Here is a 43,161-nt window from a genome sequence, read left to right on the forward strand (position 1 = left end):
CGTTTCAATCGCGTCAAAGACCAGTTGAAGGTGGATGAAGTGGTCATTATCAAAGGCAGCATCCGGGAGCGTGACGGGCGATTGTTTGCCCGTCTAGATAACGCCATGAGTATGGTAGATGCGCGTCTGCGTTGGCTCAAAAAAATCAGTATCAAAATCCACGGCAGTGACACGCGCCTACTCTCAAGCCTACAGCCGCTACTCAAGTCCGCCCAAGCGGATATCATCCCCGCGCCTAGCTTGACCCAGCAAGATGAGCCAGACGATGCGACCTTCAATGGCAGCTATGATCCTGCGATGGGTGGGAGCTTATATGATGAGGATGGCAATGACTTATTAGCGCTAGAGCATGACATGCAACAAGACGCGCTGCAAAATGGCAGCCCTTATAGTAATAATGCGCTGAGTAACACTGACGCCTCCATTCATGATAACTGTCTGCCGCTTGGCCTGAGCATTTATGAAGCGTATGGTATCGCCAATGTGGGACTCTCTGAGCATTGGCGCATCTATCCAAATGATGACAACTTGCAACAACTAAAAAGCATGGTGAATGAGGACAACTTACATTTTCACTATAGCTGACGCTGGGCTTTTAGCCGTGGCATCCTATAGCGATGTCTGCTCTATCCCTTGACGATAGCCGTTTTATTGCTTGAGATTTAACTGATTTAACTGACAATATTGGACCTAATACCATGGATGAGAACCCACATAATAATACCGCCGACCAAACTGTAGAGATCCTCAATGATGAGCAATTTGAAGACATGCGTGACTTGCTCGAAGAGGACTTTGCCGATTTGATTCAAGTGTATCTCACTGACAGCCAGCAGCGCATCCAAAGCCTACGCATCGCGCAACAACAAAACGATAATGCCAATGGTTTTGAGATTGCCCATGCCCTAAAAGGCGCCAGTGCTAATCTGGGGACGACTCAGCTGATGCGTCTTAGTAGTCAACTCCAAGAGCGGTGCCGTGAGCAGCGTATCAATGAGCAGGCGGCGCTGATTGAGGATATCGCAGCGGCGCTACAATGCGCTGAGCAAACCATCAAACAGCGCATGGAGCAATAAATGAGCCAAAGCCCTTTATCAGTGACAACGTCGCCATCATCTATGCCAATCAACCATCCAGCAACGAGCGTAGACGACTACTTATCTTGTATTCAGGTCGTCATGGTCAATACCACCTTGCCTGCCAATATCGGCTCAGCGGCACGGGCCATGCATACGATGGGATTGTCACGCTTGACGGTCGTCGACCCCAAACGACCTATCGATGAGACCAGTGTATCGCACGCTGCAGGTGGGCATGAGCTGCTGTCAGCGGCTGTGATTGCCCCAACGCTAGAGTCGGCGATCGCTGATTGTCAGCTGGTATTTGCAGCTAGCAGTCGCAGTCGTCATATGCCGCGCCCTGTCGTCACGCCCACACAGGCGGCCAAAATCATTTTTGATTTTATCGATAGTCAATCCATCTATCAGCCTCAGACCACGGCCGAGAGCGCACAGAATAATACTGCTGGCACCCGCAAACCAAATATCGCGATATTGTTTGGCCGCGAAGACCGTGGTTTGACCAATGAAGAGCTGGCCTATGCCGATTACCATATCCAAATCGATGCCAACCCTGCCTATCCGGTACTTAATGTCGCCTCAGCGGTACAAGTGATTGCCAGTTTTATCTTTGCTTATGCGCAAACCCACACTCAGACAGCGACGAGCCCAGAGGCTGATGCTGACTCTGATAAAGCCGCAGCACGCTCGACGATTGACATGACGTTACGCCAACAGTGGGATGAGCCGGCCATCACTCAGCAGCAGCAACAGCAGTTGACCGAACGCATGACAGCGCTGTTGGTGCAGCAGGGTTTGGCAGACAGCGCACATCTAAAATCTTTGCCAGCACGGCTATCGCGGCTCGGCTCACGCTTACAGCTGGATCAAAAAGAGTATCAGCTGTTAAGCGCACTTATCGCCAAGCTTTTAAAAGATAGACCCCAATCATCATAATAAAAGCCACCAGTACAGATTTTTTGGGTTTGGTCGGCCAGCGATAGCCTGCTATTATTAGAGCGTGTTATATTGGATGGCTCAGATTGTAAGTATAGTGAGTTCAGTATAAAAACGATGCAGTGGGACTGGGATAAATTTTACGCAGCATCGAGCAGCGCAGGCACAGCACGCAAGGAAAATTTATACTAGGGCGTGTCCCTAATTCAAGCGTTTATGACTAAATGGGCTAAAAATGGCTAAATCTTTGGCAAACGGTGTCAAATAGCTGGCCAATATCTTGATATTACCTGCGCTATTTTCCTTGTTTGCCTGCGATTTATCTCATTTTTATCACCATTTTTAAAATAGGGACACGCCCTAGTCCCACGTTGAATATAATGTATCTATTTTATTTAGAATCGACTATACATAGAAATAAGTATATAGAATAGAATAAGCATCAGGATTAGCACCCAATAATGACCACACCGCCATACTTTACCAACCAATAGACGGACCAACAGACCGATCAACAAATAGGACACTTTATGTCATTGCCAGCCAAATTGCTCAATTCGCTTGCCAGCATCAAAAAAGACCTAAAAGAAGATGTCGATGCGGTATTCAACCGTGATCCTGCCGCTCGCAACAGTCTAGAGGTCATTCTTACCTATCCTGGTATTCATGCGCTTATCTTGCATCGCGGCGCTCATTATCTCTGGAATCACGAACAAAAACTGGCCGCCCGCGTGATCTCTTACGGCTCGCGTATCGTCACTGGTATCGAGATTCACCCTGCAGCCAAAATCGGTAAGCGGTTTTTTATCGACCACGGTGTCGGCGTGGTCATCGGTGAAACTGCAGAGATTGGCAACGATGTCACCTTATACCACGGCGTCACTCTCGGCGGCGTCTCATGGAATAACGGCAAACGCCATCCAACGTTAGAAGACGGCGTGATTGTAGGCGCTGGCGCAAAAGTTTTGGGGCCATTTACTGTCGGTAAAAATGCCAAAATCGGCTCAAATGCGGTGGTGGTCAAACCTGTGCCAGCTGGCGCTACCATGGTCGGCAGCGCGGCGCGCATGATATCCGATCATCACGATGAAAAAGGCAACCCCATCGCCACCAAAGTCCAAGACGCCAAACAACAAGAGAAAGTAGCCCAAGCAGACGAAGGCGACACCGGCAAAGACCAAGCGCAAAGCACAGCGGCCAAGGCCAAGCGCCGCACTACTTTTCAAGCTTATGGTATCGACCCCTCTTCTCAAGACCCAGTCGCCGAAGCGTTTGCAAAAATGCTTGAGCATATTCAGCAGTCAGAAAATCGCCTAGATCAGCTGCAAACTGCCATGTGTGAGATTGATCCTGATTTTTGCAAAAAGAAGTATGACAAGCTTTGCTTAGAAGATTTAGATGTGATCGGGCGCTCTGACATGGAAGAGCTGACTGACGAAAAAAACAAGTCCTAATAGCTTACCGTAGCCTCTGATACTCTTTTAATATAGTCAATCGCACATAAAACTGGCACAACTGATATCACGTGCTACTGGTATGTATTTTGCGCCGCATTGAGCGGCGTTGGCACAGCACACAAGAAAAATGAATGCCCGTAGGACGGATTTTGGTGCTTGGAAAAGTTTTAAAGCCTTTTAACCGATAAAACCGCTCTTTGAAATCAATTCTTCAACCCCTGCTGTTTCGTGTGCTTTGAATGGATAACGATCCGCCATTATTATCCATTGTTCTGAATACTCTACTATTTTTGTAGATATCGATTTATTGCTTAGGCTATTTTGGTTAAGTCCAGTTTGTATAAGTAAAATGTCAATATCCATGGTGACTTGCTTTATAGATGTTTGCGCTTCTATGAAACGCTGCCGATGGCAATCACTTTCAATGAGCTTAAAAGCCTGCTGCAGCTCCTGCAAACTCATCGCCGTATCCAGAGATAAATACGCACACTGATTGGTATAGTCAGGCTTTGGCTGCTCTTGAGTCGCGGTAAAGTCAGGGTTTTGAAAAGACGTAGAGAGCTGCATACGGCCAAATGTGGCCAGTTTTTCACGCGCATCAGGCAAATAGTAGTCAGCGTGATAGTTACTACCCAAAGCCAGTACCACTGCTGTCACCTCGTACGCTTGCAGCTGTTCAGGCGTATGTATCTCTAGGCCCGCAAGATTTAAACCAGCCAGACCTTTATGCTTCTCATACATCTTAAAAATTTTAGGCGTCTTATGCATCATGACTTTGACTGGCAGGCTGCTCGCTATGACTGGCTTTTGTAGATCGGGTGATTTGCACCCCAACGGCGTCTGCGTGTTTGATTGCCGTCGGCTTAGCCATGCTCAGCGTGATTTTATGACAAGCGTATTTGGCAAGCAGTTTATCTGCAATTTGCTCAGCCAGATGCTCAAGTAGCTTTGCTTGAATGGCTTGGCACCACTCGCTGACATCATCACAAACCGCCTTATAATTTAGCGCATCCTGTACATCATCTGAGGCGGCAGCAGCACTGATATCCGTCTCAAGCACGATATCGATCTGCAGCGGCTGGGTGATAGCGCGCTCCCATTCATAGACACCGATGACGGCATCTACCGTCAAGCCTCTGACAAATACCACGTCAGACTGAGTATGCAACATGCTTTTATCCTTGTTTACTGGTTTTTTAAGAGCTTTATAGCAGACAGATGATCATGCTTTTTGGCGCAAACGCGCAGCCTTTAGCATCTTACTTGGGCGATGATGCCACAAGTCAATGCTAAACAACAACAGACCAACCCAAATCAAGCCAAAGACGGCCAAACGGTGCAAGTCAAATGGCTCTTTATAGTAAAATACTGCCAAAAAGAAAATAAAAGTCGGCGTCAGATAGTTCATAAAACTTAAAATACTATAAGCCACCAGTTTGGTTGATTTATTAAATAACAATAGCGGTATCAAAGTGATGGGGCCTGCCAGCATCAATAGCCAGATGTTTGATGACAACCAAAAACTGATCTGACTACTCACCACATCGGCCTGCCAAAACCACCACAGGCACATCGGTACCAGCATCGTCGTCTCCACAAACATCGCATCGATGGCGCTCAGCGGTGTTTGCCGCTGAATGGTACCGTATATGCTAAAGCTGAACGCCAGTATCAGCGAAATCCAAGGTAAGCTCCCAATCATCACCACCTGAATAATCACAGACAATAGCGCAAAACCAATTGCCACCCATTGCAGTGTCCGCAAGCGCTCTTTGAACAAAATCATCGAGAGCGCCACCCCTACCAGCGGCCCGATAAAATAGCCCAAACTGGCCTCAAGTATGCGGTCATGGTTGACCGCCCAAACATAGGTCAGCCAGTTGGTGGCAATAATCAGACCCGATATCAGCGAAAACACAATCCACCTAGGATTTTTCCTTAAAGTGTCTATCCAGCCCCAGCGTTTGGTGACGACTAAGACAAGCAGCAGACAAGCAAAGGTCCAGACGATACGGTGCCCGATGATCTCAGTGGCATCGTAGGCGGCCAGCTGTTTAAAATATAAAGGGAACCCGCCCCAGATAAAAAAGGCCATAAGCGCTGTGACAATACCACGTCTGGTGGTTTTGATAGGCGTCACGGGTTTTTTGATAACATTTTGAGTGGTCATAAGTCAGTACAACTTAATTTAGAGCAAAGCGTACTGTTGCAGACTGCGCCTGATGATGAGCATATTTAGGCGAGCAGCAAAAGCACAGGGTTACTACAGATAGAATAAAAGTGAAAAAGCAATGCATTGACACTCATAGTAGTATCAATGCATTGCTGACGATAACGGTATTTGAACCCTTATGGCGTTTAATACCTGGTAAAAGTCCTAACGCTATTAGGCGTGGCTATCGTGAACCTCGATAGACATGCCCACTTGATTGGCAAGCTCGGCAAATCCTGGGAAACTGGTATTGACCGTTTCAACGCCTTCGATGGTGATCGGCTTGGATGCGCGCAAGCTAGCAACCGCAAAGCTCATGGCGATACGATGGTCATGATGCGAGGTGATATGTCCGCCGCCAAAAACAGGTTGGCTGTTATTAACTTCACTTTGACCTACACTACCTTTGCCTTCAATGATCAGACCATCCTCAGTCACTGTACAATCAATACCAAGGGTTTGTAGACCATCTGCCATCACAGCAATACGATCGGACTCTTTGACGCGCAACTCTTTAGCACCCGTTAGTACTGTACGACCTTGTGCACAGCTGGCAGCGATAAACAGTACTGGGAACTCATCAATCGCCAGTGGTACTAGATACTCTGGAATATCGATACCTTGCAGGTTTGAGCTGCGAATCGTAATATCAGCCACTGGCTCGCCACCCACATGGGTCTCATTGCTTAGGCTGATATCAGCATTCATCAGCTTTAAGATATCAATGATGCCGGTGCGGGTTGGGTTAATACCCACTTGCGTTAGGGTCAATTCACTACCCTGACTGATGGCTGCGGCGACCATAAAGAAGGCGGCGGAAGAGATATCCGCAGGCACAGCGATATCGCCACCTGTGAGTGTACCACCGCCTTCGATACTGATACGATTGCCATCGACGGTCACAGGATAGCCAAAGGCTGAGAGCATACGCTCGGTATGATCACGGCTAACTTCAGGTTGGATGACCGTCGTGGTACCATTTGCCCACAGTCCCGCCAATAGCAAGCAAGACTTCACCTGAGCAGAAGCAACTGGCATGTCATACTCTACCCCTTGCAGCGGCTGGCCAACCGTATCACGGCCAGTGATGCTTAGCGGCGCGGTACCATTATGACCCGTGCTTTGAATCACCGCACCCATGTCACGTAACGGTGCTGCCACCCGCTCCATCGGACGCTTGTTTAGACTGGTATCACCAGTCAACACACTATCAAATGACTGGGCGGCTAAGATACCGGCTAGCAGGCGCATACTAGTGCCTGAGTTGCCCATATATAGTGGCGTTTTGCTGGGTTTTAGTCCGTGCATACCGACACCATGAATGGTCAATCTGCCTTTATCAGGGCCTTCGATGCTTACACCCATGTCACGGAATGCTTGTAAGGTAGCCAGCGCATCCTCCCCTTCCAAAAATCCAGTAACGTTAGTCACACCTGTGGCCAAACTGCCAAGCATGATGCTGCGATGCGAGATAGATTTGTCTCCAGGAACGGTAATGGTGCCAGAGACGGTGTTGCTAGGGGTGATATTATAAGAAGCTGACATAGCAGAGGTATCCGTATAAGGGGTGCTGGCTAACATATGGCCAAAATGTCGCCGTGCGGCTTGCGCGCGGCCCAAAAGCCCCATCAGGGCGGTTGAATCTTTATCAATGATAAGCTGACGCATGGTCTGTAGATAGACGCCGTACTCATCAAGGGCGCTGATAATCGCGCGCTCGTTGGCAAAAAATATATCATGCCACATCTTAGGATCGCTGGCAGCGATACGGGTAAAGTCGCGGAACCCACCAGCGGCATAGCGAAACATATCCAAATTGTCATCATGACTCGCCAATTGCTCGACCAGATTAAACGCCAGTAGGTGCGGTAGATGACTGGTATGCGCCAATATCGCATCGTGATGATCGGCTGCCATTGGCATGACAGTCGCACCCACCGCCTCCCATAACTGCTGCAGCTTTGCAATTGCAGAAGGGCTGGTGGTGGCGAGCTCACAGATTATCACGCTGTGGTTGACAAACAAATTGGCGCGTCTGGCATGATACCCTGAATTCTCCGCCCCAGCAATCGGATGCGCGGGTACAAACCCCGTTGGCAGTGCAGCAAATACCGATTTTGCTGCCTCAATGATATTGACCTTGGTACTACAGACATCCGTAATGATACAATCTGTAGCCAGCTGGCCGTTGTCCATTGCAGCTTTGATATCGGTAAATACGGCTTGCACCGCTTGCACCGGTACGGCTATGATAAGTAAGTCGCTACCTGCCACCACGTCAGTCAAGCGCGTGCTACCAGCATCGAGCAAGCCATGTTTTATGGCTTCATCCACGCTTGGCAAGTGCCTATCGACAGCAACCAAGCGCTCGCTTAAATGATTGTCTTTTATAGCTTGAGCAAGACTTGCGCCAATCAGCCCAAGACCGATCACGCAAACTTGTTTAAATAACAAAGGGGTTTTATCAAAAGAGGATTGCATAGGATTCTTATTTTTTATCTTTTTTATGGCGACTCACGCTAGCTTGTATTTCACAAATTGACATTCAGTCGCAAAGGCACGCCTACATGAGTGCCATGACATTATCGGGATTCAGATGGGCTGGTCCGCCCTCTTTATCAGTATCAGTTGCCAGTGATCAGTCTTCGGTCAAAATCGAGCGTAGCGTATCTATCAAACGCAGATTGTCTTCAGCCAGACCTACCGTGATACGCAGCCAGTTCGGGAGTCCATAGGCGGCCAAAGGACGTACGATTACTCCCTGCTCTAGCAATGCTTGATGAATAGACATAGCGTTGATGTCTTCCATCTCGACCTCGAACTTTACCATAATAAAATTGGCGTGCGACTTAATAAAACCCAGCCCTAGAGCGTCAAACTGTTTTTCTAACCAGCGCATTTGCTCAGCGTTGCTCAAGCGAGTGGCTTCGATAAAGTCTTGATCGGCAAGTGCAGCAGCGGCGGCGGCCAATGCCACACGACTGACGTTAAATGGCTGACGAATACGATTGAGCAGATTTGCGACTGGCACTGAGCTGAGCGCGTAGCCCACGCGCAAACCCGCTAACCCATAAGCTTTAGAAAACGTACGAACGATCACCACATTGTCAAACTCATCAAGCAGCGCCCTATTATTACTCTCAGGGCTATACTCGATATACGCCTCATCGAGTACCACCAGTACCGAAGCTGGCATGCTAGCGACAAAATCACGTAGCTCTTTTTGCCCAAGCTGGGTGCCTGTTGGGTTATTGGGATTGGCAATAAACACAACCTTGGTATTTGGATGGTCGGCGACGACTTGACGCATGGCCGTTAAGTCATGACCAAACCGCGGCGCTGGCACCTCTATCCCAGTAGCACCTTGTATCTTCGCCAGCATCGAATACACCACAAAGGCATACTGACTATACACAATGGTATCGTCGCAACTGACAAAGCCGCGCGCCAAGAGATCCAATAGATCATTGGAGCCATTACCTAGGGTAATCTGCTCAACATCCACACGATTAAAATCCGCCAGCGCTTGCTTGAGATAATAGCCATTGCCATCAGGATAGCGTGCCAGTTGACCCAGCTGCTCGGTGATTGCCAAGGTCACATGCGGCGAGCAGCCCAATGGGTTTTCATTGCTGGCCAGCTTTACGACATCAGAAACCCCATACTCGCGTGTCAGCTCCTCAACCGGCTTGCCAGTCTGATAAGGCGTCAGCGCTAAGATACTATCATACGCAGAGGTAAGCGGAGCTAAACTTGATGATGTCGCTTGAGGTGATGCCATGGTTTATCCTTAGAGATGATGACACATCTACTGCTTAGTATGATCCATTTGCGGCCGATGATCAGCTTACAATACCGCTTTAGGATATGAGCCAAGTATACGCAAATCTTTTACCAGTGGACGAATATCGGCAATCGCCGCGCTCACGTTTGGCGCATCAATATGACCATTCATATCGATAAAGAACACATAAGCCCATTTATTCGGGCGCTCAGGACGCGTCTCGATACTGGTCATCGATACCCCATGATAAGACAGTGGCTTTAGGATTTCGATCAGCGCCCCTGCTTTGTCGTGTGCCGATACCACGATAGAGGTTTTGTCTTGACCTGATGGCGCAATCGCCTCGTGACCGATAATAAGAAAACGTGTGGTGTTGCTAGGATTGTCTTCTATGTTGGTATACAGCTTGTGTAGATCATATTCTGCTGCAGCAACGTCCCCTGCGATAGCGGCAGAATGCCACTCGTTTTTGAGGCGACGCGCCGCCTCTCCGTTGCTCGATACGGCCACACGCTCGACGTTTGGAAAGTTGACATCAAGCCAATGACGGCACTGAGCCAATGACTGCTGGTGCGAATAAATACGGCTGAGACTATCGACCTTGGTGTGCTCAGCGACCAAGAAGTTTTGGTGAATAGGCAGCTCAACTTCACCGATGATTTTTAACGAAGAGGACAAAAAGCCATCTAGCGTGTGATTGACCACCCCTTCTGAAGAGTTTTCAACAGGTACCACGCCATACATCGCTGTGCCCGCTTCGACTTCGCGAAACACATCGGTAATGGTGGTCATCGGCATGGTATCCGCGGCTTTGCCAAAGTGTTTGAGCGCAGCTGCATGGGTAAAGGTACCAACAGGCCCTAAAAAGGCGATGCGCTGCGGCGCTTCTAAATCTAAGCATACAGACATAATCTCACGAAACAGACGGGCCATTTTTTCGTCAGCGATAGGGCCAGTATTGCGCTCCATGACGGCTTTTAGTACTTGCGCCTCTCGCTCTGGACGATAAAAAATAGGGTTACTGTCGGTTGCGGCGGCGGCATTATTCGCGAGGTGTTCTTTTTTGACGACAGCCACTTGCTGAGCCAATTTGGCACGATCATTGATCAACGTTTGAATTTTGCAGTCTACTGCATCGATACTTTGACGAATATTATCCAAAAATGCTTTTTCGGTTGCGGCATCGTTTGTGTCTGTCGTGGTTTGATTGGAGTTATTCATATGTTGCTCTGGTGACTGCTCACTCATTACCGCCCATCCTTTTTAGATTTTTTACTGTTGAAATTTTTGACCAGTTTTTAACTATTGGGTCTGACATCATTGGTGTTAATAGCTTGCTATAGCGACATGATAAAACAACAGTCTATCAAGACACCGTCTGCTTTTGCTCTTATCCGATTTTGCCATGCTATTTTTTGACTTATCGATAATATCTCAAGCTGCTCATACCACTGTCGCATAGCAGGTGACCGGCTCTACTATAACAAAAACGGCGCGCAGTGCCCACGGGTAATCGTGTGCAATCGCATGTAATGTCGCGCCACTCTTATCAGCTGCCCATATCATCTCGTCCATAGTATAGTCGATTCAAAATCATTGTGGTGCAGCGTCAGCAAATGAGAATGCTGATGTCGTCGATTCAGCTCAGATTGACCTGACTATAGCACAGTTTTGCCCTTGTCTCTTATCGTCCATCACACTATGAGGCAACAGAGGCTCAAAACTATGTTACAGTTTAATGCCAATACCTCATCTTACGACAAAAACAAAACCACCCTGTGATTGATAACATCACGTCACTAAAAAAAAGGATCTCTAATGAGCGCATTACAACAGCTTCGTACCATGACCACCATTGTCGCTGATACTGGCGATCTGGCCGCCATTGCGCGCTTAAAACCCATCGACGCCACTACCAACCCAAGCTTGATCACCAAAGCTCTCATCCACCCTGACAACCAAGGCATGCTGGCAGAGACCATGAGTCGCCATAATGGCGATGTCGATGCGGTTATAGATACACTGACCGTCCAAGTCGGCTGTGATATTTTGGCACTGATCGAGGGACGAGTATCTACCGAAGTCGACGCGCGCTTGTCTTATGACACCAAAGCGACGATCGATAAGGCCATGGCGTTTATGGAGGCGTATCAAAAGGCAGGAATCGATCCTAAGCGCGTCTTGATCAAAATGGCCGCCACCTGGCAAGGCATCGAGGCGGCGCGCTACCTCGAAACCCAAGGCATCCATTGTAACTTGACGCTTTTATTCGGTCAGCATCAAGCCATTGCCTGTGCTGATGCTGGCGTGACGCTGATCTCGCCTTTTGTGGGTCGTATTTTAGACTGGCAAAAACGCCAGCAAAACCGCCAAAATGTGCCCGCCTCCGATGATATGGGCGTACAATCGGTCAAGCGGATTTATCAATATTACAAGCAGCACGGCTATGGCACTCAAGTCATGGGCGCAAGCTTCCGCTCTACTGAGCAAATACTGGCGTTGGCAGGCTGTGATTTATTGACCATCGCGCCAAACCTTATCGACGAGCTTGCCGCCATGGACACACAAGTAGAGCGTCAGCTATCGCCCAGCATGTCTATGGCGCTAGATGAGATGACCCGCGTCAGTCTAACTCACGAAGAATTCAGCGCCGCCTACCAACAAGACACCGTGACACAAGACCTGCTACCAAAGGGCATTGATGGCTTTATCACTGCTCGTGATGAGCTGGCCAAGACACTAGCGGCCATCCGTGAGTAACTTGTCAGGCCATGACCTGTCATAAAAGATATTTGCCTGCCGATAACAACTTGGCTATTATGGCCTACTTCAAACAACCAGAAGCAAGGCTTAAGTATGAAACGGCTATCAGCGTTATTGGCAGGCAGTGCTTTGGCACTCAGCGCACAAGCAGTGAGCTGGTCAGAGGTGTCCGAGAGTCATTCTGGCTCGGTTTTTAGTGTGGACTTAGATTCTATCGAGCGCTCTGATATTAGCATCATAGATGAAAAGCGTGTCGAAAATATCACCGTCTCAATCCGTCGGACCTACCCCCCACAAGCCAAAAAAAACATAGCAAAAGACAAAGAGGCTGCAAAAGAAGAAAATGCGGAAACAGCGCTTTTTAAAGAAAAACCCATCCATCATAGCGATCAGCAGCTACTGATCTCTTGTAAAGACGCCAGCTACTATCGGCGTGCTTATGTCAATTACGCGGCCAATGACAAAGTCATAAAGTCTTGGCAGTCAGACAAACCCATTTTGACCACAAAAGATTTTAAAATCACCAGCCCTAAGACGATCGGACGCGCCCTCGTAGAATACAGCTGCAAAAACCACGAACAACAAAAAACGGCTTAATTTAGCATGGGCTTTATTCCATGTATAGTCGATACACTCTAAAAATGTCATAGCGCTACTGGGATGAATTTTGCGCAGCCTCTGGGAACGCAGCACGCAAGTAAAATTTATACCAGTAGCGCGTTTAAATCCATAACAGTTTTATATTCAGCTAACTATATCTTAAATAGCTATGTTGAAAAAAAGCGCGCTGATTATATCAGCATCAGCGCGCTTTTTGATTTTAGGCTTTTAGTACCGTATAAACGGGTACTGGAAACGCTCCATGCAGCGCCACCAAATCGAGTAATACCAGCGCCCCGACTACGGTGTGACCTGCTGAGCGACAAAGCTCGTAAGCGGTGTTCAAGGTGCCACCAGTTGCCAAAATATCATCGACCAACAATACCCGCTCAGGCGGTAGATTGTTTTGCATCTCAAGGGTGTCTTTACCATACTCAAGCGCATAAGCCTTATTGGCCACAGGTGGCGGCAACTTACCAGGCTTACGCAGCAATATCATACCCTTACCCAAGCGCCCTGCTAGCAAGCTGGCAAAGACAAACCCACGCGCCTCGACCGCACCCAAACAATCGACCTCATCCAGACAGCCTTCTGGTAAAGCGGCCAGCAGCGCATCGATGACCGCATCAACGTGACTGCGCAGTAACGGGGTTATGTCATAAAAATCAATGCCGACTTTTGGAAAGTCTGGTACGGTGCGAATGATCTGCCAAAAAGGATGGTCAGTATTGAGCTCGGCTGATGGCTGGTTTTCGGTATTGGTAGAGGTGGCGGCATTGATGCTCATGAGGACCCTTAGCGTGTATGACTTTAATGATAACTGGTGTGAATTTTTCGGCCGTTATTGTAGCATAATTGACCCAATTAATACGCTAAAGCATCGGCTATTATCAGCCTTGGTCTGCACAAAACCGCGACACTTGACTTGATAAAAATCTCACAATCTCAATATACAAGTGTAAACTTAACTATGAAAATAACGGTTATATGCTAAACTACGTGCGTTTTTGCTGTCTAAGCGCTGACCGTTATATGGACACTTGCACACTGTCGTGACGCCCAGTCATTAGCCCTTGGCGTGACTGGCGCGCTAAAAAATGGTCACACTAGAAATAATCGATAGGACTTTTTATGAAACGTTATGAATGTATTGTCTGCGGCTGGATATACGACGAAGCACTTGGCTGCCCAGAAGAAGGCATCGCCCCTGGTACCAAATGGGAAGACATCCCTGATGACTGGACATGTCCTGAGTGCGGTGTGGGCAAACTCGATTTTGAGATGCTTGAGCTGTAGTAGACGACCTCTGATTAGGACACTTCATGACACAATCAAATAACATCAATAGCGCCAGATCCCAAGCAAGCCCAGATCCAAGCCTAGATGAGAATGTGAGCCACTATCCTACGCCTGAGTGGCAAAAGTTTGGCGCGCATCAGTGGCATGACTCTGATCTGAGTGACCAGTTGCATCAAGCGATGATCGATATCGGTGATGGTATCGAGCTTTGTGTGGAAGCAGGCGGTAACCCAAACCATCCACCCTTGCTCATGGTCATGGGGCTTGGCTCACAAATGATATTTTGGCCAGAAAACTTTATAAAACGCCTCATTGATGCTGGTTTTTTTGTGATTCGTTTTGACAATCGTGATATTGGCCTATCGTCTAAAGTGCAAATTGACGGCCTACCGCGTATCAGTCAGCTAAAGATGATGATGCGTCTGCAAACAGGGCTCTCTAACAAGAGCGCGCAAGTGGCCTATAATTTGACCGACATGGCCGAAGACACCGCTCGTCTGATTAAGGCGTTGCAGCTGGGTAAAACCCATCTGCTTGGCGCATCTATGGGCGGGATGATTGCCCAAATCGTGGCCGCTCGCTACCCAAGCTTGGTACAGCGAATGGCACTGATGTTTACCACCACCAATCGTGCATTTTTAAGACCACCCAAACCTCGGCAGCTATACACCCTTATCAACCGCCCTGAGAGTCACTCTGAGCGTGATATCGTGCGTCATAGCGTCTGGTTTATGAAGACGGTTGGCACGCCAGGGCATGTCAATGTGCGCATGGTGCGTGAGATTGCCAAAATTCGCTATCAGCGCAGCTTTCATCCGCTCGGGACCGTGCAGCAGCTAAATGCTATTTTGGCATCTGGCTCTATTAGCCGCTATAGCAAACAAGTCAAAGCCCCAACCATTGTGTTACATGGTAGCGCCGATGGCCTCCTGCCAGCATCGCAAGGGCGCGTGGTGGCGAAGACCATCCCCAATGCCAAGTTTTATCTGATTGAGGGCATGGCACACGATATTCCTGAGTATTATCAGCCTTATATGGTGGATCTGATCAGTAATCATCTATTGGCGCATCGCTCTTAAAGGCTATTTAAAAAGCGCGTACGTCTGAACAAGCGTGTAAGTTTGACTGTCAAAGACAAGCTTGCACGCTTTTTTATGCCTACTTAGGTATCGCCATGGGGCAAAAACAAACGGCTCAATCACAGCCAACGCTGCTGCCTGTTTTATCAATACACATTTTATTGCCATTTTTTAGATTACCGATCCATGCTTTGCCATCGACAAACACAAACGAGGGCTTGCCTTGATAAGTATCGCCTGCGGACACGCCACTATCTGCAAACCGAAACGGAATCAACAGCTCACCACCAAGATTGACAAAGCCCCAATCTTCATTGATACGTACGCCCGCCATGCCTTCAGAGAAGGGACGCACCTCATCAAATGAGTAGGTAATCATGGTGACATTTTGGTCATCGGCAAAGCCCCATTTACCATCTTGCTGACGCGGCTGTAGTGTGGTAAATGGACTGATGGGCGGCGTGGATGGCGACTGACGCGCTTGCGGCGGCTTGTGGTTATTGTCAGCAGGGTCTTTTGCCACATTGCCGCTTTTATCCAGCCAACTGATGTTATTGCTTTTACGCACACGGGTGATGCCGCCGCGATAATCAGCCACCTCACTAAACGATGACGAAAATGGCACGACGGTTCTGTTGGCGGTATTGATGACGCCATAGTTGCCGTCCTTTTTTACGACGATACGCCCTTCTGATACCGGCCGCGCCCAGCCTTGACGTTCTTTTAGCATATCGTACATAGCAGGCACCACTTCTCGCCCTTTCATGTTGAGATATCCGACATGACCGTTACGCAGTACGGGCAGCAGCCCCTCTGAAAGGTTATCGGCATCGACCTTTTGATAGCGTGATAGATCGACGATGCGCTTGCCTTTGTTGTCAATCAAGGCCACAGGCGCGCCAAAATCTTTGACGGCCAAAAACAAGCCACTGCTGGCGGTACAAGAGACGTTTTTGTAGTAGCTTTTGGGAACTTTACAGCTGGCGGCTTGTGCTTGCGGTATCACCAGTAACGCACTGACACTGACAATGCTAATGCCAGCCGTACACCGCAACATCATTGTCCAAAGGTTAGATACTACAGAGCGCGGTTTTGATAAAGAACATCGAAACATAATAAACCTAAGCAAATGTCATTCATTGGCATAATTATATACACAGGGGTCGTCGTTTAGATAGCTTTGTCTGCTATCTCATAGAATAATTGTCGCTGAGCCATTTCATTCTGGGGGCAAAACCTCGACAATAGCCTAATCGCTATAAAATGCTTTTTTATCATCACCCCATTCATATAAGGAGACACTATGGCTATGGCCATCGCCGCATCCCGCTCTGCCCCTATCGGTTTAGTCATAGGCTGTATTATTTTTGGTTTAGGTAGCCTGATCGTCGCTCATGTCGATATCGGTGGTTGGGCGATGTCGTTTTGGCGCTTGGCCATCTCTGGTATCGTTTTTGCCGTATTAGCCAAAATCATGGGGCAACGCTTGCCGCGCTCAGGACGCGCTATTTTTTATGCGTTGTTATCAGGGGCGTTTTTGGGATTGGATTTGGCACTTTGGCATGAGAGTATTTATGCGGTCGGTCCTGGTATCTCTACCCTGCTCAACAGCTTACAGATTTTTTTCTTGGCAGCGATTGGGTTTTTGTATTTCAATGAGCGTCAATCTATCGTACAGCTGATTAGTTTGTTTTTGGCGATGCTCGGTGTGGCGATGATTGGTAGCCCGGAGTTTGCCCATAACAGCGCAGCGACGTGGGGGTTTGTCACTGGTATCGTTTCGGGCGCTATGCTAGCGGCATCGATGACCTTTATCCGTAAGACGCACGATACTGAGCCAACGCCAATATTTATACTCATGCAGCTGATCAGTATCGGCGGGGTGCTGGCGATGGTTGTGCCAATGTGGGTGTTTGATCAAGGCAGTATCTTGCCCAATACTTGGGCGGAGATTGGCTGGATATTGGTCTATGGTACGGTGATGCAGTGCTTGGCATGGGGACTCATTGCTTACTCTATTCCCAAGCTGTCACTGGCCTTGACGGGGTTATTATTGCTCTCTGAGCCTATCGCCGCTTTGGTGATTGATTATAGCTGGCTGGACAAACCCATCAATACTTTGCAGTGGGCTGGTGCGTTACTCACCATGTTTGCTATTTATTTGGGTTCACTCAAACCAAAACCACGCGCCCTACGCCGTTATCGTTTTTTTTCGCGGTTTTATAAACGTGACTATAAATAATCTCTGTCTGCTACTTATCATCATCTATTGCTCCCCTAAACGCACTACAAAAAACGCCCATACTATTTATAGTATGGGCGTTTTTTTGACCAGTATACGGCCTATTTGGCCGCTGCGCTAGTGTCAGCGGTTTTGTCAGAGCCTTTATTAAACAACACATTTAACACGATAGCAGCCAAAGTTGCCGTGCCGATGCCGCCCAAATCAAACCCGCCTAAGTGCAAGCTAAAGTTACCTGTCCCCATAATGACAGTAACGGCCGCGATAATCAGATTGCTGTTTTTGCTAAAATCGATGTGATTGTCGATCCAAATCTTTGCCCCTGCAATCGCAATCAGGCCAAACACCACGATAGAAGCACCGCCTAATAAGGCCGCTGGTATCGTCTGAATAATGGCACCAAACTTTGGCGATAAGCCCAGCAAAATAGCCACCAACCCTGCCACGACAAATATCGTCGTGCTATAGACCTTGGTTACGGCCATGACACCGATGTTTTCGGCATAGGTAGTGACACCAGTGCCACCAAACCCTGCCGAAAACGTCGTGGCCAGCCCATCTGCAAAAAACGCGCGGCCCATATAAGGCGTCACCCGCGCTTTTGTCATACCCTCAACTGCCTTAAAGTGTCCTAAGTTTTCGGCGACTAGGATAAATGCCACCGGCGCGATAAGAATAATGGCGCTCATCTCAAAGCTTGGGGTATGAATCGTTGGTAGCCCAAACCACGATGCGGCGGCGACACCACTAAAATCAATCGCCGTGCCGAAGCCCAAAACATTGGTCATCACAAAATAGGCCACATAAGACAAGATCAAGCCCACCAGCAACAGCAAGCGGCGCAACATACCACGGGTAAAGACCGCCACCCCACTGATGAGTAATACCGTCAACGTCGCCATCCAAGCATCAAACTGATTGGCCGACACCCCTTGGATGGTCACTGGCGCTAGGTTTAGACCGATAATCATCACAATAGCTCCTGTGACAATGGGCGGCATCAAGCGTTCAATCCAGCCAGTGCCCGTCTTCATCACCAGTAGCCCAATCAGCGCATAGACGATACCACATGCCATGATACCGCCTAAAGCGACACTCAAATTATCATTGAACCCTGCCCCTGCATAAGCGGTCACTGCAATGACAGGTCCGATGAACGCAAAGCTTGAGCCCAGATAACTTGGCATACGCCCGCCTGTGATCATAAAAAACATCACAGTACAGATGCCCGACATCAAGATAGCCAAATTGGGGTCAAATCCCATCAAAAGCGGTGCCAACACCGTCGCCCCAAACATGGCAAAGGTATGCTGCACCCCTAACAAGACGCTTTTTGAAGGCGGTAGATATTCATTGATACCGACAGGATCGCGGTCCAAGTCGCCTTTATAAGGTCGCCATGTCGGAAACCAGCGGCCATTGTCAAAATCTGAATGAAGCGGCTGACTCATGGCTGCTGGGTCGATACCCGCCGCCTCTAAGGCGTTTTGTGCCGGCTTATCTTGAGCGCTTTTTTGGGAAGATGAAGGATGTTCTGTTGGCGATGACATGCGCGCGTCCTATGTGAGCTGGAGTGATGAGGAAAAACAAGGGCGTGTCTCAATTTTAGTCAATAGCTACTTACTTAGCCTAAAAATAAAAACACTTTAATAGAATGATACTATGCAGCAATATTTTGATTTATAACATCATGATTTATAACACAAATCGACTATTTTGCTTTTTTTCTATTGAGACTTATTCTTTTATATTTCTTGCTAGCAAACCAAAAGTATTATTTGTTATGATGTCTGTGTTTTACCGGATGTGAGAGGGTCGATATGTTGCCGATATGTTCAATAGTTAATTCTAAATAAAACAGATACATTATATGTCAACATGGAACTGGTATAGATTTTCCTTGCGTGCCGTGCCTGTGCTGCTCGATGCTGCGTAAAACTCATCCCAGTCATACTGTGTCGTTTTTATACTGAACTCACTATACTAAATATCTAAGTTGGCGCTGTCCTACTGTCCATCAGCCTATCAACTACTGACTTACAGGATGTTACACAACCGTTGGCTGGAAGCATAATAACGGAGTTTCTTATTAAATAAAAGTTATTATTCAGCGGCTATTTTTGTTCTTCGACTCCCATACACCCACCACCACTGCGCCATATGCACCGTATATAGGTGATTATCGGTAGTGGCTGGCTATTATATATTGACTCAAAGTGCGTAAAGCAGGCTATCTTGTCTGCCCAATCACTGATGACTTTTTGGTAATTTATTATGATTAGTGTTTTTGATTTATTTAAAATCGGTATCGGGCCATCAAGCTCACATACCGTCGGTCCGATGGTCGCTGCCAATCTTTTTTTGACCTCACTGATAAAGCAGGCTGAGTTAACGACTATCCAGCGTATCGAGATTGAGCTTTATGGCTCGTTGGCAGCCACTGGCAAAGGCCATGCCACCGACACAGCCATATTACTTGGCTTACTCGGACATACGCCCAGTACGATTGATACGCGTTTGACCAGTGATTATCTAGCGCCTATTTTTTCAGCCAAACAGCTGGCTATCTCAGGCATGCATACGATTGACTTTGATACAGATCGCGATATTCACTGGTATGATGAGACGGTGTTGCCTTATCACCCAAACGCCTTGACCCTGCGCGCGACACTAGCAGATGATAGCAGCTATCAGCAGACTTACTACTCAGTTGGCGGCGGTTTTGTCATCAATGAAGAAGACGCCACCAACCCAGACGAAGACCATGCCAGCCCTACGATAGCTAGTGTGCCGTACCCCTTCAATAGTGCCGCAGAGCTACTAGAGCAATGTCGTCAGCATGAGCTTAGTATCAGCGAGCTGGTGCTGGCCAACGAGTGCCACTTTCGTGATAAAACAGCGGTGTTTGAGTATTTGGATCAGATTTGGGCGGTGATGCAAGACTGCGTCACACAAGGGTGTGACAATGGTGGCATCTTGCCAGGTGGCCTAGATGTCAAACGCCGCGCTAAAGACTTGCACCAACAGCTAGACGCTGAACAAGACCAGCCGATCGCCAAGACCGACAAGCTCGCTGCCATGGACTGGGTTGATCTGTACGCTCTGGCAGTCAATGAAGAAAACGCCAATGGTGGTAAAGTGGTCACTGCGCCGACCAATGGTGCAGCGGGCATCATCCCAGCGGTGCTACATTATTACCGTGATTTTTTGCCCAACTATAGCCAAGACGGCGTGCGCAAGTTTTTATTAAACGCCACGGCTATCGGCAGCTTAATCAAACAAAACGCCTCCATCTCTGGCGCTGAAGTTGGCTGTCAAGGCGAGGTTGGCTCCGCTTGTGCGATGGCAGGCTCTGCTCTAGCCGAGATCATGGATGGCTCGCCAGCCAAATGCTTAAATGCGGCCGAAATCGGCATCGAGCACAACTTAGGCTTAACCTGCGATCCTATCGGCGGACTGGTACAGGTGCCTTGTATCGAGCGCAATGCCATGGGCGCGGTCAAAGCAATCAATGCAGCGCGTCTGGCCTGCCGCGGCAATGGCCAACATTTCGTCTCGCTAGACAAGGTGATTGAAACCATGAAAGTGACTGGCGCTGACATGCTCGATAAGTATAAAGAAACCTCACGTGGCGGGCTGGCAGTGTATGCTGACAATCGTATACCGACGGCCACTCATGGCGTCAGTGTAAAGTACAGCCAGTGTTAGTCGTCATTTATGAGGTCAGCATACTAATAAGATAATCGTGTTGTGTTAAACGTAACAAAAAATGCCTCTGATCAATCAGAGGCATTTTTTAGGATAATGATTAGGGCGTGTTGAACATTCACAAATAGGCACTGCTGATCGCTAAAATTGTTCCAGACAAGGCGCAAAGCGACGATAATGCAGATGCCTTAGCTAGATTTGCAACGCAGTATGGCGCAATTTTAGCATCAGCCGTAGGGACAGGACTCTTTTTTGCCGCTTCATTGGTAAAAATAGACGCTTAGAGCGACTAAGCTTACTATTTTTACCTTCGAATCGTCTAAAAAATAGTCTCTGTCAGTGCCATGGTTGAATGTTCAACACGCCCTCAATATCTATCGTCAGTATGATGGCTGTCTACAATAGTTTTAGTCAGCAGTTAGCGTCATTACTCAGCTGTCTTAGAAATTACTTCATTTAAGATCCAAACCGGTTGTACCACATTTGAGCCTTCAGCAGTTACGGCTTCTTGGCGCACATCGAGCACATAACGATAGTTTGGCTCATAAGTGAAACCTTGGATATTACCATTTAATGTGGTGTAGTTTTTCTGATGGGTTTGACGATACTGCAAGCATTCAGCTTCAACGGTGGTGCCATCGGTTGCCGTGAGGTCACAAACAGCTTTTCGTGGTGCAATCTCTACCTCAAAGCTTGGGATATTGACGACTTTGACATTCATTGGCTGCCCCTCAACCACCATGGTACGCTCGCTATCCATCCCCATGGTAGAGCAACCTGATAGGGCAAATGTGGTCATTAATGCTGCAATGGCTAATTTTTTCATTATTCAATCCTCAGTTATTGGTTATGCATTTTTATTACTTGTTTTACGTTATTGTTTGGCACATTTTATAACTATCGTCGTATGTCTCACACTCGTCGTATGTCTCACACTTATCAGGTCATGATTACTTGATAGTTTGGTTTAACCGTTTGATGTATTGCTGACTGAAATAAGTATAGGGCGCAGTGCTGCTTCTCCTCTATGACTGCTTTGTAAAGTAACGTCAGCTTTTGCAACTGCTGTTAATAAAGCGTATTAAATCACAGGGTAAATTGCTACTCACCGCGTATTTACTTCGAGCACGTCTCCTCATATTGGCTTAACAAGGCACAAAAAAGCCAGAGCGACACCGTATCGGTCACTCTGGCTGTTACACTTGGCATTAAGATATCAATAAATAGCCGCTATCAGTTAGCTACGATAGTCTGCATTGATTTTGACATAGTCATAAGACAAGTCGCAGGTATAAACGGTATCGCTAGCATCACCGCGTGCCAGATTGATATGAATGGTAATCTCTGGGCGGCTCATCACCGCCTTACCCGCCTCTTCTGTATAATCTGGCGCCACGCCGCCGTTTTGGCAAATCATCACTTCATCAAGATAGACATCGACTTGCTCGGTATCAAGATCTTCAATCCCTGCATAACCCACCGCCGCCAAGATACGACCCCAATTAGCATCGCTGGCAAAAAACGCCGTTTTGACCAATGGAGAGTGCGCGACCGCATAGGCCACATCACAGCATTCTTGTGTGACTTTGCCGCCGGTGACTTTGACCGTCATAAACTTCGTTGCGCCTTCCCCATCTCGTACAATCAACTGCGCCAGACGGACAAACACCTCTGTCAAGGCAGCAAATACCGCTGAGTAATGCGGGTGCTCAGGGCTATCGATCACCTCCGAGCTGGCTGCACCTGTGGCGATCAACACGCAGCAATCATTGGTCGAGGTATCTCCATCGACTGTGATGCGGTTAAAGGACTGCTCATTGATTTGACCCAGCATCTCTTGTAGCAGGTCGGCTTTGATATTGGCATCGGTTGCTACATAGCCTAGCATGGTCGCCATATTTGGACGTATCATGCCTGAGCCTTTTGAGATACCAGTCACATGATAGCAGCTGCCCGCCACCTCGATTTTTTGGCTCGCAATCTTGGGTATAGTATCAGTGGTACGGATGCCATTTGCCGCGGCCAGCCATTTATCAGCCGCCAAACCAGCAAGCGCCTCATCCAACCCTGCAATGACCGCATCGCTGTTTAGCGGCTCACCAATGACCCCTGTCGAAAACGGCAAGACCGTCTGGGTATCGACGCCAGCTTTAGTGGCCAATGCCGCACATATCTCTTGGGCGCGGCGTTTGCCATCGGCACCCGTCCCAGCATTGGCATTACCAGTGTTGATCACAAGATAGCGTGGACTGTGAGTGTCAAAGTGCTCACGCAGTACGCGTACAGGCGCCGCACAAAAGGTGTTTTTGGTAGTGACAACGGCGCAGCTGGCCGTCTCAGCAATCTCAAGCACCACCAAATCATCACGATCCTTATAACGCACGCCTGCCGCGGTCGCACTTAGTTTGACGCCTTCGATGGGATAAATAGTATCAGGTACTGCAACATTTCCAACAGCCATAGGGGCTTCCTTATTTTGCTTATATAGATGGTTTATTCAGACGGTTTGTTTATTTAGGCCATATTTGATTCAAATTATACTTTGCTAAGAGTAAACGCGCTCCAAATTGGCGCATGGTCAGAAGGCTTTTCCATACCACGAAGCTCATAGCTGATACCCGCATCCACGCAGTGATCGACGAGATCCGCGCTACACAAAATATGGTCGATACGTAGACCACGCTTCGGATCGTCATTAAAGCCGCGACTGCGGTAATCAAACCAGCTATATAGCTCAGTACTCTCTGGATAATGCAGGCGGTACGTATCCGTTAGCTCACGCGACATCAAATCGGCATACCACTCACGCTCTTCTGGCAAAAATGAAGTCTTTCTATTTTTTAGCCAGCGCTTGGCATTTGCTTCCCCAATGCCGATGTCGATATCTTCTGGCGCGATATTCATATCACCCATAATCACCAGTGAGCGACCTTCAGCTTTGAGCGTGTCGATGTATGCCATCAAATCGGCATAGTAGGCACGCTTCATAGGGAACTTGGTGGGATGGTCTTGGCTCTCGCCTTGCGGAAAATAGCCATTTAATACATCAATTTCACGGCCTTGCAGCTCATAACGGGCGTGGATAAAGCGTTTTTGAGCATCTACGTCTTCGCCAGGGAACCCCTTTTGGACAAATATCGGCGCAACTTTGGATAACAGAGCCACACCGTAATGCCCTTTTTGGCCAAAGTATTCTACATGATACCCCAAACCTTCGACCGCCGATAAAGGAAATTGATCATCGTGTACTTTAGTCTCTTGCAATCCCATCACATCAGGATCGATCACCTCTCGCACTGCCTCTAGCTGATGCTGACGGGCACGAATACCATTGATATTAAAACTGACAAAACGGGTCATAAATTATCCTATACTGATTGATGAAAATACGCAGCGATACACTGATGTGACGCACTATGATAGCAGACGTAAATGGGTCTGACTGTTGCACGCCTAGATATCTTAAGCTAGAGTAGTTGCTACTGATCAGCGGCCATGATACTTCATAATAAATAGCTGACACTTTTTGGGCATGCAACTTTTAGCACTCAACCATCGCACAGACATCCTGTATCACTATACTGAGCACTCATATGACAACAAGCACGCAAACAACGACAAAAAAAACCGAGCACCACATCCCAAAAACAGCCACCAGCGATAGTATCTCGCCACTATTTGCAAAAGACTATAATGTCTATATTAACCATACCGATGCTGGCGGTATAGTCTACCATGCCAATCATCTGGTGTTTTTTGAAAACTGTCGCCGTGATTGGTTTGCCAAACTCGGTCTCAACGGTTATTTTTTACAGACAGATACAGGCGACGTGCAGCACTTTGTCGTCAGTCAAGCAGACCTACAATACAAACGGGCGATATTGTTAGATGAAGTCATCAGCGTACGTATCGATGACGTCGAGATAAAGCCTGCCAGCATTGTGTTTTATCAAAGTATCCATCGGCATCTGACAGATAGCGCAGCTAGCAACAACGCCGGGCTATTAAGCCGTGGCAAAATTGTCATCGCCTGCGTGCAAAACCAGCTAAGACCGACACCAAATACTGGTGACAAGGACCATGCAGCCGATACCGCTGCTGCCAACGGCGCCCCCATGCGCCCCATTCGCGTACCCCAAAAGCTGCGGGCAGCCATTGAGCAAGCCGCCGCACGGCCGTCACCAATTCAGACACCATCTGCTCAATAGACAGCGCACATCAATGAGTACCGACAACGACGATACTATCTTGGCATTTGAGCATGTCAAGATGCTGACTCACGGTAGTGATGGACAAAAAAAACAACTGATACAACAAGCCAGTGGCACACTATTAGCAGGACAGGTGACCGTCCTGACGGGTACATCTGGTAGCGGCAAGTCGGTACTACTACGGGTGTTGACAGGGCTTTTTCCCATCAGCGCGGGCACCGTACGGTTAAGACCCACGCACGAGCCGCCCCACGCCCGCTTTTGGGGCATACAAGATATATCACCTACCAAATGGCGCGCTCAAGTCGCTTTGCTCGCGCAGCACCCTCAGCTGATAGAAGGCAGCGTGCTTGATAATCTGCAGCTGCCTTTCCAGTTGCGGGCGCATCAGCATCTATGCTTTGATAGCGATTGGCATACCGCCCAGCTTGCTTATTTAGGCCGAGGGGGTGATTTTTTGCACAAAGATGCCTATCACTTATCAGGCGGCGAGCGCCAGCTGGTCAACACCTTACGCTTACTACAACTAGAGCCGCGTGTCTTGTTGCTAGACGAGCCTACCGCCGCGCTAGATGTCGATACGGCCGCGCAGCTGGTTGCACTTCTCGCCGACTGGGTACAAAAAAGCAAACAACGCACGGTACTGTGGGTCACGCATGATACCCAAGACATCTTGCCATTGGCAGACCAGCATTGGCATATGCAAGCAGGCGTACTGACTAAAATCAGGTAAATGTAAATTCAATGAACGCATCAAAGGGTACATGTCTGCGTAGGCACAGCGGGCAGTAAAAATAAATGAGTGAGCCAGAATACTTGGCTGACAAAGTGAGCCGCGATGAACACCAGCGACGATATGCAGATATTTCTCACATATGGCGACATTGCGCTCGCCAGCAGCTTAATCCTCATAGTATTGATGGTCTCTTGGCGTTTGCGTCTACATCTGACCAAGACACTATTGATGGCGGCGCTACGTACAGTCGTACAGCTGAGCTTTATCGGTCTCATCTTAGCGTGGGTATTTGCGCGCGAGCAGTGGTATGAAGTTTTATCCATCTTGACCATAATGACACTGATTGCAGGAAGTGCGGCCAAAAACCGAGTCAAACGCCGCTATAAAGGCTTGTTTATCGATACGCTGCTTGCCGTTAGTGTCTCTGCAGTACTGGTGACAGCCATTGCCATCTTGGTTATTTTAGAAGTGCAGCCATGGTACACACCGCAGTTTGTGATTCCTATTTTGGGTCTGATATTAGGCAACTCACTGACTGCCATCTCATTGACCAGTAACCAGCTGATCAATGCCTTTTATGAGCAGCAAGCGCGTATCGAGATGATGCTCAGCTTATCTGCGACGTCCTTTGAAGCTGTACATGAGCAGATACGAACGGCCATCATCAATGGTATGACACCGACTCTCAACTCTATGTTGGTGGTCGGCGTGGTGAGCTTACCTGGTATGATGACAGGACAGATCTTAGCAGGCGCTGATCCTACCCAAGCCATTCGCTATCAAATAGTCACCATGTTTTTGATCTGTGTGAGTAGCACATTGGGCTGCACCATCAGCGCCGTACTCACTTACCGCCGATTTTTTAATAAAAACCAGCAATTCTCGCTTCCTTGACTGCCAATTGCTGGCTTCTATAATGTCATAGCGCTACTGGGATGAATTTTTCGCAGCCTCTGGGAACGCAGCACGCAAGTAAAATTTATACCAGTAGCGCGTTTCAATCCATAACAGTTTTACATTCAGCTAACTATAGATAACTTCTCTGGTACAGGCTTAATCTACCTCATACTTTATGGCTGACGGTTAAATGAACTGATCAGTATCATATACCGTTGTTGCCTTGGCCGACATTCATGCTACTGTATTTCTGAAGTGTATTATTTTTTTGATGCCTTGGTTTTTATGCTTTAATAATAGCGCATGGTTTTCGCTGTCACTGAAACAATCGATGATTACCGTGCAACTTACCCTGTCATTCAAAAAACTGAGCAGCCAGTCAATAAATACGGATGTTGACGCACGCAGCGACAAACTACCTCTGTCAGCGCTGGTGTGTTTTATTGACACGGATAAGACTGCTTTGATACACCCTCCTACCCTATTTTGAAATTCAAGGACGCTGACTATGATGCCGAACAAACCTTGGCTTGCCAATTATCCCGATGGTGTACCTAAGACTATCAACCCTGATAGATATAGCAGCATAATGGAGCTGTATGAGGAATGCTTTGACCGCTTTCGTATGCACCCTATGAGTATCTGTATGGGTGTGACTCACACTTATAATGATGTGGATGAAGCCTCGTTGGCCGTCGCCGCATGGCTACAATCTCAGGGACTACCACAAGGCAGTGTGGTGGCACTGATGATGCCAAACGTGCCGCAATATCTGCCCACGATGATTGGTATCTTGCGGGCAGGCTATGTATGCACCCCAGTCAATCCACTCTATACAGGCCGCGAGCTGCGTCATCAGCTCAACGACTCAGGCGCACAAATTATCTTTGTGGTAGACAACTTTGCCCAAGCGCTCGAGCAGGTCATCGGCGAGACCAAAATCAAACGTATTGTCTTATCAAAAATGGGCGATATGATGGGGCTCAAAGGTATCTTGGTCAATACCATCATTCGCCAAGTCAAACGTCTGGTCCCCAAATACAAGCTCAACGACCCAAAGTATCAAGTCACAAAACTCCCTGATGTGCTCAAAAAAGGCAAAAGCCTTCCCTTTCAAAAGCCAAAAATGTCACTTGATCAAAAGGCGTTTTTGCAATATACCGGCGGCACGACAGGATTATCAAAGGGTGCCATCTTGTCGCAGCGTAATATCGTGGCGGCGGCGATGCAATCAGAGGCTTGGACCCGCCCTATCACCTCTGAGATCAATGAGGTATATATCAATATGGTCATGGCGCTACCGCTGTATCATATCTTTGCCTTTATGCTCAGCTTGCTCGGCATGCGCTCAGGCTATACCTTTATCTTAATACCCAACCCGCGCGATATACCAGGGTTTATCAAAACCTTATCAAAACAGCCATTTCATATTTTTCCAGCGGTCAATACGCTGTTTAAAGGCTTGCTAGATCATCCAGACTTTAAACACCTAGATTTTAGCTCGCTACGTATCTCGCAGGCAGGTGGTATGGCGGCGACCGAACAAACCGCCACTCGCTGGCTTGAGACCACTGACTGTGCGATGATCGAAGGTTGGGGAATGACCGAAGGCGTGGCGGTCGGTACGGCCAACGTCATCACAGATCGTAAGTTTAACGGGACAATTGGTGTACCCGTCCCTAGCGTCGATGCCATTGTGATTGATGATGAGGGCAAGCGCGTCGGTGTAAACCAAGCAGGCGAGCTGTGCGTCAAGGGCCCTAACGTCACTTCAGGTTATTTAAACAGAGACAGCAGTGATGACTTTACCAGCGATGGTTACTTCCGTACTGGTGATATCGTTAGTATGGATGAAAAAGGATACTTTAGACTGTTAGACCGTAAAAAAGACATGATTTTGGTCTCTGGTTTTAACGTCTTTCCTAATGAGGTCGAGTCTGTCATGCTTGACTGCGACGGTATCGTTGATTGTGCGGTCATTGGTATTCCTGATGAGCGCCAAGGCGAGGCAGTCAAAATCTATGTGGTGCCTGCGGACAACAATGTCACCAAAGAAGTCATCAAAGAATTTGCGCTGGACAACTTAACGGGTTATAAGTGCCCACGTCATATCGAGTTTGTCAGCGAGCTACCAAAGAGCAACGTCGGTAAGGTACTGCGGCAAAAACTGCGCGAAAAACACGACGCAGACCATCCAAGACTGTAAATACGTCATTCATAATAAGAATTTTATCAAAGCTTTATCATAGCGCCTTGCCTTTGCAGGGCGCTTTTATGTCAGCGGCCCTATCTTTAGATCTTTTTATTACTTACTATTGTTGATGCATGAATGATGGCTTATCTGTCTCGTTACTATCTATTTATCCGCTTTGACCTCACAGAATTTTTACTCAATCTTTATTCTGTGTTAGCGTCACTATTGACGAATCGCTTTCGCCAGCCACTTATCTCTATTTAATCTCTATGATAAGCGGTCGCGCCAGACAACACCCTCACCGCTCATCCCTATTTGATGGCCATTTATCTTATTTTACTTGCAACACATCTTATTTGATTAATCAAATTTATATATGTACTAAGAAGTTCTAGTATAATAATATCGACTTACGTTGTAGTTGTGTTAATGTATTGCCGAAATATGTCACGTGCTATTCTGTTGCTTTAATTAGAGAAAACATTCGTTAAAACAACAGAATATCGTCGTTTTACCATATATATGTTTTATTTGACCTCGTGTGACGGCGAGGCGCACAATCAATCGTTTAACCCATTCAAACCAGCATTTTTGATCGTTAAACACCATTGTACAAAGGCCACCATATGTTAGCAGTCAGTAATAGATAGGATAGCACTCGGCCATATCGCGCTCAGTGATTGAGCGCATATCGTTGACAAGGATGTGACTACTTTCTTATAGAACCTTAACTTATATCAAAATTAAGGACGCTAAATATGACTACAGATAAGCCTTGGCTTGCTCATTATCCAGCAAACGTACCAAAGAGCATCGACCCTGATCAATACGACAGCCTCATCGAGCTATACGAGGAGTGTTTTAACCGCTTTCGTATGCACCCTATGAGTGTCTGTATGGGCGTGACACACACGTATGATGACGTCGACAAAGCCTCATTGGCCGTCGCCGCATGGCTACAGTCGCAGGAAATCCCCAAAGGTAGCGTGGTGGCATTGATGATGCCAAACGTGCCGCAGTATTTGCCCACGATGATCGGTATCTTGCGGGCAGGCTACGTATGTACGCCTATCAACCCATTATACACGGGTCGCGAGCTGCGCCATCAGCTCAACGATTCAGGTGCGCAAGTTATCTTTGTGGTAGACAACTTTGCCCAAGCGCTCGAGCAGGTCATCGAAGAGACGGCCATTAGACGTATTGTTTTATCCAAAATGGGCGACATGATGGGGCTTAAGGGTATTTTGGTCAATACCGTTATCCGTCAAGTCAAACGCTTGGTACCTAAGTACAACCTCAATGATCCTAAATATAACGTCACCAAATTCCCTGATGTCCTAAAAAAAGGCAAGAGTCTACCGTTTCAGCCCTCAAAAACCAGCTTAAGCCAAACGGCTATCTTGCAGTATACTGGTGGCACCACAGGACTATCTAAAGGCGCGGTATTAACTCAGCGTAACGTCGTCGCTGCTGCCATGCAGTCAGAAGCATGGTTTCGTCCGGTCACCTCAGAAATTAATGAAGTGTATATCAATATGGTCATGGCGCTGCCGCTGTATCATATTTTTGCTTACATGCTTAGCCTGCTTGGCATGCGCTCAGGTTACACTTTTATTTTGGTACCAAATCCGCGTGATATGCCAGGATTTGTCAAAACTTTATCCAAACAGCCTTTCCATATTTTTCCAGCGGTCAATACGCTGTTTAAAGGCTTGCTTGATCAGCCAAACTTTAAAGACTTAGATTTCAGCTCACTTCGTCTCTCGCAGGCAGGTGGTATGGCGGCAACCGAACAAACAGCGGCGCGTTGGTTAGAAGTGACAGGCTGTCCGATGGTTGAAGGTTGGGGTATGACTGAATGTGTAGCAGTCGGCACCAACAATATCGTCATTGATCGTAAATTTAATGGTACGATTGGCACGCCTGGTCCAAGCGTTGATATTATCGTCGTTGGCGAAAACGGTGAGCGCCTAGGACCCCATCAGGCAGGCGAGCTGTGCATCAAAGGTCCAAATGTCATGTCGGGCTACTTTAATAAAGACAGTAGTAGCGACTTTACCAGCGATGGTTATTTCCGTACTGGTGATATCGTCAGCATGGATGAAAAAGGCTACTTTACCCTACTCGATCGCAAAAAAGACATGATTTTGGTCTCTGGTTTTAATGTTTTCCCTAATGAGATTGAATCTGTCATGTTGGACAGCGACGACATTGTCGACTGTGCGGTGATAGGTATCCCTGATGAAAACCAAGGTGAAGCAGTCAAAATCTATATTGTGCCAGCGAACAACAATGTCACCAAAGAAGCCATCAAAGAGTTTGCGCTGGACAACTTAACGGGTTACAAATGCCCGCGTCATATTGAGTTTGTCAGCGAGCTACCAAAGAGTAACGTTGGTAAAGTACTGCGGCAAAAGCTGCGCGAACAGCATCAACTCGACAACCCGCAAACGCTTTAGTCAAAGCGTCTAACACTGCGGATACTGCAGCGTAAAAAGCCCTCTATACAGATGTAGAGGGCTTTTTTTGTCTATTTATATTTTTATTGTATTTGCGTTTTAAGCGAGATGCTAACTGAACTTATTGACCACCTGTAATGGCAGATGCTTCATCGCCTTACCCACCACCGACCACGGCAAGCTTGGTACACAGGCTTCTTCTACCTCAGCCTCAATGGCGGCAACGATGGCTTTGGTGCCCGTTTCGGCATTGACCTCAAACGGCAGCGGTTTGGCGTTTTCATTGATCTCGGTACGCACATAGCCTGGATAAATCGTAGACACCTGAATGGGCAGGTTGGTAAGCAGCATATCAGCACGAATACCCTCTGCAAGATGCGCCAGCCCCGCTTTGCTTGCACCATACGCCGTTAGGTGTTTGGGCAAACCACGCATGGCCGACATACTAGAGATCACCACCAAGTGACCGCTGTTTTGTGCGCGAAAGATATTCATCGCCGCTTCACACTGTGCCAGCGCGGATATAAAATTGATCTCGACTGTATGACGGTTGGTTTCAAAACGACCTTTACCAATACGGCGACTATCTCCCACACCCGCATTGACGACCACACGGTCGATACCATCGAAATCCGCAGCAAAGGCATCAAATACTGAAAATATCTCGTCATAGTTGCTCACATCCAAAGCGCGATACTCGACCCGAATGTCCGGATACTCTGCCACTAGCTCTGAGGTTAAACGCTCTAGGCGATCGGTACGGCGCGCACAAATCGCCAAATTATAACCAAGCTTGGCAAAGAGTCTGGCCATCCCCTCACCCAAGCCTGAGCTGGCTCCTGTAATGAGTACGGTTTTGTCGCGCCCGACTTGTTGTTTGCTGCGTTTTTTTAGATACCGATCCGGGTATAGCGCGCTTAATATCTGCCGCTTGCGCTGCTCGGCGTTTTGCTTGACGACCTTTAAAATATGATTTTGCATAGACAGTCCTTGATATCTTATAATGAAATAGCGCTTATTTTATTATCAGACAAGATAAGCGGATGATACGCGGCGATCATAGAGGATGGCATTCGTCCTTAGCCGCAGCCGCGAGCGCTGTTTTCCTACTATAGCGTATCCATGCCGTCAGATACCAGCTTATCGCCACGTCACAAACTCTTTGCCTGCTGAAAACAGGTGACTATACTCATTTAAAGACAGCAAACGCGTTCGCTCATTTTTAAACGTGATCGCCGTCACTCCAGTATTGACCAGACTTTTATTAATCTGATAAGCCGTTGAGCTGCCCTGCTTTAATAGCTGAGCTGTGATGGCCGCGATCACGCCACCTGAGGTAAAAACCAGCACCGTACTGTCACGATTTAGGCTCATATCCACCACTTTTTGTCGTACCTGCTCGAGCGCCAACTGGGCTCGGTCGTTGAACTGTGGCCAGCTCTCTAAATAGTCATCATCGCACTCGCCGCTATGCCAGCGCTGCATCGCTTGATCAAACAGCTCGGCCAAGCGCTTAGATGGGACTTCTGCTTGCGCAATCTCGGCCGCGATTGCCGCGCGATTGCCAAAAGCTGGATGAGACTTCATCAAGATGTCTTGATGATTAAACTCATCAAACTGCGGCAAGACATAACGATCCGTATTGTCTAAGTCAATGGCAGGTACGAGCGGCGGCGTTTGGTTTTGATCCCTGCCCGCAAAAGACTGATAGCGCTGCCAAAAGTGCCGCGCTGAGTCTTGCTGCCTGACCAAGCTGCCGGTAAAGATGGCATCGATACGGCGCTGGGTGTTTGCATAATGCTCACCTAACATCTGCGCCTGAATACCGCCCAGCTCTGAGAGCTGATCGTAGTTTGCTTGCCCAAAGGACGCCTGACCATGACGTGCCAGAAGTATGGTGGTCATAAAATGCTGCCTTTTGTTATTAATCCAACGGTATTTGTTTGCGGCGTATCAGCGCGTTACTCGTCCACCGATGACGACGTCTGGGTAAAGTAGCTTTTTGGTAAGATACTTTTGACAATTTTTTGTACAGGACTGGGTAGCTGTGCGATGGTAGCAGCATCGACGCCCATGTCTGCTAAATGCGGCTGCACGTGACTGGTAAACAACGCCTCGCCCTCATACTGAGCGATCAGCTTTAAGCACTTGGCATGCAAAACATGGACGATGATCCAAAAGTTTTTAAAGGCAGGGTTGGTGGTTTGTTTATGATAATAGCGATAATAAATTTGCTGTACGATACCCGCTAAGCGAAACAACCCAAACACCTCATAAAACGTCCAGTTGTCTATCTGTAGGCCCGTACGCTCCAGATAATAATCCACCACTTCCTCACGGGTCATCATGCCCTTTAAATGCGTGGGCTGACGGCGGGACTGCTGCATGATCATGTTATCGTCGGCTTCTATCCAGTAAGCCAAAGCACTGCCCAAATCCATCAACGGATCGCCCAAAGTCGCCATTTCCCAATCGAGCACACCAATGACTTTGGTTGGATCCGTGGCATCTAAGATCACATTATCAAAGCGCCAGTCGTTGTGAATCAAGCAAGTTTTACTATCGGCAGGTGTGTGCTTAGTCAGCCATTGACGCACCAACGCAAAGCTTGGCACATTGGATGTCTTGGCTTTGACATAGCGCTTATCCCAGCCTGTCACTTGGCGCTCGCAGTAGCCCTCACCGCGGCCAAGCTCGACCAAGTCAGGATGCGCGCTATAGTCTACTTGATGTAGATCAATCAAGGCGTCGATGACATTGGTGCATAATGCGCGTGTTTGCGCTTCATCTAACTCAATCCCTTTGGGCAGATTGGCACGCGGAATGATGCCTTCCATACGCTCCATGACATAAAAATCCGCTCCGATGACTGACTCATCGGTACATAGCGCCACCATATTTGGCACATAAGGGTAAGCGTCTTTTAAGGCTTTTTGTACCGTGTACTCACGCACCATGTCATGCGCCGACTTGGCTTTGGTGCCTTTTGGCGGACGACGCAAGATCAAATCTTGCTCTGCACCCGTGCCTTCATATTGTAGCCGGTACGTCCAGTTTGATGCGCCGCCTGAAAACTGAGTGACTGTAGGCTCGCCTTTTATATCAACGCCCTGCTCGCGTAGCCAGACGCTGACCGCGTGAGCATCCAGCTCTTCGCCTTCGCGCACTGCGCCGCCTTTATCTAGGACGCTGCTCGGTAACTGGTCATCGTTGTCAGTAGAGTTGGCATGAGTATCAGTAGCCATAAGATGTTCCTTATCATGTGGTCAATTAAAGTAATCAATCATTACGGTAAGGCATCTGCATTATCGTCGCTTTGCGCCTTGTCTAGCACCATTTTAGCGATTAGCAGTGCCTATTTGTGAATGTTCAACACGTTATGAATGTGCAACGCGCCCTACTCTTATATTAAGATTTAGCAGGTTTCGACGAGCGGCCAAAACCTTGACGCTTTAGCTCAAGTTTGGCAATCATAGTTTTATGCACTTCATCAGGGCCGTCAGCTAGACGCAGCGCGCGAGCTTGTGCATAAAATGACGGCAACATCGTGTCTTGGCACACACCCATACCGCCATGGATTTGAATCGCCATATCGACCACTTCTTGTAATACTGTGGGTGCGACGACCTTTATCGCAGAGATTTCAGTGAGTGCCGCTTTGGTGCCTTGGGCATCCATTTTTTGCGCCGCGTATAGTGTCAATAAGCGTGCTTGGTCAATCTTAACCCGAGCATCACTGATACGCTCAAAGTTACCGCCCAGCTGGATTAGTGGCTTACCAAAAGCCGTCCGTGCCATGCCGCGTTTGACAGCCAGCTCCAACGACTTCTCAGCCGCACCGATACAGCGCATACAGTGATGAATGCGGCCTGGTCCTAAGCGGCCTTGGGCTATCTCAAAGCCCATACCCGGCCCGCCGATAAAGTGACTGGCTGGCACACGCACATCATTAAAGCTGACCTCTCCATGACCATGCGGCGCATCATAATCACCAAATACTTTGAGCATACGCTCGATTTTGACGCCAGCGGTTTTTGCCGGTACTAGTACCATCGAGTGCTGATGGTGACGGTCTTTATTCTCATCAGGAGTATAGGCCATGACGATTAATACATCGACCGCAGGATCACCCAGACCTGACGACCACCACTTGCTGCCATTGATGACGATTTCGTCACCTTCGACCACCGCCGTCGCTTGCATATTGGTCGCGTCACTGGAAGCCACCTCAGGCTCGGTCATACAAAACACCGAGCGCGTCTTACCTTCTAACAACGGCGTAAGCCACTGGTCTTGCTGCTCTTTTGAACCATAGCGCCATAACAACTCCATATTGCCACTATCAGGTGCATTGCAATTGAATACATAAGGCGCCAGCAAACTACGACCAGTCAGCTCAGCAATCGGTGCATAGTCGGTGACAGACAAGCCAGCACCCAACTCATCATCTGGCAAAAATAGGTTCCATAATCCAGCGTCACGTGCCTGCTTACGCAAGCTCTCGTATTTTTCGGGCCACTGCCATGTGGTCCAGTCACCATCAGGGTTTTGTGCATGACAATCTTGCCAAAACTGCGCTTCTATTGGCTCGATATGGGTCTCGATGAACGCTTTGACTTTGGCATGCATGGATTGACCATGCTCTGTTGCGGTAAACATCAGGGTTTGGCTAGACATAGTGACTTCCTTTTCTCTACTTATGGTTAATGACTCTTATAAATTTCACATCGAAATTTTAATAAAATATTATAGTGTACGCACGTATACTCTCTTTTGTCCGCTACATTTATAACACAGTGATTATCAATAAACAGCAAAAAAGGCGCGACCAGCTAGGCCACGCCTTTTACAAAACACAAACACTTCATCAGTCAATCATAAAGCCTGTAGAGCTGAATACTAAACAACCTTTTGATATTTCATGTTACTTTAGGATGTTTAAACGACTGTTTAAATCAAAGCGCGCCAAAGCATCTGGCAGCTTGTCGAGCGCCACATGTAGAGTCGCCTCTGCTGCTTGCGCCAGCCCCAGCTTTTCTGCGAGCGTTGGTTTTTGCCTTGAATGCAGGGCATACACTTCACTGTCTTCCATACGTGCCAAGATATAGCTGTCGGAGGTTTGTAGCTCATCGACCAAGTTTAGCATCAAGGCATCTTCGCCATACCAGTGCTCGCCTGTCGCGACTTTTTCTAAGTCTAGAGCTGGACGGTAGGTGTTGACAAAATGCTTAAACAGCGCATGCGTCTGCTCAAGCTCTTCTTGATACTTGGCGCGGTCTTCGGCGTCGTTTTCTCCAAATACCGTCACGGTACGTTTGTAGTCGCCAGCGGTAAACATCTCATAATCGACATCGTGATTTTTGAGCCATTTATGAAAGTTTGGCAATTGAGAGACCACCCCGATCGAGCCGATCACAGCAAACGGAGCAGCCACCACTTTATCAGCCACACAAGCCATCATATAACCGCCACTCGCCGCGACTTTATCAACACAGACAGTCAGAGTTAGACCGGCATCTTTTAGACGAACCAACTGTGCCGCAGCCAACCCATAACCATGCACCAAGCCGCCGCCCGACTCTAGACGCACCACTACTTCATCACCCTTGCTGGCGGTGCTAATCAGTGTGCTAATCTCTTCACGCAGATGCTTGACGGCTGTGGCCTTGATATCTCCATCAAAGTCCAGCACAAAGACCTGTGGTTTGCTTTCGTTGTTTTTTTTCTTATTTTTTGCCTTTAGCGCTTGTTTGGCTTTTTTTGCCATGGTTTTTTTGAACTGCTTGAGGGCGGCCTTGCCTTGCGTGGCTTCCATTAAATCTTCACGGCGCTGCTTTTGCGCTTCGTTTAAATGGCGTACTTTTAGCTCGATAGGATTTTTGGGTGGATGAAATAGCATGATGGTCATTTCCTCAAGTCGGTAGATATGTCAGTAGATATAATGATAATGTTGCTGTTATTAATGTGCAGCTGATATGTGCCCGATTGGCCGTATTTTCAAGCACGATGACATTATTTAACGTAGATACTCTGGCAACCGCTAGTTGTATAACAATGCCAGATTAGGCATAATATGCGTTTACAACAAATTACTGCAGCCTGCGCGATGACCATTTGTCTGAATCGCGTATTTGTGCTTTTTTGCACAGTGCCTAACTGGTGCCATGCCAATGATGGCTGCATTATTATATTTCGAACTGGGCTGACAACTGGATAATTATATTATGACGCAAAGCACTATGACGCATAGCGAATACCGAGACGAATATTGCGGAGCCGTAACCGAAAGCTTACTTGAGCAAACCATCAGTGTCGTAGGCTGGGTACATCGTCGTCGCGATCACGGTGGCGTGATTTTTTTAGACATGCGTGACCGCGCCGGTATCTTGCAGGTCGTCGTCGATCCTGATACGCCAGAGGCATTCGCAACGGCTGATGCAGTACGTCCTGAATATGTGCTAAAAATCACTGGCCGCGTACGCCGCCGTTATGAAGGCACCGAAAACAACAATATGACCAGTGGTCAAGTTGAGCTGTTGGGCAAAGAGATCGAAGTACTGGCCAAATCTGAGACCCCGCCGTTCCCATTGAATGACGAAAATACCACGGTATCAGAAGACTTGCGTCTTAAGTATCGCTATCTAGATATGCGCCGCCCGCACATGCAAGAGCGCATGGTGTTCCGTGCCAAGGCCACCTCAGCGATTCGTCGTTATCTCGATGATCACGGTTTCTTAGATGTTGAAACCCCTATTTTGACTCGTGCTACGCCAGAGGGTGCGCGTGACTATCTGGTGCCTTCACGTACTCGCCCAGGTAACTTTTTTGCTTTGCCGCAATCACCACAGCTATTTAAGCAGCTCCTTATGGTGTCAGGATTTGATCGTTATTATCAAATCGCTAAATGCTTCCGTGATGAAGACTTGCGTGCCGATCGTCAGCCAGAGTTTACCCAAGTAGATATCGAGACTTCTTTCTTAAACGAAGAAGAAATCATGAATATCAATGAAGGCTTGATCAAGCACTTATTTAAAACCATGCTTGATGTCGAGTTTGAAGACTTTCCGCGCATGACTTATGCCGAGGCGATGCGTGACTACGCCTCAGACAAGCCTGACTTACGTATTCCATTAAAATTGGTCGATGTGGCTGATTTGATGAAAGATGTCGATTTTAAAGTCTTTGCTGGTCCTGCTAACGATCCTAAAGGCCGTGTGGCCGCACTACGTATCCCAGGCGGCGCTTCACTCAGCCGTAAGCAAATCGATGCTTATACCAAGTTTGTCGGTATCTACGGCGCACGCGGTTTGGCTTATATTAAAGTTAATGATGTAAGCTTGATCAACAACGGCGTCGACAAAGAGTCTGGCCTGCAGTCGCCTATCATCAAAAACATGACTGATGACGTCTTGGTTAGCCTTATCGAGCGTACTGGTGCAGAAGATGGCGACATTATTTTCTTTGGTGCGGACAAAGCCAGTGTGGTAAACGATGCCATAGGTGCTCTACGTCAAAAAATCGGTCTAGACTTAGACATTACCACGTGTGAGTGGGCACCGCTTTGGGTGACCGACTTCCCAATGTTTGAGCAAACTGACGATGGCCGCTGGACTTCTATGCACCATCCATTTACCAAGCCTAAAGGCTCAGTAGAGGAGCTAAAAAACAGCCCAGAAACCGCGCTTTCTATCGCTTATGACATGGTACTAAACGGTACCGAAATCGGTGGTGGTAGCTTACGTATCAATACCCTCGAGATGCAGCAAGCTGTATTTGAAGCGTTAGGTATCGATGAGCAAGAAGCCGAAGAGAAATTCAGCTTCTTACTTGACGCCTTAAAATTCGGTGCGCCGCCGCACGGTGGTCTTGCCTTTGGTTTGGATCGTTTGATCATGTTAATGGTAGGTGCAAGCTCTATTCGTGATGTGATTGCTTTCCCGAAAACCAAAACTGCTGACTGCCCATTGACCCAAGCCCCTGCTGAAGTCGATAGCAAGCAGCTACGTGAGCTTGGTATCCGTGTGCGCGAAAAAGCACAAGCCGACAGCAATAGACCTGCTCAGTAAGCCCTCAGATAATGTTTAACTATTCTTTATCTGACGGACTACAGGATTCATCACTGCGTGAGTGGTCATGAATCCGTACCATATCTTTAAATACGTGCCACTGTCCGTCCTGCGGATAGTGGCACGTTTTGTCGCTTGGGTTATCATAAAGATACCCAGCTTGAGCATCATGCGCACCGTCAGTATCAATATGGCGCTGATTGCTGATTCTTTATCAGACCAGCAAAAACAAGCGCTGACTAAAGAGATTATCTATCATCAGTGCTTGACCAGTATCGAATCGATCAAAAGCTGGGCGATGCCGCCTGAGTGGAGCATCAAGCAGATACGCGATGTCCACAATAAAGACATTTTGTTAGAAGGTCTTGCCAGTCCAAACGGTATGCTGGCCATCGTCCCGCATTTGGGTACGTGGGAGATGATGAACGCGTGGCTCAATCAATTTGGTGCCCCGACTATCATGTATAAACCAGTCAAAGGCGACGTCATCAATGACTTTGTCTTGCAAGGCCGCTCGCGGTTAAATGCCACGCTGGTACCCACCGATGGTAGCGGGGTCAAGGCTATCTTTAAGACTCTAAAGCAAGGCGGCTTTAGTATTATATTGCCCGACCATGTCCCTGATCCGTCAGGCGGCGTGGTTGTGCCGTTTTTTGGGATTGAGACGTTGACCAGTACGCTGGCCTCCAAGCTTGCCAGTAAAACCAAATGCGCACTGGTCGGCTTATCTTGTATTCGCCGTGATGATGGGCGCGGATTTGATATTTATTGCTATAAGCTTGATGATCCAGCACTGTATGATCGCGATGCAAAAACAGCAGCGCATGCGCTCAATCTGGCCATGCAACACATGATTGAGGATAAATGCAGTCATTATACGTGGGGCTATCGGCGCTTTAAGCATATCCCTGAGCTAGACAACCCTTATACGGCTGACAAAAACGCTTTGTCAGACTTTATTTGTAGTAATAACCAACATCGTAAGCGGCTTGATGATGACAGGCAGAACGCTCATCGCACGCCCTGAGTCTTCGCCCGCAACAACCCTATAAAACGATAATACAATCTGTTAAGCAGTGGCAAATACCATAGACATTGGTTATGGTAATATAAATAAGTCGTCATCGTTAACGATACTGCATGACCGATACAACACGTACCTAAACTTTTATAAATCTACTCTCTACTGAACTTTAATATGAGTGCATTATGGCAACTGACATAACCCAGCCCTTATCAGACACCCTGACACGACCAGATTATACAGCCGAGCAGCGTTATGTCATCTGTATGAAGTGGGGTGATAAGTATGGCCCAGAATACGTCAACCGCCTATACAATATGGTGAGCCGCCACCTGACATTGGACTTTCAGATGGTATGTCTGACCGATGACAGTACAGGTATTGATCCTGCCGTAAAATGCTACCCAATACCTGAGCTGGATCTACCTGCGGGCCCTGAGCGTGGCTGGAAAAAACTCACCACCTTTAAGCCTGAGCTGTATGACCTCAAAGGGGTGGCATTATTTTTAGACATCGATATCGTCATCGTTGATAATATCGATGGATTTTTTACCTATCAAGCAGCGCACCCGGACAGCGTCGTTATCATTCGTGATTGGAAAAAACCATGGCGCATGATTGGCAATAGCTCAGTCTATCGTTTCAAAGTGGGACAAAACACCTACCCTGAATTACTGGCAAACTTTGAGCGTAACTTTGAGACCATTCGCACGCAGGTTCGCCATGAGCAGGCTTATCTATCGAACTATCTGCGCGAGCATCATCATTTAGAGTACTGGGATAAAGACTGGTGCGTGAGCTTCAAATACCAATGTATTGCCCCTATTCCATTCAATCTGGTACGTGCCCCGACCCTACCTGAGGGCGCAAAAATCGTCATCTTCCATGGTGAGATTAATCCACCAGACGCCATCAAAGGCGGCGGTGGTAAATGGTATCGACATGTAAAACCAAGTCCATGGCTTGAGGAGTATTGGCAGTAGACTAGAAGGTTATCTATCAAACTGGAATAAGTTCTTTATTAAACAACAACGTGATATCAATAATTACAACTATAGGGAATACTTTATGAAAATTACTGTTGTTGGCACCGGCTATGTTGGGTTATCAAATGCAATGTTATTGGCACAGCATAATAACGTTACAGCCGTTGATATCCTGCCTGAAAAAGTTGAGCTACTGAATACTAAAAAATCGCCTATCGAAGACAAAGATATTGAAGATTTCTTAGCGAATAAACCGCTTGACTTCACAGCTACTCTCAACGCTAAAGAAGCGTATCAAAAAGCAGATATCGTTATTGTAGCAACGCCAACGGATTATGATCCTAAAACCAATTTCTTTAATACCAAAAGTGTAGAAACGGTCATTCAAGATATTCTTGAGGTTAATCAAACGGCAACCATTATTATTAAATCAACCGTACCTGTTGGCTTTACTAAAGACTTAAGACAGCGTTTATCTAGCGACAATATTATCTTCTCACCTGAGTTTCTAAGAGAAGGTCAAGCGCTACACGACAACCTATACCCCTCACGTATTATTATTGGTGATGAGTCTGATAAAGCAGAACAGTTTGCACAACTACTTCTGGAAGGTGCTGTTAAAAAGAATGTTCCCGTACTTTATACCAAATCTACTGAGGCAGAAGCCATCAAGCTGTTTTCCAATACCTATTTAGCGATGCGTGTTGCCTACTTTAATGAGCTTGATACTTATGCCCAAACCTATGGTCTTAACACCAGACAGATTATTGAAGGTGTCGGCCTGGATCCACGTATTGGCGACCACTACAATAACCCCTCTTTTGGATATGGTGGTTACTGTCTACCCAAAGACACCAAGCAGCTTTTGGCAAACTACGATGAAGTACCCAGCAATTTAATTAGAGCCATTGTTGACTCTAACCGTACCCGAAAAGACTTTATCGCTGACACCATAATTGCAATGAGCCCTAAGATTGTGGGGGTACATCGACTCACCATGAAAAGTGGTTCAGACAATTTTAGAGCCTCGTCAATTCAAGGTGTCATGAAGCGCATTAAAGCCAAAGGTATCGAAGTCGTGGTTTATGAGCCTGTATTGCAAGATGATTTGTTTTATAATTCAAGAGTTATTAAGGATTTAAAAGAATTTAAATCTATCAGCGATGTTATCGTAGCCAACCGTATGTCTGAGGAGTTAGAAGACGTTGCAGACAAGGTGTTTACTCGTGATTTATTCGGTAATGACCAATAAGAATATATGCTTTTTACTCCAACTGCATTGAATTAGCACTAATACTTAATAGACCTCTTGCAAAAGTAGCAGAGAATTTTACAATAACTGAAACACTCATAACTTTTTAGGAACCATGCCAAACATAGATAAGCTACTCAAACAAAGTGACGCTGGTTTTAAACGTTATACAGGCAT

Annotated in this window: 36 protein-coding genes (1 of these 36 cut by a window edge); 19 read left to right on the plus strand and 17 right to left on the minus strand. The window is 47.5% G+C overall.

The window, feature by feature from the left end; all coding sequences use genetic code 11:
* The 4 genes from dnaE to cysE form a co-directional block, all read left to right on the plus strand.
* On the plus strand, positions 1 to 585 hold the end of the coding sequence (gene dnaE / locus JMX98_RS06605) for a DNA polymerase III subunit alpha (protein ID WP_201585428.1). It extends 3,120 nt beyond the left edge of the window; 585 of the gene's 3,705 nt are visible here — the last part of the coding sequence; its start codon lies beyond the left edge, outside the window; the stop codon is at positions 583 to 585.
* 113 nt (positions 586 to 698) lie between these two features.
* Positions 699 to 1,076 (plus strand): Hpt domain-containing protein, encoded by a 378-nt coding sequence (locus JMX98_RS06610; protein WP_201585430.1) that lies wholly within the window; start codon positions 699 to 701, stop codon positions 1,074 to 1,076.
* Between the two features lie 42 nt (positions 1,077 to 1,118).
* Positions 1,119 to 2,015, plus strand: coding sequence for an RNA methyltransferase (locus JMX98_RS06615; protein WP_265089354.1), 897 nt, complete (start codon positions 1,119 to 1,121; stop codon positions 2,013 to 2,015).
* Positions 2,016 to 2,545: 530 nt separating this feature from the next.
* Entirely contained in the window at positions 2,546 to 3,469 is a 924-nt protein-coding gene (gene cysE / locus JMX98_RS06620) for a serine O-acetyltransferase (protein ID WP_201585432.1), read from the plus strand.
* A 180-nt stretch (positions 3,470 to 3,649) separates the two neighbouring features.
* Here cysE and JMX98_RS06625 read toward each other — a convergent pair whose 3' ends face one another.
* From JMX98_RS06625 to pheA, 6 genes are all read right to left on the minus strand, one after another.
* Positions 3,650 to 4,213, minus strand: a complete 564-nt coding sequence (locus tag JMX98_RS06625) for a 2-amino-4-hydroxy-6-hydroxymethyldihydropteridine diphosphokinase (protein WP_201585433.1) — start codon at positions 4,211 to 4,213, stop codon at positions 3,650 to 3,652.
* A 19-nt stretch (positions 4,214 to 4,232) separates the two neighbouring features.
* A complete protein-coding gene (folB, locus tag JMX98_RS06630) occupies positions 4,233 to 4,643 on the minus strand; it encodes a dihydroneopterin aldolase (protein WP_201585434.1) in 411 nt (136 codons plus the stop codon).
* A 51-nt stretch (positions 4,644 to 4,694) separates the two neighbouring features.
* Entirely contained in the window at positions 4,695 to 5,642 is a 948-nt protein-coding gene (gene rarD, locus JMX98_RS06635; RefSeq protein WP_201585435.1) for an EamA family transporter RarD, read from the minus strand.
* Positions 5,643 to 5,858: 216 nt separating this feature from the next.
* Positions 5,859 to 8,165 (minus strand): bifunctional prephenate dehydrogenase/3-phosphoshikimate 1-carboxyvinyltransferase, encoded by a 2,307-nt coding sequence (locus JMX98_RS06640; RefSeq protein WP_201585437.1) that lies wholly within the window; start codon positions 8,163 to 8,165, stop codon positions 5,859 to 5,861.
* A gap of 157 nt (positions 8,166 to 8,322) precedes the next feature.
* Positions 8,323 to 9,465 (minus strand): histidinol-phosphate transaminase, encoded by a 1,143-nt coding sequence (gene hisC / locus JMX98_RS06645; protein WP_201585439.1) that lies wholly within the window; start codon positions 9,463 to 9,465, stop codon positions 8,323 to 8,325.
* Between the two features lie 66 nt (positions 9,466 to 9,531).
* Positions 9,532 to 10,716 carry a prephenate dehydratase gene (gene pheA / locus JMX98_RS06650; RefSeq protein WP_192995720.1) on the minus strand — a complete coding sequence of 395 codons (1,185 nt, stop codon included), beginning with the start codon at positions 10,714 to 10,716 and terminating at the stop codon, positions 9,532 to 9,534.
* Positions 10,717 to 11,286: 570 nt separating this feature from the next.
* On the opposite strand from pheA, the gene JMX98_RS06655 reads away from it, so the two are divergent.
* Positions 11,287 to 12,228, plus strand: a complete 942-nt coding sequence (locus JMX98_RS06655) for a transaldolase (protein ID WP_201585441.1) — start codon at positions 11,287 to 11,289, stop codon at positions 12,226 to 12,228.
* A 96-nt stretch (positions 12,229 to 12,324) separates the two neighbouring features.
* A complete protein-coding gene (locus JMX98_RS06660; protein ID WP_201585443.1) occupies positions 12,325 to 12,828 on the plus strand; it encodes a hypothetical protein in 504 nt (167 codons plus the stop codon).
* 223 nt (positions 12,829 to 13,051) lie between these two features.
* Here the strand turns inward: JMX98_RS06660 and JMX98_RS06665 are convergent, their stop codons facing one another.
* Positions 13,052 to 13,618 carry an adenine phosphoribosyltransferase gene (locus tag JMX98_RS06665; RefSeq protein WP_201585445.1) on the minus strand — a complete coding sequence of 189 codons (567 nt, stop codon included), beginning with the start codon at positions 13,616 to 13,618 and terminating at the stop codon, positions 13,052 to 13,054.
* A 344-nt stretch (positions 13,619 to 13,962) separates the two neighbouring features.
* Here JMX98_RS06665 and JMX98_RS06670 point away from each other — a divergent pair, with 344 nt between their 5' ends.
* Both JMX98_RS06670 and JMX98_RS06675 read left to right on the plus strand, forming a co-directional pair.
* Positions 13,963 to 14,127 (plus strand): rubredoxin, encoded by a 165-nt coding sequence (locus JMX98_RS06670; RefSeq protein ID WP_057759803.1) that lies wholly within the window; start codon positions 13,963 to 13,965, stop codon positions 14,125 to 14,127.
* A gap of 26 nt (positions 14,128 to 14,153) precedes the next feature.
* Positions 14,154 to 15,209, plus strand: a complete 1,056-nt coding sequence (locus tag JMX98_RS06675; RefSeq protein ID WP_105245933.1) for an alpha/beta fold hydrolase — start codon at positions 14,154 to 14,156, stop codon at positions 15,207 to 15,209.
* A 115-nt stretch (positions 15,210 to 15,324) separates the two neighbouring features.
* Here JMX98_RS06675 and JMX98_RS06680 read toward each other — a convergent pair whose 3' ends face one another.
* Positions 15,325 to 16,323, minus strand: a complete 999-nt coding sequence (locus JMX98_RS06680; protein ID WP_201585447.1) for a WG repeat-containing protein — start codon at positions 16,321 to 16,323, stop codon at positions 15,325 to 15,327.
* 195 nt (positions 16,324 to 16,518) lie between these two features.
* On the opposite strand from JMX98_RS06680, the gene JMX98_RS06685 reads away from it, so the two are divergent.
* Positions 16,519 to 17,451 (plus strand): DMT family transporter, encoded by a 933-nt coding sequence (locus tag JMX98_RS06685; RefSeq protein WP_201585489.1) that lies wholly within the window; start codon positions 16,519 to 16,521, stop codon positions 17,449 to 17,451.
* A 101-nt stretch (positions 17,452 to 17,552) separates the two neighbouring features.
* Here the strand turns inward: JMX98_RS06685 and JMX98_RS06690 are convergent, their stop codons facing one another.
* Positions 17,553 to 18,902: a solute carrier family 23 protein gene (locus tag JMX98_RS06690; protein ID WP_413786526.1), complete on the minus strand. Its 1,350-nt coding sequence runs from the start codon at positions 18,900 to 18,902 to the stop codon at positions 17,553 to 17,555.
* An 820-nt stretch (positions 18,903 to 19,722) separates the two neighbouring features.
* Between JMX98_RS06690 and JMX98_RS06695 the strand changes: the two genes are divergently transcribed.
* Positions 19,723 to 21,159 carry an L-serine ammonia-lyase gene (locus JMX98_RS06695; protein ID WP_320157763.1) on the plus strand — a complete coding sequence of 479 codons (1,437 nt, stop codon included), beginning with the start codon at positions 19,723 to 19,725 and terminating at the stop codon, positions 21,157 to 21,159.
* Positions 21,160 to 21,586: 427 nt separating this feature from the next.
* Here the strand turns inward: JMX98_RS06695 and JMX98_RS06700 are convergent, their stop codons facing one another.
* The 3 genes from JMX98_RS06700 to xthA form a co-directional block, all read right to left on the minus strand.
* Positions 21,587 to 21,985 (minus strand): DUF4377 domain-containing protein, encoded by a 399-nt coding sequence (locus JMX98_RS06700; protein WP_201585453.1) that lies wholly within the window; start codon positions 21,983 to 21,985, stop codon positions 21,587 to 21,589.
* A 411-nt stretch (positions 21,986 to 22,396) separates the two neighbouring features.
* Entirely contained in the window at positions 22,397 to 23,620 is a 1,224-nt protein-coding gene (gene argJ, locus JMX98_RS06705; RefSeq protein ID WP_201585455.1) for a bifunctional glutamate N-acetyltransferase/amino-acid acetyltransferase ArgJ, read from the minus strand.
* 74 nt (positions 23,621 to 23,694) lie between these two features.
* Complete coding sequence (gene xthA / locus JMX98_RS06710; RefSeq protein WP_075102340.1) at positions 23,695 to 24,519, minus strand: exodeoxyribonuclease III; 825 nt, start codon at positions 24,517 to 24,519, stop codon at positions 23,695 to 23,697.
* Positions 24,520 to 24,752: 233 nt separating this feature from the next.
* On the opposite strand from xthA, the gene JMX98_RS06715 reads away from it, so the two are divergent.
* From JMX98_RS06715 to JMX98_RS06735, 5 genes are all read left to right on the plus strand, one after another.
* On the plus strand, positions 24,753 to 25,367 hold the full coding sequence (locus tag JMX98_RS06715) for a thioesterase family protein (RefSeq protein ID WP_201585457.1): 615 nt from the start codon (positions 24,753 to 24,755) through the stop codon (positions 25,365 to 25,367).
* A gap of 13 nt (positions 25,368 to 25,380) precedes the next feature.
* On the plus strand, positions 25,381 to 26,103 hold the full coding sequence (locus JMX98_RS06720) for an ATP-binding cassette domain-containing protein (RefSeq protein WP_201585461.1): 723 nt from the start codon (positions 25,381 to 25,383) through the stop codon (positions 26,101 to 26,103).
* A 105-nt stretch (positions 26,104 to 26,208) separates the two neighbouring features.
* Positions 26,209 to 27,000, plus strand: coding sequence for an ABC transporter permease (locus JMX98_RS06725; RefSeq protein ID WP_201585462.1), 792 nt, complete (start codon positions 26,209 to 26,211; stop codon positions 26,998 to 27,000).
* Positions 27,001 to 27,511: 511 nt separating this feature from the next.
* Complete coding sequence (locus tag JMX98_RS06730) at positions 27,512 to 29,209, plus strand: AMP-binding protein (RefSeq protein ID WP_201585464.1); 1,698 nt, start codon at positions 27,512 to 27,514, stop codon at positions 29,207 to 29,209.
* A 746-nt stretch (positions 29,210 to 29,955) separates the two neighbouring features.
* Positions 29,956 to 31,656, plus strand: a complete 1,701-nt coding sequence (locus JMX98_RS06735) for an AMP-binding protein (RefSeq protein WP_201585466.1) — start codon at positions 29,956 to 29,958, stop codon at positions 31,654 to 31,656.
* A 111-nt stretch (positions 31,657 to 31,767) separates the two neighbouring features.
* Here the strand turns inward: JMX98_RS06735 and JMX98_RS06740 are convergent, their stop codons facing one another.
* From JMX98_RS06740 to sohB, 5 genes are all read right to left on the minus strand, one after another.
* The gene (locus JMX98_RS06740) at positions 31,768 to 32,637 is read right to left on the minus strand and encodes an SDR family oxidoreductase (protein ID WP_201585467.1); all 870 of its coding nucleotides are present in this window, start codon (positions 32,635 to 32,637) and stop codon (positions 31,768 to 31,770) included.
* 159 nt (positions 32,638 to 32,796) lie between these two features.
* Positions 32,797 to 33,561, minus strand: coding sequence for a histidine phosphatase family protein (locus JMX98_RS06745; RefSeq protein WP_201585468.1), 765 nt, complete (start codon positions 33,559 to 33,561; stop codon positions 32,797 to 32,799).
* 56 nt (positions 33,562 to 33,617) lie between these two features.
* Positions 33,618 to 34,901 (minus strand): phosphotransferase family protein, encoded by a 1,284-nt coding sequence (locus tag JMX98_RS06750; protein WP_201585469.1) that lies wholly within the window; start codon positions 34,899 to 34,901, stop codon positions 33,618 to 33,620.
* A 163-nt stretch (positions 34,902 to 35,064) separates the two neighbouring features.
* Positions 35,065 to 36,315 (minus strand): acyl-CoA dehydrogenase family protein, encoded by a 1,251-nt coding sequence (locus JMX98_RS06755; protein WP_413786528.1) that lies wholly within the window; start codon positions 36,313 to 36,315, stop codon positions 35,065 to 35,067.
* Positions 36,316 to 36,580: 265 nt separating this feature from the next.
* On the minus strand, positions 36,581 to 37,555 hold the full coding sequence (gene sohB / locus JMX98_RS06760) for a protease SohB (RefSeq protein WP_201585471.1): 975 nt from the start codon (positions 37,553 to 37,555) through the stop codon (positions 36,581 to 36,583).
* A 340-nt stretch (positions 37,556 to 37,895) separates the two neighbouring features.
* Between sohB and aspS the strand changes: the two genes are divergently transcribed.
* The 4 genes from aspS to JMX98_RS06780 all read left to right on the plus strand — a co-directional run bounded on the left by aspS (position 37,896) and on the right by JMX98_RS06780 (position 42,984).
* Positions 37,896 to 39,722: an aspartate--tRNA ligase gene (gene aspS, locus JMX98_RS06765; protein WP_201585491.1), complete on the plus strand. Its 1,827-nt coding sequence runs from the start codon at positions 37,896 to 37,898 to the stop codon at positions 39,720 to 39,722.
* Positions 39,723 to 39,789: 67 nt separating this feature from the next.
* A complete protein-coding gene (locus JMX98_RS06770; RefSeq protein WP_201585472.1) occupies positions 39,790 to 40,749 on the plus strand; it encodes a lysophospholipid acyltransferase family protein in 960 nt (319 codons plus the stop codon).
* Between the two features lie 182 nt (positions 40,750 to 40,931).
* On the plus strand, positions 40,932 to 41,729 hold the full coding sequence (locus tag JMX98_RS06775; RefSeq protein ID WP_201585474.1) for a glycosyltransferase: 798 nt from the start codon (positions 40,932 to 40,934) through the stop codon (positions 41,727 to 41,729).
* 85 nt (positions 41,730 to 41,814) lie between these two features.
* Positions 41,815 to 42,984: a nucleotide sugar dehydrogenase gene (locus JMX98_RS06780; RefSeq protein ID WP_201585481.1), complete on the plus strand. Its 1,170-nt coding sequence runs from the start codon at positions 41,815 to 41,817 to the stop codon at positions 42,982 to 42,984.
* Positions 42,985 to 43,161: the final 177 nt, after the last annotated feature.

The organism is Psychrobacter sp. HII-4, from assembly GCF_904846595.1.
In the GTDB taxonomy this organism is placed as follows: Bacteria; Pseudomonadota; Gammaproteobacteria; order Pseudomonadales; family Moraxellaceae; genus Psychrobacter; species Psychrobacter celer.

Bases quoted from the DNA above. Each gene is read 5' to 3' on its own strand.
- aspS (WP_201585491.1), top strand. From the start codon at position 37,896: ATGACGCATAGCGAATACCGAGACGAATATTGCGGAGCCGTAACCGAA.
- folB (WP_201585434.1), bottom strand. From the start codon at position 4,643: ATGTTGCATACTCAGTCTGACGTGGTATTTGTCAGAGGCTTGACGGTA.
- JMX98_RS06680 (WP_201585447.1), bottom strand. From the start codon at position 16,323: ATGTTTCGATGTTCTTTATCAAAACCGCGCTCTGTAGTATCTAACCTT.
- JMX98_RS06755 (WP_413786528.1), bottom strand. From the start codon at position 36,315: ATGTTTACCGCAACAGAGCATGGTCAATCCATGCATGCCAAAGTCAAA.
- JMX98_RS06745 (WP_201585468.1), bottom strand. From the start codon at position 33,561: ATGACCACCATACTTCTGGCACGTCATGGTCAGGCGTCCTTTGGGCAA.
- JMX98_RS06750 (WP_201585469.1), bottom strand. From the start codon at position 34,901: ATGGCTACTGATACTCATGCCAACTCTACTGACAACGATGACCAGTTA.
- JMX98_RS06675 (WP_105245933.1), top strand. From the start codon at position 14,154: ATGACACAATCAAATAACATCAATAGCGCCAGATCCCAAGCAAGCCCA.
- JMX98_RS06720 (WP_201585461.1), top strand. From the start codon at position 25,381: ATGAGTACCGACAACGACGATACTATCTTGGCATTTGAGCATGTCAAG.
- JMX98_RS06770 (WP_201585472.1), top strand. From the start codon at position 39,790: ATGAATCCGTACCATATCTTTAAATACGTGCCACTGTCCGTCCTGCGG.
- JMX98_RS06625 (WP_201585433.1), bottom strand. From the start codon at position 4,213: ATGTATGAGAAGCATAAAGGTCTGGCTGGTTTAAATCTTGCGGGCCTA.
- pheA (WP_192995720.1), bottom strand. From the start codon at position 10,716: ATGAGTGAGCAGTCACCAGAGCAACATATGAATAACTCCAATCAAACC.
- JMX98_RS06725 (WP_201585462.1), top strand. From the start codon at position 26,209: ATGAACACCAGCGACGATATGCAGATATTTCTCACATATGGCGACATT.
- JMX98_RS06615 (WP_265089354.1), top strand. From the start codon at position 1,119: ATGCCAATCAACCATCCAGCAACGAGCGTAGACGACTACTTATCTTGT.
- xthA (WP_075102340.1), bottom strand. From the start codon at position 24,519: ATGACCCGTTTTGTCAGTTTTAATATCAATGGTATTCGTGCCCGTCAG.
- rarD (WP_201585435.1), bottom strand. From the start codon at position 5,642: ATGACCACTCAAAATGTTATCAAAAAACCCGTGACGCCTATCAAAACC.
- JMX98_RS06685 (WP_201585489.1), top strand. From the start codon at position 16,519: ATGGCCATCGCCGCATCCCGCTCTGCCCCTATCGGTTTAGTCATAGGC.
- JMX98_RS06610 (WP_201585430.1), top strand. From the start codon at position 699: ATGGATGAGAACCCACATAATAATACCGCCGACCAAACTGTAGAGATC.
- JMX98_RS06775 (WP_201585474.1), top strand. From the start codon at position 40,932: ATGGCAACTGACATAACCCAGCCCTTATCAGACACCCTGACACGACCA.
- JMX98_RS06665 (WP_201585445.1), bottom strand. From the start codon at position 13,618: ATGAGCATCAATGCCGCCACCTCTACCAATACCGAAAACCAGCCATCA.
- JMX98_RS06670 (WP_057759803.1), top strand. From the start codon at position 13,963: ATGAAACGTTATGAATGTATTGTCTGCGGCTGGATATACGACGAAGCA.
- JMX98_RS06780 (WP_201585481.1), top strand. From the start codon at position 41,815: ATGAAAATTACTGTTGTTGGCACCGGCTATGTTGGGTTATCAAATGCA.
- argJ (WP_201585455.1), bottom strand. From the start codon at position 23,620: ATGGCTGTTGGAAATGTTGCAGTACCTGATACTATTTATCCCATCGAA.
- JMX98_RS06730 (WP_201585464.1), top strand. From the start codon at position 27,512: ATGATGCCGAACAAACCTTGGCTTGCCAATTATCCCGATGGTGTACCT.
- JMX98_RS06640 (WP_201585437.1), bottom strand. From the start codon at position 8,165: ATGCAATCCTCTTTTGATAAAACCCCTTTGTTATTTAAACAAGTTTGC.
- JMX98_RS06715 (WP_201585457.1), top strand. From the start codon at position 24,753: ATGACAACAAGCACGCAAACAACGACAAAAAAAACCGAGCACCACATC.
- JMX98_RS06660 (WP_201585443.1), top strand. From the start codon at position 12,325: ATGAAACGGCTATCAGCGTTATTGGCAGGCAGTGCTTTGGCACTCAGC.
- cysE (WP_201585432.1), top strand. From the start codon at position 2,546: ATGTCATTGCCAGCCAAATTGCTCAATTCGCTTGCCAGCATCAAAAAA.
- JMX98_RS06700 (WP_201585453.1), bottom strand. From the start codon at position 21,985: ATGAAAAAATTAGCCATTGCAGCATTAATGACCACATTTGCCCTATCA.
- JMX98_RS06740 (WP_201585467.1), bottom strand. From the start codon at position 32,637: ATGCAAAATCATATTTTAAAGGTCGTCAAGCAAAACGCCGAGCAGCGC.
- sohB (WP_201585471.1), bottom strand. From the start codon at position 37,555: ATGCTATTTCATCCACCCAAAAATCCTATCGAGCTAAAAGTACGCCAT.
- JMX98_RS06690 (WP_413786526.1), bottom strand. From the start codon at position 18,902: ATGAGTCAGCCGCTTCATTCAGATTTTGACAATGGCCGCTGGTTTCCG.
- JMX98_RS06655 (WP_201585441.1), top strand. From the start codon at position 11,287: ATGAGCGCATTACAACAGCTTCGTACCATGACCACCATTGTCGCTGAT.
- JMX98_RS06735 (WP_201585466.1), top strand. From the start codon at position 29,956: ATGACTACAGATAAGCCTTGGCTTGCTCATTATCCAGCAAACGTACCA.
- hisC (WP_201585439.1), bottom strand. From the start codon at position 9,465: ATGGCATCACCTCAAGCGACATCATCAAGTTTAGCTCCGCTTACCTCT.